The 56416-nt window shown below is 58.9% G+C and carries 57 protein-coding genes; 24 read left to right on the top strand and 33 right to left on the bottom strand.

The genetic code is table 11. The features are described from left to right. Positions 1-219: 219 nt before the first annotated feature. From PJU76_RS00285 to PJU76_RS00255, 7 genes are all read left to right on the top strand, one after another. Positions 220-498, top strand: coding sequence for a BrnT family toxin (locus tag PJU76_RS00285; RefSeq protein WP_064217698.1), 279 nt, complete (start codon positions 220-222; stop codon positions 496-498). A gap of 1 nt (position 499) precedes the next feature. After that, entirely contained in the window at positions 500-823 is a 324-nt protein-coding gene (locus tag PJU76_RS00280) for a hypothetical protein (protein ID WP_226844102.1), read from the top strand. A gap of 264 nt (positions 824-1087) precedes the next feature. Next, entirely contained in the window at positions 1088-1309 is a 222-nt protein-coding gene (locus PJU76_RS00275) for a hypothetical protein (RefSeq protein ID WP_064217696.1), read from the top strand. Between the two features lie 98 nt (positions 1310-1407). Next, a complete protein-coding gene (locus PJU76_RS00270; protein WP_271779982.1) occupies positions 1408-1920 on the top strand; it encodes a hypothetical protein in 513 nt (170 codons plus the stop codon). A 99-nt stretch (positions 1921-2019) separates the two neighbouring features. Then, positions 2020-2664, top strand: a complete 645-nt coding sequence (locus tag PJU76_RS00265; RefSeq protein ID WP_271779981.1) for a LysE family translocator — start codon at positions 2020-2022, stop codon at positions 2662-2664. Between the two features lie 88 nt (positions 2665-2752). Then, positions 2753-3655 (top strand): hypothetical protein, encoded by a 903-nt coding sequence (locus tag PJU76_RS00260; RefSeq protein ID WP_271779980.1) that lies wholly within the window; start codon positions 2753-2755, stop codon positions 3653-3655. A gap of 123 nt (positions 3656-3778) precedes the next feature. Beyond that, a complete protein-coding gene (locus PJU76_RS00255) occupies positions 3779-4654 on the top strand; it encodes a restriction endonuclease (RefSeq protein ID WP_271779979.1) in 876 nt (291 codons plus the stop codon). Between the two features lie 214 nt (positions 4655-4868). Here the strand turns inward: PJU76_RS00255 and PJU76_RS00250 are convergent, their stop codons facing one another. From PJU76_RS00250 to PJU76_RS00235, 4 genes are all read right to left on the bottom strand, one after another. Beyond that, positions 4869-5264 carry a type II toxin-antitoxin system VapC family toxin gene (locus PJU76_RS00250; RefSeq protein ID WP_271779978.1) on the bottom strand — a complete coding sequence of 132 codons (396 nt, stop codon included), beginning with the start codon at positions 5262-5264 and terminating at the stop codon, positions 4869-4871. Beyond that, positions 5261-5506, bottom strand: coding sequence for a FitA-like ribbon-helix-helix domain-containing protein (locus tag PJU76_RS00245; protein ID WP_271779977.1), 246 nt, complete (start codon positions 5504-5506; stop codon positions 5261-5263). Before PJU76_RS00245 ends, PJU76_RS00250 begins: the two co-directional genes overlap by 4 nt. A 187-nt stretch (positions 5507-5693) precedes the next feature. Further along, on the bottom strand, positions 5694-5948 hold the full coding sequence (locus PJU76_RS00240) for a Txe/YoeB family addiction module toxin (protein WP_065413237.1): 255 nt from the start codon (positions 5946-5948) through the stop codon (positions 5694-5696). Continuing rightward, entirely contained in the window at positions 5945-6196 is a 252-nt protein-coding gene (locus PJU76_RS00235; RefSeq protein ID WP_035191769.1) for a type II toxin-antitoxin system Phd/YefM family antitoxin, read from the bottom strand. The genes PJU76_RS00240 and PJU76_RS00235 overlap by 4 nt, the downstream gene beginning before the upstream one ends. A gap of 513 nt (positions 6197-6709) precedes the next feature. On the opposite strand from PJU76_RS00235, the gene PJU76_RS00230 reads away from it, so the two are divergent. From PJU76_RS00230 to tsaD, 3 genes are all read left to right on the top strand, one after another. Next, entirely contained in the window at positions 6710-8221 is a 1512-nt protein-coding gene (locus PJU76_RS00230; protein WP_271779976.1) for an outer membrane protein assembly factor BamB family protein, read from the top strand. Positions 8222-8346: 125 nt separating this feature from the next. After that, a complete protein-coding gene (locus PJU76_RS00225) occupies positions 8347-9180 on the top strand; it encodes a ferritin-like domain-containing protein (protein WP_271779975.1) in 834 nt (277 codons plus the stop codon). Then, positions 9177-10190: a tRNA (adenosine(37)-N6)-threonylcarbamoyltransferase complex transferase subunit TsaD gene (gene tsaD, locus PJU76_RS00220; protein WP_271779974.1), complete on the top strand. Its 1014-nt coding sequence runs from the start codon at positions 9177-9179 to the stop codon at positions 10188-10190. Before PJU76_RS00225 ends, tsaD begins: the two co-directional genes overlap by 4 nt. 28 nt (positions 10191-10218) lie before the next feature. Here the strand turns inward: tsaD and plsY are convergent, their stop codons facing one another. Further along, on the bottom strand, positions 10219-10815 hold the full coding sequence (gene plsY / locus PJU76_RS00215) for a glycerol-3-phosphate 1-O-acyltransferase PlsY (RefSeq protein WP_215860337.1): 597 nt from the start codon (positions 10813-10815) through the stop codon (positions 10219-10221). A gap of 72 nt (positions 10816-10887) precedes the next feature. Between plsY and folB the strand changes: the two genes are divergently transcribed. Beyond that, complete coding sequence (gene folB, locus PJU76_RS00210; RefSeq protein WP_215849498.1) at positions 10888-11247, top strand: dihydroneopterin aldolase; 360 nt, start codon at positions 10888-10890, stop codon at positions 11245-11247. Positions 11248-11263: 16 nt separating this feature from the next. Here folB and rimO read toward each other — a convergent pair whose 3' ends face one another. The 3 genes from rimO to PJU76_RS00195 are packed head-to-tail and all read right to left on the bottom strand — an operon-like array spanning position 11264 to position 13730. After that, positions 11264-12604 carry a 30S ribosomal protein S12 methylthiotransferase RimO gene (gene rimO, locus PJU76_RS00205; RefSeq protein WP_271779973.1) on the bottom strand — a complete coding sequence of 447 codons (1341 nt, stop codon included), beginning with the start codon at positions 12602-12604 and terminating at the stop codon, positions 11264-11266. Continuing rightward, a complete protein-coding gene (locus tag PJU76_RS00200; RefSeq protein ID WP_271779972.1) occupies positions 12601-12984 on the bottom strand; it encodes a NifU family protein in 384 nt (127 codons plus the stop codon). Before PJU76_RS00200 ends, rimO begins: the two co-directional genes overlap by 4 nt. A gap of 5 nt (positions 12985-12989) precedes the next feature. Then, positions 12990-13730 carry a pteridine reductase gene (locus PJU76_RS00195; RefSeq protein ID WP_271779971.1) on the bottom strand — a complete coding sequence of 247 codons (741 nt, stop codon included), beginning with the start codon at positions 13728-13730 and terminating at the stop codon, positions 12990-12992. Between the two features lie 9 nt (positions 13731-13739). Between PJU76_RS00195 and PJU76_RS00190 the strand changes: the two genes are divergently transcribed. The 3 genes from PJU76_RS00190 to PJU76_RS00180 all read left to right on the top strand — a co-directional run bounded on the left by PJU76_RS00190 (position 13740) and on the right by PJU76_RS00180 (position 19235). Next, positions 13740-14867 carry a class I SAM-dependent methyltransferase gene (locus tag PJU76_RS00190; protein ID WP_271779970.1) on the top strand — a complete coding sequence of 376 codons (1128 nt, stop codon included), beginning with the start codon at positions 13740-13742 and terminating at the stop codon, positions 14865-14867. Continuing rightward, positions 14864-15292, top strand: a complete 429-nt coding sequence (locus PJU76_RS00185; RefSeq protein WP_271779969.1) for a Spx/MgsR family RNA polymerase-binding regulatory protein — start codon at positions 14864-14866, stop codon at positions 15290-15292. Before PJU76_RS00190 ends, PJU76_RS00185 begins: the two co-directional genes overlap by 4 nt. 106 nt (positions 15293-15398) lie before the next feature. Further along, complete coding sequence (locus PJU76_RS00180) at positions 15399-19235, top strand: GH36-type glycosyl hydrolase domain-containing protein (protein WP_271779968.1); 3837 nt, start codon at positions 15399-15401, stop codon at positions 19233-19235. Positions 19236-19457: 222 nt separating this feature from the next. On the opposite strand, the gene PJU76_RS00175 is transcribed toward PJU76_RS00180, so the two are convergent. The 7 genes from PJU76_RS00175 to def are packed head-to-tail and all read right to left on the bottom strand — an operon-like array spanning position 19458 to position 26297. Further along, the gene (locus PJU76_RS00175; RefSeq protein WP_271779967.1) at positions 19458-19661 is read right to left on the bottom strand and encodes a hypothetical protein; all 204 of its coding nucleotides are present in this window, start codon (positions 19659-19661) and stop codon (positions 19458-19460) included. Further along, a complete protein-coding gene (locus tag PJU76_RS00170; protein ID WP_215850621.1) occupies positions 19658-21064 on the bottom strand; it encodes a sigma-54-dependent transcriptional regulator in 1407 nt (468 codons plus the stop codon). The genes PJU76_RS00175 and PJU76_RS00170 overlap by 4 nt, the downstream gene beginning before the upstream one ends. Positions 21065-21085: 21 nt before the next feature. Then, on the bottom strand, positions 21086-23299 hold the full coding sequence (locus PJU76_RS00165) for a sensor histidine kinase (RefSeq protein WP_271779966.1): 2214 nt from the start codon (positions 23297-23299) through the stop codon (positions 21086-21088). After that, positions 23269-23568: a hypothetical protein gene (locus PJU76_RS00160; RefSeq protein WP_271779965.1), complete on the bottom strand. Its 300-nt coding sequence runs from the start codon at positions 23566-23568 to the stop codon at positions 23269-23271. The genes PJU76_RS00165 and PJU76_RS00160 overlap by 31 nt, the downstream gene beginning before the upstream one ends. Next, the gene (rsmB, locus tag PJU76_RS00155) at positions 23565-24815 is read right to left on the bottom strand and encodes a 16S rRNA (cytosine(967)-C(5))-methyltransferase RsmB (RefSeq protein ID WP_271779964.1); all 1251 of its coding nucleotides are present in this window, start codon (positions 24813-24815) and stop codon (positions 23565-23567) included. Before rsmB ends, PJU76_RS00160 begins: the two co-directional genes overlap by 4 nt. A gap of 44 nt (positions 24816-24859) precedes the next feature. After that, a complete protein-coding gene (fmt, locus tag PJU76_RS00150) occupies positions 24860-25801 on the bottom strand; it encodes a methionyl-tRNA formyltransferase (protein WP_271779963.1) in 942 nt (313 codons plus the stop codon). Further along, positions 25794-26297, bottom strand: a complete 504-nt coding sequence (gene def, locus PJU76_RS00145; RefSeq protein WP_271779962.1) for a peptide deformylase — start codon at positions 26295-26297, stop codon at positions 25794-25796. The genes fmt and def overlap by 8 nt, the downstream gene beginning before the upstream one ends. 82 nt (positions 26298-26379) lie before the next feature. Between def and PJU76_RS00140 the strand changes: the two genes are divergently transcribed. The 8 genes from PJU76_RS00140 to minE are packed head-to-tail and all read left to right on the top strand — an operon-like array spanning position 26380 to position 33757. Further along, positions 26380-27471 (top strand): LysM peptidoglycan-binding domain-containing protein, encoded by a 1092-nt coding sequence (locus tag PJU76_RS00140; protein ID WP_271779961.1) that lies wholly within the window; start codon positions 26380-26382, stop codon positions 27469-27471. After that, entirely contained in the window at positions 27468-28556 is a 1089-nt protein-coding gene (dprA, locus tag PJU76_RS00135) for a DNA-processing protein DprA (protein ID WP_271779960.1), read from the top strand. Before PJU76_RS00140 ends, dprA begins: the two co-directional genes overlap by 4 nt. Before the next feature lie 9 nt (positions 28557-28565). Then, positions 28566-29003: a DUF494 domain-containing protein gene (locus PJU76_RS00130; protein ID WP_064219982.1), complete on the top strand. Its 438-nt coding sequence runs from the start codon at positions 28566-28568 to the stop codon at positions 29001-29003. A 3-nt stretch (positions 29004-29006) separates the two neighbouring features. Then, positions 29007-31592 carry a type I DNA topoisomerase gene (topA, locus tag PJU76_RS00125; RefSeq protein ID WP_271779959.1) on the top strand — a complete coding sequence of 862 codons (2586 nt, stop codon included), beginning with the start codon at positions 29007-29009 and terminating at the stop codon, positions 31590-31592. Continuing rightward, positions 31589-31915 carry a ferredoxin FdxA gene (gene fdxA, locus PJU76_RS00120; protein ID WP_064219980.1) on the top strand — a complete coding sequence of 109 codons (327 nt, stop codon included), beginning with the start codon at positions 31589-31591 and terminating at the stop codon, positions 31913-31915. The genes topA and fdxA overlap by 4 nt, the downstream gene beginning before the upstream one ends. 29 nt (positions 31916-31944) lie before the next feature. After that, positions 31945-32676 carry a septum site-determining protein MinC gene (gene minC / locus PJU76_RS00115; protein ID WP_271779958.1) on the top strand — a complete coding sequence of 244 codons (732 nt, stop codon included), beginning with the start codon at positions 31945-31947 and terminating at the stop codon, positions 32674-32676. A gap of 18 nt (positions 32677-32694) precedes the next feature. After that, positions 32695-33504, top strand: a complete 810-nt coding sequence (minD, locus tag PJU76_RS00110; RefSeq protein WP_215861763.1) for a septum site-determining protein MinD — start codon at positions 32695-32697, stop codon at positions 33502-33504. A 1-nt stretch (position 33505) separates the two neighbouring features. Then, positions 33506-33757 carry a cell division topological specificity factor MinE gene (minE, locus tag PJU76_RS00105; protein WP_014027523.1) on the top strand — a complete coding sequence of 84 codons (252 nt, stop codon included), beginning with the start codon at positions 33506-33508 and terminating at the stop codon, positions 33755-33757. A 69-nt stretch (positions 33758-33826) separates the two neighbouring features. On the opposite strand, the gene PJU76_RS00100 is transcribed toward minE, so the two are convergent. Genes PJU76_RS00100 through PJU76_RS00070 form a run of 7 tightly spaced genes read right to left on the bottom strand, consistent with a single transcriptional unit; the run spans position 33827 to position 39931 of the window. Further along, positions 33827-34813 (bottom strand): tetratricopeptide repeat protein, encoded by a 987-nt coding sequence (locus tag PJU76_RS00100; RefSeq protein ID WP_271779957.1) that lies wholly within the window; start codon positions 34811-34813, stop codon positions 33827-33829. Further along, the gene (locus PJU76_RS00095; RefSeq protein ID WP_271779956.1) at positions 34810-35634 is read right to left on the bottom strand and encodes an ExeA family protein; all 825 of its coding nucleotides are present in this window, start codon (positions 35632-35634) and stop codon (positions 34810-34812) included. The genes PJU76_RS00100 and PJU76_RS00095 overlap by 4 nt, the downstream gene beginning before the upstream one ends. Next, on the bottom strand, positions 35634-37343 hold the full coding sequence (locus PJU76_RS00090; protein WP_271779955.1) for a secretin N-terminal domain-containing protein: 1710 nt from the start codon (positions 37341-37343) through the stop codon (positions 35634-35636). The genes PJU76_RS00095 and PJU76_RS00090 overlap by 1 nt, the downstream gene beginning before the upstream one ends. A 2-nt stretch (positions 37344-37345) precedes the next feature. Further along, positions 37346-37648: a hypothetical protein gene (locus PJU76_RS00085; protein ID WP_271779954.1), complete on the bottom strand. Its 303-nt coding sequence runs from the start codon at positions 37646-37648 to the stop codon at positions 37346-37348. Continuing rightward, positions 37645-38382: a hypothetical protein gene (locus tag PJU76_RS00080; RefSeq protein WP_271779953.1), complete on the bottom strand. Its 738-nt coding sequence runs from the start codon at positions 38380-38382 to the stop codon at positions 37645-37647. The genes PJU76_RS00085 and PJU76_RS00080 overlap by 4 nt, the downstream gene beginning before the upstream one ends. Then, entirely contained in the window at positions 38379-39023 is a 645-nt protein-coding gene (locus tag PJU76_RS00075; RefSeq protein ID WP_271779952.1) for a PilN domain-containing protein, read from the bottom strand. The genes PJU76_RS00080 and PJU76_RS00075 overlap by 4 nt, the downstream gene beginning before the upstream one ends. Next, positions 39020-39931 (bottom strand): type IV pilus biogenesis protein PilM, encoded by a 912-nt coding sequence (locus tag PJU76_RS00070; protein WP_271779951.1) that lies wholly within the window; start codon positions 39929-39931, stop codon positions 39020-39022. Before PJU76_RS00070 ends, PJU76_RS00075 begins: the two co-directional genes overlap by 4 nt. A 395-nt stretch (positions 39932-40326) precedes the next feature. Between PJU76_RS00070 and PJU76_RS00065 the strand changes: the two genes are divergently transcribed. After that, the gene (locus tag PJU76_RS00065; RefSeq protein ID WP_271779950.1) at positions 40327-40497 is read left to right on the top strand and encodes a hypothetical protein; all 171 of its coding nucleotides are present in this window, start codon (positions 40327-40329) and stop codon (positions 40495-40497) included. A 166-nt stretch (positions 40498-40663) separates the two neighbouring features. Here PJU76_RS00065 and PJU76_RS00060 read toward each other — a convergent pair whose 3' ends face one another. From PJU76_RS00060 to PJU76_RS00030, 7 genes are all read right to left on the bottom strand, one after another. Beyond that, a complete protein-coding gene (locus tag PJU76_RS00060; protein ID WP_271779949.1) occupies positions 40664-41221 on the bottom strand; it encodes a PilW family protein in 558 nt (185 codons plus the stop codon). Then, positions 41218-41619, bottom strand: coding sequence for a type II secretion system protein (locus PJU76_RS00055; protein WP_271779948.1), 402 nt, complete (start codon positions 41617-41619; stop codon positions 41218-41220). The genes PJU76_RS00060 and PJU76_RS00055 overlap by 4 nt, the downstream gene beginning before the upstream one ends. Before the next feature lie 5 nt (positions 41620-41624). Next, positions 41625-42068, bottom strand: a complete 444-nt coding sequence (locus tag PJU76_RS00050) for a type II secretion system protein (RefSeq protein WP_271779947.1) — start codon at positions 42066-42068, stop codon at positions 41625-41627. An 81-nt stretch (positions 42069-42149) separates the two neighbouring features. Continuing rightward, complete coding sequence (locus PJU76_RS00045; RefSeq protein WP_271779946.1) at positions 42150-42629, bottom strand: prepilin-type N-terminal cleavage/methylation domain-containing protein; 480 nt, start codon at positions 42627-42629, stop codon at positions 42150-42152. A 131-nt stretch (positions 42630-42760) separates the two neighbouring features. Next, positions 42761-43984 (bottom strand): type II secretion system F family protein, encoded by a 1224-nt coding sequence (locus PJU76_RS00040; RefSeq protein ID WP_271779945.1) that lies wholly within the window; start codon positions 43982-43984, stop codon positions 42761-42763. Next, positions 43984-45687, bottom strand: coding sequence for a GspE/PulE family protein (locus PJU76_RS00035; protein ID WP_271779944.1), 1704 nt, complete (start codon positions 45685-45687; stop codon positions 43984-43986). Before PJU76_RS00035 ends, PJU76_RS00040 begins: the two co-directional genes overlap by 1 nt. A 94-nt stretch (positions 45688-45781) precedes the next feature. Beyond that, complete coding sequence (locus tag PJU76_RS00030; RefSeq protein WP_334212488.1) at positions 45782-49291, bottom strand: FAD-dependent oxidoreductase; 3510 nt, start codon at positions 49289-49291, stop codon at positions 45782-45784. A gap of 87 nt (positions 49292-49378) precedes the next feature. On the opposite strand from PJU76_RS00030, the gene PJU76_RS00025 reads away from it, so the two are divergent. Continuing rightward, positions 49379-50170, top strand: coding sequence for a UDP-2,3-diacylglucosamine diphosphatase (locus PJU76_RS00025; protein WP_226817455.1), 792 nt, complete (start codon positions 49379-49381; stop codon positions 50168-50170). On the opposite strand, the gene gyrB is transcribed toward PJU76_RS00025, so the two are convergent. The 4 genes from gyrB to dnaA form a co-directional block, all read right to left on the bottom strand. After that, a complete protein-coding gene (gene gyrB, locus PJU76_RS00020) occupies positions 50171-52573 on the bottom strand; it encodes a DNA topoisomerase (ATP-hydrolyzing) subunit B (protein WP_271779942.1) in 2403 nt (800 codons plus the stop codon). It abuts the gene before it with no gap. Next, complete coding sequence (recF, locus tag PJU76_RS00015) at positions 52570-53628, bottom strand: DNA replication/repair protein RecF (protein WP_271779941.1); 1059 nt, start codon at positions 53626-53628, stop codon at positions 52570-52572. The genes gyrB and recF overlap by 4 nt, the downstream gene beginning before the upstream one ends. Before the next feature lies 1 nt (position 53629). Beyond that, positions 53630-54727 (bottom strand): DNA polymerase III subunit beta, encoded by a 1098-nt coding sequence (gene dnaN / locus PJU76_RS00010; protein WP_271779940.1) that lies wholly within the window; start codon positions 54725-54727, stop codon positions 53630-53632. Positions 54728-55010: 283 nt separating this feature from the next. Next, positions 55011-56366, bottom strand: coding sequence for a chromosomal replication initiator protein DnaA (gene dnaA / locus PJU76_RS00005; RefSeq protein ID WP_271779939.1), 1356 nt, complete (start codon positions 56364-56366; stop codon positions 55011-55013). Positions 56367-56416: the final 50 nt, after the last annotated feature.

Genomic DNA, 56416 nt, shown 5'->3' with positions numbered 1-56416 from the left:
CGTTGGGCGTCAGACAACCGGGGCCACTGGAATACCAAGGACCTGAAACGTTTTTCAAGGAGCATCAAGGTGGCTAACCTTGCGTTCCACCAGACGGGCAAAAAACCGCCCGCTGGTGAACTTAAACGTCCGAGCGGACACCGCTACGCGGGTGCCGCACAACTCACGCCCCGTTAGGCATCTTGATGCCATAAGGCACACAGGTGTAATATCCGCATTATGAAACCTGTGAACTGGAGCACCGAGAAAAATATCCGCCTCAAGGCTGAGCGAGGCGTATCTTTTGAGGAGGTGTTATCGGCCATGTCGAATGGGAACCTCCTTGTCGTGCTAGACCATCCAAACACAGATCAATATCCGAACCAACGCATGTTTGTGGTTCGTATTCGTGGCTACGCCTATCTGGTGCCGTTTGTGGAGACGAAACAAGAGGTCTTCCTGAAAACGATTATCCCGAGCAGGAAAGCCACTCGTATCTATCTTAATGAGGAGCGTTGAAATGGACAAAGAAAGAAAACTGGAGGAAGAAATTCTGGCCTCCTTTGAAAGAGATGAATGGCAGCCTTCTCCAAAAGATAAAAGTGAAATTGCACGTTTTGCAGCAATGGCCTCGACTTCTCTGGCTAAAGACAAGAGGGTCAATATTCGCATCTCATCCCGTGATCTTGACGATATTCAAGCCAAGGCCGCAGAAGAAGCAATTCCTTATCAAACGTTAATGGCCAGTGTCCTTCACAAATACGTTACCGGGCGTCTTGTAGAGCCATCGCCAAGCCTAACCCGACATTCAACCCGGACTCCGCAAAAGCGCGGAGCCGGTTAATTCAACGTTCGAGCGGACACCGCTACGCGGGTGCCGCACAACTCGCGCCCCGTTATGCCGCTAAAAAATAGCAAGGGGAAATGTATGACATGGAGAACAACTGAGTCGTGCAAGAGATGTGGAGCACATTATGAGATAGAGATATGGGATTTAGGACATAAGGAATCGGACTCGATCAGTTGTCTATGCTGTGGCAACATATTGCGAGAGTGGAAAAATGAAGCGAAGTCTTTCTCTATATCAGGGGTGCTTAGTCGAGGCAATATGCAGCTAAAATATGATGATATAGAAAAATACATTGGAAAAAGGTTCAGATTCCAAAAAGACAGCATTCAGTTTGAAGGCGAAATTGTGGGGCTAGGAGATTCTGTGATGGCGATTTCTCCAACATTAGTCATTAAGCCATGGGTAGTGAGAACTGCCGAAAAAGACATTCACCTTCACCCAGAGAATGATTGGCAAATTTGTGGCGGCGAGAAGGCATAACAAGCGCGGTCAAGGTAGATTAACCTCCGCGGCGCCAACTTTGTGCTTGAATAACACAAATTTGTCACCACTCCATTTTGCCACTTACCGCGAACGTTATGCCGCTTGATCTGGACATCAAGGTCTCCGACGTCATTGCAGCCATTGCATTGCTGATCTCCGTTCTCTCGGCGATCTATGCACGCGGGCAAAGGATAGCTGCAGAGCGGGCCAATCTCATTGCGGTTCGCGAAAGCCGCCGCCCGTTGCGGCTGCAGGTGTTCCAGTCAATGCACCACTTCTCGAAGTACTGCTCGACGTACTGGACGCTTTATCACATGGGCGAAGTAAACCGAAGCCGAGAGCTCACGGAGCGCATTGATACTTTCAAGTGGGAAATCGAGCAGCACGGACATCTGGACATGCCGGATGTTGAGGAGAAAGCAAAGGCCTTCGTTAATGGCGCGTGGAAGCTCCAGAGGCTGGTCGACCGCATTGCGGGCGGGCAGAACAACCCACATGATAGTGAGTACGCCACCGCCGAGGAGAATGTAGAGGGGCTCGTAGACTGGTTCGCTAAGGAAAACCGTGAACTCAAGGCTCTCTTCCAGCCATACTTGGGTGCGGCATAACATGGCGCTCAACCTCGCTCCCTTTGGTCGCTGGACGCTGCGCGATAAAGCCGCGCAGCGCCGGTTAGCTCTACGTTGGGCCTATTCAAGGTTGCCGCAATGACTGATCTCTTTCCGCCTTGGCCGCTGTGCTCGGCATTCCTTCTTGCGAGCTTTGTCCTTGCCGTCATCCCCGGGCCTGGCGTGCTCTACATCGTTACACGCAGCCTTGTTCAAGGGCGCCAGTCCGGGTTGGTGTCGGTGGCCGGTGTCGCGCTCGGCAACCTCGGCAACGCGCTTGCTGCTTCGGTTGGACTTGCCGCTTTGTTCGCGGTTTCGTCACTTGCTTTCTCCGTAGTCAAGTATGCCGGCGCACTCTACCTTGTGTACCTCGGTGCGCAAATGCTCCGTTCCTCCCCTGTCGAGATTTCAGCCGGCGTTCCCGTCGCTACGCCACTTAAGCGCGTCTTCCGTGACGGTTTCGTCGTTGCTCTGCTCAACCCCAAGACTACGGTTTTCTTTGCTGCTTTTCTGCCGCAGTTCCTGAGTCCCAATGCGCCGCCCATGTTTCAGAGCATGGCGCTTGGTTTTCTTTTCGTGGCAATAGCCGCAGTAACCGACAGCACCTACGCTTTGGCCGCGGGTGTCGAAGCACCCGCATTACGCCGTGCTGCTGCTCGTCGTATCGGGCGGCGGCTCGGTGGGGGTGTGTTTATCGGTCTCGGGGTTTTCACTGCGCTCGCTGGGTCGCGCGGTGCCAAATAGACCCAACCCATCATTCCACCGGACCTTGCGCATAAAGCCGCGCAAGGCCGGTGAATTCAGACGTTATATTTTTCGGAGTGCTGCCTAAGTGACCGACGCTGTTGCATTATTTAGCCTTATAGTTGCATTCGCGGCATATCGCCATGCCGTAGTATCCTCGCGGGATAACACCAAACAAATTCAAGAAATATCGAATACGCATCTTCGACTTTATTCAAATATTGCGATAAGCAAGGCAAGTCAGAAATATGTCTCCCTGCTGTCAAATATCAATAAAGAATTTGAAGAAATCGTTGGCAAGCTCGCATATACAGCACTTGATGCAAGCACAAAAATTGGCAGTGTTTTCGATGAGTTCGACACAAAAAGTCAGGCTCACCCATATCTCAGACATGCTTTCCATACAGGCATTACTGTCGTTAGGGAAGCTTACGACAAAGAGCTTACCTACCAAACAGGACTTAATCTGGTTTCTCGATTACGAACCCTGAAGTTCATCAAGGGGAATGTAGCGTCTTATGAGCCAGAAAAACCTGACCGATCCATTTTTTCCTTCCTCAAAAAACAAAACAAACCTAATGGTCCAGAGGACGCCATTAATGCATCATCAGTTTTTTGGGATTCACTTAAAACAATCTATGACAGAATTCCAGAAGAAAAAGAGCCTGAGTTATTTCGCCTCACTCTCCCCTACATAGAAGAATACTCACGCTTACATAGCGAGTTCAGGCAGCGCTTAGAAGAGCTTGAAAAACAACTAGAGGATGCAATCAAAGAAAATGCATTGGAAATGTTTGATATCCGTGATATCCCGGGTCTTGGCGCCAAATTCTATAGAGTTAAAGGCGACATAGGGCGAGTTAGAGGGCTGTACTTTCCTGATTTACATGGCCTATGTGAAATGCCCGTGCATGATGGAATCTCATATTCCTTATACGCAGCCAGTGTTCTATTCATAATCTCGCAGCATTTCATGTGGGGAAAAATATAACATGGTGCTCAACCTCGCTCCTTTCAGTCGCTGGACGCTGCGCGATAAAGCCGCGCAGCGCCGGTTAGCTTTACGTTGGGCAGCACGTAAGCGTCCGTTACCTCGATTTTCTCTTGAACTGACATGAAACGTCCGAAGAAGCCGTCTATAGCCGCTGTAATCGAAGCTCTTAAAGCGCAGAGGGATACAGTGCAACCTCGTGATTGGCGGGAGTTCGAGGATCACGTTCGACAGGTCTATCAGACGTTGTTGGACTTGAAGAGCGAGAAGGTGCTCGTTGCACGTGACGTTACGATCCGGGGCAAAACTGGTCTCGACCATCAAATAGATGTCTATTACGAGTTCGAGTTGACTGGGCTTCGGCATCAAGTAGCCATCGAATGCAAAAACATACAACGTCCTTTGGATAAGGATCGCGTTATGGCTTTTTGTGCGAAGGTCAGCGATTGCCCTGGTGTGCGAGGGTGCATTGTTTCGGCACATGGATACCAGAGTGGCGCAAAGAAATTCGCCGAAGACAACGGAATCACCGCGCTAGTGCTTGCTGACCTACCGTCTATTGGCAAACTTTTGGGTATGCGCTTGGAGATGGTCGCTATTCCGACGGAAGCAACTATCGGCCAGCCGTTCTGGACATTATTTGAGTTGGACACCGGAGCACCTGCGGGCCATAAGCAAGATGGGGAGATGTATGGAGTTCTCTTCTTTTCGAAGAAACAGGCACAAACTTATTTTGAGACTAGGTCGTATGGTGCTGGCTGGGCAGTACGCGGACTGTCCCAAGAGAATTTGCGAACCTATATTCTTACAGTCGATGCGATGGCAGGGCGTTTTCTATTAGCCCAAATGGTCGGTCATCCTGACGAGACGTCCTCCTTCGTCGCCCAAGAGATCGCGCGCCAGACTCTAATTTCCGAGTTCTATGTTGGCTCGAATCCCATTCCGGACGAACCAATGGTCATGCCTTCCATCGCCAAGCATCGATCAACTCGGGGTTAACCTCCACTCACAAATGGACCAACATATGAACGCGCTGCCCAACCCTGCAATCCACCGGACATGCGCGAAGAGCTGCGCAGGCCGGTGATTTTGAACGTGTGTGCCGGGCATGGCACGTAACTACCCAGGTGCGAGTCCTGGGGCCAGGTTTACGCAGAGCCGAAGGCTAGGAGAACGGCAAGGGCGTTGTCGCGAGGCACCCTCACCTAAAACGTTAGTCTGCAGAAAGCGCGACCGCGATGCCTGGAAACGCTCGTAACAACTTACCGTCCATCGTTACAAGCTTCGTGCCCAGTTTCATCGCTAGTGCGACAAACTCGCAGTCATATGCTGAACATTCGCTATCCCGCACCAGTTCCAAGACACTGAGCGAGTCCACTTCGTATTCGGCTCCAGCGAGCCAATCTTCTGCCTCACCCTGGAGGCTTTGCACTTGCTGGAACGTCAGGCTTCCGCGTCTAAGGTACCCAGCCAGGATGTTTCGAAATTCACTTCGCCAAAGAACCGGCGCAGCCCAATTTGGATCGTGTTCGAACAGGGCTTCTGCGACCGAGGTGTACTCGCCAGGCAGATACAAATACGCCAGCACATTCGAGTCCACGACAATCATGGACGTCCCTGCCTCTTCAGGGTGTCAATGTCGCGCGCTCGAAACTTCGTTGTGCTCAACCCCGCCCTTAGCTGGCGCGCACGCGCAAGCCGTTCGCTGGGAGTTATCTTGGTCGGCGTAAGCACGGTCTCAAGGCACACAATCGCCTCACTGTTGAGGCTGCGACGGTGCGCTTCCGCTGCAGCCTTCAGGCGTTCATACACTTCGTCCGGAATGTTCTTCAACGTCAGCGTTGTAGGCATGGCTTTCTCCAACCATAATGGCACCATAACGGTTCCAATATACAGTCTGCCGTGCAGCTTGCCAATCTGCGGACTAACCCGGCTTGCAGGGGATACTGCGCGATAAGGCCGCGCCCCTGAACTTGAACGTGTGCGCCGGGCATCCGCGCCCAACTCACGCGCGGTGGACCTATCCCGATTGGGCGTCTCAGTAGTGGAAACGCAACTGAGCAATCATCAATGCATCACCTTCTATTCGATACACCATGCGATGCTCATCTGTAATACGGCGTGACCAAAATCCTGAAAGAGCATGCTTCAGTGCTTCGGGTTTGCCAACTCCAGCGAAGGGTTCACGCTGTGTCTCACGTATCAGCTTATTGATTCGCTCGACCATGCGCTTGTCTTGCTTCTGCCAATATAGGTAGTCTTCCCATGCATCGTCAGAGAAGATCAGCCTCACTTCGCCAGCTTCCGCTCAACACCTTTACCGGCGTTCAGTTGTGCGACGGCAGCGAGAAGGCGCTTGGCGTTGGCGGGGGTACGCAAGAGGTAGGCGGTTTCCTCCAGCGCCTTGTAGTCTTCGAGCGAGAGCATCACGACGGACTGTTCGCCATTGCGGGTAATGATCAAGGGTTCGTGGTCGTCGCAAACGCGGTCCATGGCGCTGGCGAGGTTTGCACGAACGGTGGTATAGGTAATCGCATCCATAACAAGCCTCCAAATATGTACGCGTTACTGTACATCTTTTGCGGCAGCCTGTCTAGCGCGACGGTGCAGACGCCCGCAACCGCCTGGTGTGCCCAACTCAACGTTCTAAATTCGGTGGGCGTTGGCTTTGGTTCATGCCCACATTCCAAGCAGGAAAGCCACTCGCAATTAAAAGAAAATAAACCTGAAGAGGAAATTCTGGCTTCTTGTTGAGTCGCTACCCAGTCCAACCTCTCGTTCAAGCGGGACGCGCCAAAAATAATGCGCCCTACGAATCCGTATAACGCGGAATCACCATATAATGCATTATATGGTGATTTTTTATAATTCTATGTAACTAATTGTAACGCGGTTTCATCATGTTACAATTTTTAGCATTGACGGGATCAATTGATCTGCCTAATGTGCGATTACTGCATGATTAATAACCATTTATTAATTGGTTATATGATTCATTTCTGATCGATGAATTTTTAACTGTACGCAGGTGCTTCCCATTCTTGAGGAGATAAAATGAAAATCCGCAAAGCTGTCGTTTTATCCGCAATATGTATTTTAATATCCGGCACGGCCTGGGCGCAGACCGCTACGGTCCCGCTGGACCCGGTCAACAGCGCGTTAGATCCGCAGAGCCCCTTTGCTGTCCTGTACCTGCCGCAAAATGCCCCCGCACCCGTCGATCAGGTCGGTCCCACGGCGTGGACCCATGCCTATGGCAACCCGCAACATAATGCCGCCTTTCCGGTTGCCGCCAGCGCACCGGCCTGGATTCGTGAGGGTGTACGCTGGAATTTCCCGGAGGCCCGGGCCTGGCCGTTGGGCGACCCGCATCCTTATGGGGAAAAGGTCTATGGCATCAAAGAGGCCCTGCCGGTGCAGACCCAGTTTTACGGTAATGCGCTCGGGGTCTCTGTCGTCAAGGGCGTGGTGTACGCCGAGAGCGATGACATGTTCGCCTATGCCGTCAATGCGCGGACGGGCAAACTGATCTGGAGAACCAGCCCGGTCGCCAATACGCTGATGGGCAATCCGCTGGTGGTCGGCACGCATGTGTACCTGTCTGCCGGAAGCGTATCCTTTAACTTCGCCAACGTGATGGAATACGCCAAGCACCCGGCCAAAGCGGGGCGCGGCAAGGACATCAGCTACAACGGGATATTCTGTCTGGACCGGACCAACGGTAAACTGCTCTGGAGTTTCAAAACCGCTGGTGACGCCATGCCGACCCCAGCCTACGCCGATCATTCCCTCTTCATCAGCACCGGAGATGGCAACATTTATCGCATCCGTTCAGCGGATGGCCGGAAAATGTGGCGTACCCATGTCGGCGGTATCGCCAACATGTCCAGCCCCATCGTGTGGGATGGAAAAGTCTACGTCTCCATGTCCGTCATTCCTGGTCTGTATGCCCTGAATGTGCAGACGGGCAAGGTATTATGGAAAGGTGAAATTCCCGGTGCCGTGAATACGGGCATGGGGGATGTGCCGCCCGCTGTGGCGGATGGCATCGTGGTGATGGATTCGGTGGCAAATCCGCAGATGATCCAGGGTAAACCCACCATGACCACCCTGGTGCGAGCCTTCGATGCGCGTAATGGCAAGGTTCTGTGGACCGATGACATGGGACGCGGACCAAGAGTTCCGGCATTCAAGGGGGGCGTGCCTATGATTCATGATCATATGGTCTATGTGGGTTCACCGGTCACGTCCGCTTATGAAGCCATTGACTTGCATACCGGTAAAGTGGCGTGGACCTGGCATGTGCCCAACCCCGGCCCGGCGGGCGCCGGCCGCGGCGCGCCGACCTACTATGACCATACCCTGTATATTTCCACGGGACCGGATATTTATGCCATCGATCCGAAGAACGGGAAGATGATCCATCAATACAAGGTCGGTGGGCGTTTTGGCATCGTCAACCCGACCATAGTCGGTGGCACCATATATCTGGGCAACTCTTGGGACTGGATCAACGCCGTCCCCGTTCATGACGTGAATCCGCAATTCAACGCCCATCCGTCGTAGCTCGGGGAGTATTGCGCAGGAAAGCAGGAAATCACCCATACCCTGCTATACTTCTTCCTCTTTCGTGGTTGTGGACTGGCTCAGCCGGGCTGGCGAAGGTCGTGACGGAGCGATGAGGGACTGATATGCAGTCAGATACACAGGCTTGGGCCGCTGTGGGAGCGGCCCTTTATGCTGCTGATCCACAACAAAAAGTAGAGCAAGTGCGGGCTTTGCGCTGGCCGCTGGCGCCCATGCCGGAAGTCTCGGCCCCACCGCTTTCCGCCATACCGGGGCGACCAACCTATCCCCTGCTGGTGGGTCCCAAAGACTTGCCCAAACGCCGCGCCCTGCATACGCAGGCAGGCCGCTTCGCCTTGCTGCACGCCCTGGCGCACATCGAATTCAATGCCATCAACCTGGCTCTGGATGCCCTCTATCGCTTCCCCGGTCTTCCTGAGGATTTTTACCGCGACTGGTTGCGGGTGGCGCAGGAAGAGGCGGAGCATTTCGTCCTCCTGCGTCAACAGTTGCAGCGCCTCGGCGGTGACTATGGCGATCTGCCCGCCCACGATGGTCTCTGGGAAATGGCTCTAGACACGGCGGCGGACCCGCTGGAGCGCATGGCGCTGGTGCCACGGGTGCTGGAGGCGCGGGGACTGGATGTCACCCCGGCCATGCGCGAGCGGCTGCTGGCCGCAGGGGATGCGGAAGCGGCCGCCGTGCTGGCGCGTATTGAAAGCGATGAGTGCGGACATGTGGCGGTGGGCAGCCGCTGGTTTCGCTACCTCTGTGCACAACGCGGGCTGGAGCCGGACAGTACCTTCATGACACTCCTGCAGCAGCGTTACCGGGGACGGATTCAGGGGCCGCTGGCGTTGACGGCGCGGCGGACGGCGGGCTTTTCGGAGCCGGAGCTGGACTGGCTGCAGCGCCGCATCGGACAACCCGCCGCCACAAAGCCGGGGGGTGCGCCATGATTGAGCGGATACTGGGTATTGAAAGCTCCTGCGATGAAACGGGGCTCGCCCTCTATGACCGCCAGCGTGGCCTGCTCGGCGAAGTGCTGTTCAGCCAGATTGCCCTGCATGCGCCCTATGGCGGCGTCGTACCGGAACTGGCGTCACGCGATCATGTGCGCCGCCTGCCCCTGCTGCTCGACGAACTGCTGGCGCAGACCGGCGGGCAGCGTCCTGACGCCATCGCGGTCACCGCCGGACCGGGACTCATCGGCGCCCTGCTGGTGGGGGTGAGTTTTGCCCGGGGTCTCGCCATGGGCTGGGATATTCCGGTGATTCCCGTGCATCATCTGGAAGGCCATCTGCTGGCTCCGCTACTGAATGGTGTGGACCCCTTCCCGGCGGTGGCTCTGCTGGTTTCCGGTGGGCATACGATGCTGGTGGAAGTCCGGGGCATCGGCGACTATGTTTTGTTAGGGGAAACGCTGGACGATGCGGCCGGTGAAGCCTTCGACAAGACAGCCAAGATGTTGGGTCTCGGCTATCCCGGTGGGCCGGCGCTGGCGGCACTGGCGGAGGGCGGAGATGCCCAGGCCTTTCGCCTGCCCCGGCCACTGCTGGACCGGCCGGGACTGGATTTCAGCTTCAGCGGTCTGAAAACGGCCTTCCGCCTGGCCGCCATGCCCATCGCGCCCGACGATGAGCAAAAGCGGGCTGACCTGGCCGCCAGTTTTCAGTCGGCGGTGGTGGAAACGCTGTTCAGGAAATGCCAGCGCGCCCTGCAGCGGACCGGGTTGAGGCGTCTGATCGTGGCGGGGGGGGTCGGCGCCAACCGGGCGTTGCGGGCTGCGCTGAACGGGCTGGAGTCGGACGGGATCGAAGTCTTTATCGCCGACCTTGCTCATTGCACCGATAACGCGGCGATGATCGCCCTGACCGGCGCATTGCACACGGAGCGGGTCCAGCCGGCCACCGCGGATTTCCCGGTGCGGGCGCGCTGGTCCCTGGCGGAGGAGGCGGAGCAGCCTTGATGAACCAGTCATTAAGGACTGAAAGGCGTTAACGCTTTTTGAAGGGGCTTTCGCTGCCGTCCAGCAGACGACGGATATTGCTGCGGTGCCGCCAGAGGATCAGCGGTACCAGCACCATGATGAGCACCCGCATACTCGTCTCAGAAGATACCGCAAAGACGATGGGCACCGCGCCGATCGCCGCCAGCAGCGCCGCCATGGACGAAACGCGCGTCACCGCGAACACCAGTATCCACAGGCCCAATACCGACAAGCCCAGCACCGGTAGGAGCGCCAGCAGAATACCCAGCGCCGTGGCGACCCCTTTGCCGCCGCGAAAACCAAAAAACACCGGATAGAGATGGCCGAGAAAGGTGGCGAGGGCCACGGCGGCCAGCGCCCAGTCCTCCAGCCCGAGCAGGCGGGCGATGACGATGGGGACGACGCCCTTGATCAAGTCTCCGAGCAAAGTCAGCAAAGCGGCCTTTCTGCCACCGATGCGCAGGATGTTGGTGGCGCCCGGATTGCCCGATCCGGACAGGCGCGGGTCGCCGAGACCCAAGGCACGCGCCACCAGAATGGCGGTGGCGATGGAACCGACGAGATATCCGCCGCCGGTGAGGACAACATCCAGAAGAAGTGACATGCGGTGCTTTAGTCGGAAAATTGTTTATTATAAGCTGAGCCGCGGCGGATTGTCGCTTTTTTCGGGATAACCATGGATATTCTTTTTGTACGTGAACTGAAGGTAGATACCCGTATCGGCATCTACGACTGGGAACGCGAGGTCAACCAGACGGTACTCGTCGATCTGGACATTGCCGCCGATGTGCGGGCTGCGGCCCAGACGGACAAGGTGGAAAGCACCATCAACTACCAGACCATCTGCCAGCGTCTGGTCGCCCATATTTCAGCATCGGAAGTGGAACTGGTGGAAACCCTGGCCGAGCAGATCGCGGACATCATTCGCAGTGAATTCGGCGCGGCCTGGGTGCAGGTGACGGTGCACAAACCCGCCGCCGTGCGCGGCACACGGGATGTGGGGGTGCGGATCGAGCGGGGCGATCGTCTGCCCTGAGCGACCAAAGGCCCGATCAGGCCGACACCAACACCCCATACAGATCATGGGCATCCGCCCGGGTGATCTCCACCTCCACCCAGTCCCCGACCTGCAATCCCGCCGCTCTGCCCAGATGGACCACGCCGTCGATCTCCGGGGCATCGCTGGCGGAGCGGGCGATCACCTTGCCGCCCCGGCCCACTGCATCCACCAACACCCGCTGACGCCGACCCACCCGGCGTTGTAGCCGCCCACGGCTGATGGCTTCCTGCACGGCCATGAATTCGGCGCGGCGCTCTTCTTTGAGCGACTCCGGCACCGCTCCGGCGAGCGCGTTGGCGGGCGCACCTTCTACTGGCGAATAGGCGAAGCAGCCCACCCGGTCCAGTTCCGCCGCCCGCAGAAAATCCAGCAGCTCCGCAAAGTCCGCATCGGTTTCGCCTGGGAAGCCGACGATGAAGGTGCTGCGGATGGTCAGATCAGGCACGATCCGGCGCCAGCCGAGAATCCGGTCGATGGTTTTTTCGGCGGCGGCGGGACGGCGCATGGCCTTGAGGATGCGCGGACTACCGTGCTGCAGGGGCACATCCAGGTAGGGCAGAATTTTGCCCACCGCCATCAGAGGCAGGAGTTCGTCAATGTGCGGGTAGGGGTAGACGTAGTGCAGACGCACCCAGGCGCCGAGGTCGCCCAGGGCCGCGCAGAGATCGGTGATGCGGGTTTTGAGCGGGCGACCGTCGTGAAAAGCGGTGCGGTATTTGCGGTCCACCCCGTAAGCGCCGGTGTCCTGGGAAATCACCAGCAATTCTTTGACACCACCGGCCACCAGCGCCTCGGCCTCGCGCAGAATATCGTCCGGCTCGCGGCTGACCAGCTTGCCGCGCATGCTGGGAATGATGCAAAAGCTGCACGACTGATTGCAGCCCTCGGAGATTTTGAGGTAGGCGTAGTGGGGCGGCGTCAGGCGCAGGCCCTGGGGCGGGACCAGATCGGTGAAGGGATCGTGGGCCGGAGGGAGCGCCGCATGGATCGCGTCGAGCACCGCACTGGCCTGGTTGGGGCCGGTGACGGCAAGCACCTTGGGATGGGCGCCGCGCACAAAGTCGCCGCCCTCGCGGGCACCCAGGCAACCGGTGACCACTACTTTGCCGTTCTCCTCCAGCGCCTCGCCGATGGCCTCCAGCGATTCCGCCACCGCCGCGTCGATAAAGCCGCAGGTATTGACGACCACCACGTCGGCACTGGCGTAATCCCCCACCAGCAGGTAACCCTCGGCCCGCAACTGGGTGAGGATGCGCTCGCTGTCCACCGTGGCCTTGGGGCAACCGAGGCTGACGAAGCCGACTTTAGACGGCGTATTCGCGTCCGCCTTCAAAAGGTGTTGCTCACGCTGACCACTCCCGGCACCGCGCCGACGATACGCTCGACCACCTGTTTGAGATCGATGACGGCGTTGGGGCAGCCCGCGCAGGCGCCTTTCATGCGGACCCGCACATCGCGTTCGATGATTTCCACCAGTTCGATATCGCCGCCATCGCGGTTGAGAATGTGGCGCACGGCCTGCACCGCTTCCGCCACGGCCGCGGGTTCGGGCATGGGGTCGTCGGACCCGTAGCGCCGACGGCGATCAAGGCCGCGCTCGGCCATTGCCTGGGCGTGGGCGATTTTGGCCGCGGCGAGGGGGTCTTCCGCCTCCAGGGCGTCCAGTTCGTCTTCGCTGTAAAAGCGGATGGGGGATTTTGCGGTTGCGCTCATGGCCGTCAATATAACATGCGGCCGCCATCGACGACGAGATTGTGGCCGGTGACATAAGGAGCATCGAAGAGCAGATAACGGACAGCGCCGGCAATATCCTGGGGATTGCCGACACGCTTCAGGGCGTTGCGCTCGATGAGTCCCTGCTGGTCGCCATCGGGCGGGTCTTTATCCTCGGCCCAGAGCACCACGCCGGGCGAGACGCTGTTGACGCGGATCTCCGGCCCCAGTTCTTTGGCGAGGGCGCGGGTGAGGGCCAGCAGACCCGCCTTCGTGACACTGTAGGGCAGGTAGCCGCGCAGGGGAATTTCGGCGTGGATATCGCCGATGTTGACGACGGCACCGCCGCTTTTCCGCAAATGAGGCGCGGCCGCCTGCGTCAGGAAAAGGGGCGCGCGCAGATGCACGGCCTCCATCGCCGCCCAGTCGTCAGACGTGATTTCGCCAAAAAGGGCAGGGGAGTACAACGAAGCGTTGTTGACGAGGCCATCGAGATGGCCAAAATATTCAATAGTCGCATCTATCAAGCGAGCGGGGGTTTCCGTCTCGCTGAGATCGCCGGCGATCAGGAAGGCTTCGGTGCCATACTGCATGCGCAGATCCTGCACCAGAGCTTCGGCCTCTGCTGCGGATCGCTTATAATGCAGGGCGAGCTGGCAGCCCTCCGCCGCGAGCTGGCGGGCAATGGCGGCGCCCACCCTGCGGGCGGCGCCAGTGATGAGAACGACTTTTCCGGTAGCTTTCAAGAGGTGTCCATGCGCGTAGAGCGTCCCGATTTTTTAACCCATTCTCACGGGGGGCGCAAGACACGTCTGCCCGTCCCGGACGCCGATGCGCTGGTCCACTCGGCGGCCTTGCTGACCCATATCCGGCAGGAAATCGATGCCGCCGGTGGGATGATCTCCTTCCGTCGTTATATGGAGCTCGCTCTCTACACGCCGGGGCTGGGCTACTACATGGCGGGGCAGACCCGCTTCGGTGCGGCGGGCGACTTCGTCACGGCACCGGAAATGGGACGGGTGCTGGCCGCCGTGCTGGCCCGGACCCTGCAACCCGATCTGGGGCCGGACGGCATTCTGGAATTTGGCGGCGGGAGCGGCGCACTGGCTGGCCAGATCCGGGAAATTTTGCCGGACACACCCTATACCCTGCTCGAACCCAGCCCCGATTTGCAGGCGCGGCAACACGCGGCCGTGCCCGGCATTCAGCATCGGCAAACGCTGCCGGAACATTGGCGCGGCGTGCTGCTCGCCCACGAAGTGCTGGACGCCATGCCGGTGCAGGTGCTGGAGTTGGACGCCTTCGGACAGTTGCACGAATGCGGTGTGCGCTGGAATGGCGAGGCACTGGAGTGGGCGCTGTTGCCACCGCCAGTCCCTGCGCCGCTGGCGGCGCGCCTGGCGCCTTATGTAACGCATTGGCCCCGGCCCTATCGGACGGAGATCAATCTCACCGCCGAATCCTGGCTGCGCGAGGTCGCCGCCCGTCTGGACTCCGGTGCCATCCTTCTGATTGATTACGGGCACGAGGCCGCAGAGTTTTATCACCCGCAGCGGCAGATGGGCAGCCTGCGCGCCTACTATCGCCACCACTGGCTGGACGATCCCTTTTATCTGCCAGGCCTCTGCGACCTCACCGCCCACGTGGATTTTACCGCGCTGATGACCGCTGCGGTGGAGACAGGGCTGGAAGTGGCCTTTTACGGTAATCTCGCCCGCTTTCTGATAGAGCATGGTCTGACCGAGGTGTATGGCGCCCTTTGCGCGCAGGTGGGTGACGACGGCATATTCGCCCTGAATAATGAGATCAAACGGCTCACCCTGCCGCAGGAAATGGGCGAGAGCTTCAAGGTGTTGATTCTGAAAAAGCGGGAGAACGTATGACCATTCAGATTTACGGCATTCGCCACTGCGATACCATGAAAAAAGCCTTCGCCTGGCTGGACAGCCATGGGCTGGAGTACAGCTTTCACGATTACAAAAAGGCCGGGGTGCCAATGGCGGAACTCCGCCATTGGCTGGAGCACTGGGACTGGGAAGTCCTCATCAATCGCAAGGGGACTACCTGGCGACGCTTACCAGAGCATGAACGGGAGATCGTCGTGGATGCCGAATCCGCACTTAAACTGATGGAAACACACCCCAGCCTGATCCGTCGACCCATATTGACCAACGGTGATCAGGGCCTGCTGGGTTTTGATGTGGAGGCGTGGGCGCAGGCATTAGGCGATGCATATCGAAGCCGTCATCATCAAAGAAACCAAGAAGCGGCCGGCGATGTCGCCCAAAGAGAAGAAACAGGCCAATGAAGAATTCCAGCGGTAGGGGAATACGAGCTCTGATGTGTCGTCAAGTTATTCCGAGGAGGGCGTCATAGCCGCGATTATGCGCGCATACACCAATCCGGATACGTCCATGCCAGAAGTCCACCTTCTGTCTAATGGCCGCTACCACGTCATGATCAACCACGCCGGCAGCGGCTACAGCCATCGTGGCGGTCTCGCCGTGAATCGCTGGCGCGAGGATACCGCCGTAGATAACTGGGGAACCTTCATTTATCTGCGTGATCATCATTCCGGACACTTCTGGTCGACAAGCTATCAACCCACCCGAAGCAAAGCCGATCACTATGAGGCGATTTTCGTCCAGGCGCGAGCGGAATACCGTCGCCGCGATCAGATGATAGAGAGCTATATGGAAGTCGCCGTTGCGCCAGAAGACGATGTGGAGATCCGCCGCGTGACGCTTACCAATATCTCCCCGCGCATTCGTCAGATAGAGTTAACGAGTTATACCGAGCTTGTCCTCGCGCCGCCGAATGCCGACCTTGCTCACCGCGCATTTAGCAACCTGTTCGTTCAGACCGAAATTCTGGCAGAGCACAATGCGATTCTCTGTACCCGACGTCGCCGCTCACCGGACGAACAAACACCTTGGATGTTCCATCTGTTTGCGGCTCCCGGGGTTGCCGCCGGTGCAGCATCTTATGAAACCGATCGCGCACAGTTCATCGGCCGTGGTCGTACCGTCGAGCATCCGCGCGTCTTCGATAGACTACAACAGACTACCTTATCGAATAGCGAGGGTTCCGTATTAGACCCCATTGTGGCCATCCGGCGTATGCTAACGCTTGGCGTAGACGAGTCCGCGACGGTGCAGATCATTTCCGGACTTGCCGATACCCGGGCGGCGGCCATCGCCCTGCTGGAGAAGTATAGCGATCGTCATCCGGTGGAACGCGCTTTTGAAATGGCCTGGTTCCAGAGCCAGGAAGTGCTCCGTCATCTGCGCGCCAGTGAAGCCGATGCCCAGGTGTACGGCCGCCTCGCCAATTCCGTGGTCTACGCCAGCGCCCTGCGCCGGGCCACGCCCAGCGTGATTGCCCGTAATCAGTTAGGGCAGTCCGGCCTGTGGCGCTTCGGGATATCGGGTGATTTGCCGATTGTGCTGCTGCGCGTCAGTCAATTAAATCGCCTTAATCTGGTAAAGCAAATACTGCAGGCCCATGCCTATTGGCGACTGCAAGGACTGGCGGCCGATCTGGTGATCGTCAACGAAGATTTCACCAGTTACCGGGCCACGCTACAAGACCAGATTATGGGCTTGATTCACACAGGTCCGGAAGGGCAAGTCATCGACAAACCCGGTGGCGTCTTTGTACGCCGCGCCGAAGAACTTTCCGAAGAGGATCGCGTGCTGTTCCAGACCGTCGCGCGCATTATCCTCACCGACAGCACCGACTCCCTGTTGGAGCAGGTGGAACGGCGGGTATCCGGGGATCGCTTCCCTGCCCCGCTGAACCCGCGGCCACCCCCCGCCACCGAGATCATACAGCCGCTGCTTCCGCGTGAACGTATTTTTTTCAACGGATTGGGTGGATTCACGACCGATGGACGTGAATACGTCATCAGTCTGGAGCCGGGCCAAAGTACGCCCGCCCCTTGGGTCAATGTGATTGCCAGTCCGCATATCGGCACCGTCATCAGCGAGAGCGGCGGCGCCTATACCTGGGTCGAAAACGCCCATGAATTCCGTCTGACCACATGGCACAACGATCCCCTGAGTGATAGTAGCGGCGAGGCCCTGTATATCCGCGACGAAGACACGGGGGCGTTTTGGTCCCCCTCTCCACTACCCGCCTGCGGTCAGTCCGGATATGTATGCCGCCACGGATTTGGATACACCGTTTTTGAACATTACGAGTCGGGGATTTCTTCAGAAATGACCACCTACGTCGCGATGGACGCGCCGGTGAAATTCGTGGTGGTCAAACTGCGCAACCATTCCAAGCGCCCGCGGCGGCTTTCGCTGACGGCATACTGGGAACTGGTGCTCGGCGAGTGGCGCCATGCCAATATGATGCATATCGTCACCGAAAGCGATCTGCGCAACGGTGCGCTGTATGCCCACAATGACTATGGCCGCGAATGCGGGCATCGGGTCGTTTTCGTTCAGACCAGTGAACAGGAGCGTACAATCACCGGCAACCGCAGCGAGTTTATCGGCCGTAATGGTACGCTTGCCAAGCCTGCGGCACTGTATCGCAACCGATTATCAGGTAAAACAGGGGCGGGCCTTGATCCCTGCGCCGCCATACAAACGCCGACTCATCTGGCTGAAGGCACGGAGTGCGAGATCGTGTTTGTTTTTGGTACGGCAGCCAGTACCGACGAAGCGCGGCAATATACAGACCGCTTCGCCGGTAGGGAGCGTGCGCGGCAAGCTTTGGCAGGGGTACGGGAATACTGGAACCGGACCTTAGGTACGATATATGTGGAAACTCCGGATCCCGCACTGAACGTATTAGCGAACGGCTGGCTGATCTACCAGACCATCTCCAGCAGACTCTGGGGCCGCAGCGGCTATTACCAGTCGGGCGGGGCTTATGGTTTCCGCGATCAATTACAAGACAGCATGGCGCTGATTCACACCACACCATGGCTGGCCCGGGAGCAACTAATTCGTTGTGCAGAGCGCCAATTCCATCAGGGGGATGTCCAGCACTGGTGGCATCCGCCCCACGGCCAAGGGGTGCGCACCCATATTTCGGATGGCTATCTCTGGTTACCCTATGCCACCTGTCGTTTTGTGACGGCCACCGGCGATAGTGGCGTGCTCGACGAAACCATTCATTTTCTCGAAGGCCGCGAGCTGAATCCCGAGGAAGAGTCTTACTACGATCAGCCCCAGCAATCTGCCGAATCCGCCAGCCTCTATGATCATTGCGTGCGGGCGCTCAAAAACGGCTTGCGATTTGGTGCCCATGGCTTACCGCTGATGGGCTGTGGCGACTGGAATGACGGGATGAATCTGGTCGGTCACGAGGGTCGGGGTGAGAGTGTCTGGCTGGCCTGGTTCCTGATTCAGAATCTGCGGCAGTTTGCCGGGCTCGCGCGCAGCCGGGGGGACAGCGCTATCGTTGATCTTTGTCTGCAACAGGCCGCCGTATTACAGGAGAACGTAGAAAAAAATGCCTGGGACGGTGCCTGGTATCGGCGGGCTTATTTTGATGACGGTACGCCCCTTGGTTCTGCTGCGAATGACGAATGCCAAATAGATTCCATCAGCCAGAGTTGGGCCGTCCTTTCCGGTGCGGGTGATCCCTTGCGGGCCCAACAGGCCATGGCGGCGGTGGACAAACATCTGGTGAGTCGCGATGCACAGCTTATCCGGCTGCTTAACCCACCCTTCGACCGGTCAGCACTCGAACCCGGCTATATCAAAGGCTATGTGCCCGGTGTGCGCGAAAACGGCGGACAATATACCCATGCCGCGGTCTGGACCACCATAGCTTTTGCCCAGATGGGTGACAAAGTGCGGGCCTGGGAATTATTCAACATGCTCATCCCGGTCCATCACGGAAGTAGCGCAGAGTCTATCGCCCGCTATAAGGTAGAACCCTACGTTATCTGCGCCGATATTTATGGCGCCGCACCACACGTCGGGCGTGGTGGCTGGACCTGGTACACCGGCGCAGCGGGCTGGATGTATCGATTAACGATCGAAACCTTGCTGGGCCTGTCGCTTGAAGTTGATCACCTGCGCATCACGCCCTGCGTCCCGGCGGACTGGAAATTCTACAAGGTCCACTACCGCTACCGCGACACGCTGTATCATATCACCGTCCATGCTGATAGCACCGCATCAGCGCGGGTAGTGCGTATTACCCTGGATGACACTGAATTGCCGCAAGACAGGATTCCGCTCATGGATGACCGCCGCGAGCACAATGTCAACGTCTACCTCGACTAAATAAATGTTTGGGAAACTTATCGTCATCAGCTTTAGGAGGAACGGTGTACCATGATTGCATTTCTCTGGACTTGCTGTTCGTAATCTAATAAGTTGGATGATACTATCCAATTCGCGTATTGCCGATCCGCGTTCAGTGTTTCAATCCACGCCCGGTTTATAAGCCGGGCGATACCCGACCCATATTGGTTCATGCTCCACTTTGGATAATAGAAAACAGCGTTAGTGACTTTTGTTCTCGCGGGGTCGCAAGCCTGCATAGAAATGGTCTTCATCACCACTTTCCGCAGACCAGACTTCGCCCGACGGGGCTACGATATCTCCGTGAATGGTGACGGTACCTTTCATATATCCAAACATACTATTCAGCGCTTCATCGGTGATAGGCACCATTTTGACAGGCGGTTTACCGCGCTTACTGATCACCCCTCCCCCTCATCCCCATCCTCGCCCGCATGCCGTTCGCCCTTCAGGGCAATACTCAGATTCTTCAGCTTGCGATACAGGTGCGTGCGCTCCAGCCCCACCACTTCTGCCGTCCGCGCGATATTCCAGTCATTACGGGCCAAATGATATTCGAGGAAGGCACGCTCAAAACGTTCCCGAGCGCGCTTCAGGGTACCGCCAAAATCTTCCCCGTCGAAATTACTGTTGACGAGGACGAGGCGATTATCCAGTCCCAACGCGCCCTCCACCTCTTCCGCACTGACCTCCGGCCCTTCCGCCAGAATCAGTAAGCGCTCCACCAGATTCTGCAATTCGCGGACGTTGCCCGGCCAGGGATAATGGTGCAGCACATCCAGGGTTTCCGGAGCAAAGTGGCGCGCCGCCAAGCCATCGCGGGCGCCATAAAAGCGTACAAACTCTTCTATCAGCGCCGGGATATCCGCACTCCGCGCGGACAGCGGCGGCACCTTCAGGGGCAGGGCACTGAGCCGGTAGTAGAGATCGCTGCGAAACTGCCCGCTCTGCACTGCCAGTGCCAAATCCTGTGCGCTTCCGGCGATCACCCGTACATCCACGGGCACGGGCGTCGTCCCACCCACCCGGATGATGCGCCGCTCCTGCAAGGCCGAGAACAACCGCGCCTGGGTTTCCAGGTCCATATCGGCAATTTCGTCGATGAAGAGCGTACCGCCATGGGCCACTTCCAGACGCCCGCGGGTCAGTTTGCCATGATCTTCATTGCCGAAGAGCTCAATGGCGACATTGGGGCGAGCGATGGCGGCGGCCCGCAGATCCACGAAAGGCCCCTGTGCCCGTCGGCTTTGCCGGTGCAGATAACGCGCGGCCACTTCCTTACCGCTACCCGGCTCGCCCAGCAGCAGCGCCCAGGAATCCACCGCTGCCACCCGCTGCAACTGCTCGCGAAACTGGCGGATCGCCGGACTCTCGCCGCTCGGCCGCTCTACCCAGCCGGCCTGCGCGCGCAAGTCGCGGTTCTCGCGCTGCAAGCGACTGGATTCCAGGGCATGGGTGACGGTAAGCAGGGTCTTGTCCAGGGACAGTGGCTTTTCGATGAAATCATAGGCGCCCAGCTTGGTCGCCTGCACCGCCGTTTCGATGGTGGCGTGCCCGGACATCATCACCACCGGCTGCTCCAGACCCGCTTCGGCCCAGCGCCGCAAGAGGCTGACGCCGTCCTCACCCGGCATCCAGATATCGAGAAGGACGAGGTCCACCATCTGATCGCGCAGCAGCACTTCGGCGGCTTCCGCACTCCCCGCGGTTTGCACGTTGTAGCCTTCATCCTCCAGAATTTCTGCCAGTGTCGCGCAGATATCGGGTTCGTCATCCACCACCAGAATATTCAATCGTGCCTCTTCCATGTCACCTCCTGAATACTTGTTTCAACCCAACGGAAAATCGATAACGATACGTGCCCCGCCCTGCAACCCCTGATTATCCGCGATGATCTGTCCGCCATGCTCCTCAACGATACGCCGGACGATGGCGAGACCCAGCCCCGAACCCTTCACCTTGCTGGTGACATAGGGCTCAAAAACCCGCGCCAGCAACTGGGCCGGGAAACCTGGTCCGTCGTCCAATACACTCAACTCTAGCATCTTTGCCGGGTCGGAGTCGGTCAGGCGGGTGCGAATCAGGATATGTTTACCTTCCGGAGTTTCTGAGTCCCCCTGCAGGGCATCCATGGCGTTGCGCAGGAGATTATTGAGAATCTGGCGCAGCCGATGCACATCCGCCCGCAGGAGGGGCAGGCCCGCACCCAACTCGGCCCGAATCTCCACGCCATTTTCTTGCCCGCGATACAGATCGAGCACATCCAGAATCAGCGTGTTCAGGTCGAGAAGGCGCAACTCCAGTTGCGGCTGCCGGGCGTACTCCGAGAAGGCGTCCACCATCACCTTGAGGGCATCCACCTGATGGATAATAGTGCGGGTGGCACGATCCAGGGTCTCGCCTTCATCGCCAAGACGTTCCAGATATTTGCGCCGCAACCGCTCGGCGGAGAGTTGAATGGGGGTGAGCGGGTTTTTGATCTCGTGGGCCAGGCGCCGCGCCACCTCGCTCCAGGCGGCGCTACGCTGGGCGGCGACCAGCGTACTGATATCATCAAAAACCAGTACGAAACCCCGACTACCGGCATCATCCGCAAAGTGTGCGCCATGCACGATAATGGTCTGTGGCCCGTCGGAGCGCTCAATCTGCAACTCTTTTTGCATCCCGTTACGAGGGTGTTCCACCCAGTCCGCCACCAGCGTCCACAGGGGCTCCAGCGCGGTGCCATCATGCAATATATCCAGGGCGCTGCCCCTGGGCAAATCTTCCTGGAGAATATGGGTCGCCGCGGCGTTGACCTCAGCCAAATGGTTTTCGCCATCAAAGGTCAGGATGCCGCTGGAAATCTGTCCGAGCACGGTCTCCAGATACAGCCGCCGCTGCTCCGCCTGCTCCTGCGCCGCCGCCGCCTGCTGCTTGGCCCGCGCCAGTTGTCGGGTCATATTGTTGAACGAATGTATCAGAACACCCAACTCGTCGTGACTCGCCACCGTCTGCAAGGGAATAAACTCACCGCGCGCCACCGCCTGGGTACCCGCCGCCAGTCGTGCGATAGGTGCCGTCAGTCGACGCGCCAGGTGCAAGCCTATCCATACCGCCGACAACACGGCCAGCAGCAAGGCCACCGCCAGGCTGAGCTGAAAGGCCGTCTTCATCGGTTCGCGCATCAGCATCAACTGGTGGTAGCGGGTATAAGCCACCTGCACCGCACCTGCCGCCTGCGTCAACTGCTCGGGGATAGGCTGCTCCACATAAAGGATATGACTGCCCTGTCCCAGATGCGGACTCAGTACCGGGATCAGCACCTTCACCAGCAAAGCGCCGTTGGGCTCCGTTTCAATAGAGGCGGTCGGGTGGTTCTCTTCCATAGCGAGGATTTCCCGACGCGGCAGGCGCGGTGCCAGACTCAGGTTATCGCTGCTGGTGGCGATAATCCGGTTATCGCCGGAAAAAAGCGTGACACTGCCCAGATGATACTGATCGCGTAAGGCGATCACGGTGATTACGGCGTTGCTGTCAGACTCCCCCACCAGGGCCTGAGCGATGCTCTCCGCCGCCAGCAGGGTGGAATTGCGGTAACGGTCCACACCTGCCTTCGCCACGTTCAGGGCCTGATCCAAGGCATTCTGCACCGCGCTGCTGAACCACGAGTCCACGCCCCGATTCAGATATTGCCAGGAAAAACCGAAGACGATGGCCGCCGGCAGAAAACTGAGCAGGGTAATAATCACCACCAGGCGGGTGGCCAACTGACTGCCCACTTCGCCGCGCCGTAGACGCAAAAGCAGCGCCACCACCGAAACCAGCACCAGAATGACCAGAAAGAGGACGATTCCTGCGGAAATCACCAGCATCGGCACAAAATAGTGGCTCAGCGGCCCTCCGGCACTGGTGAAAAAGTTGACTCCCAGAAAGGCGACGATGGCCAGCAGGAGCAGGGCAGCGCCCCAGCGCGGTCCCACCCGCTGCCGCTCCGGGGTGGCGCCGGCGCTCAAGGCGCGCAGCCAGCTTCTTAGTGCGAAAGGGGCGCGCTGACGATCCATGGGGACTCCAGTTTCCAGTGACCCGGCAGAGCACGCAAACGCAACGGCAGGGGTAAGGCCCGAACGTCAATATATACCCGCACCACCACCTGGGCTAGTGCCGCGGCGACCTCACCCCACTGCGCGCATAAAGCGGGCATCCCGTGCTGTTTTTCGACATCGCCCTGCGGGGTCACCTGAAAATGTTCCACGTGAAACGTCGAACCCGTCATCGCTTTTCCATGCATGCCTCTGCGGGCGAGCACCGGCAACGCGTCGTCCTGGCTCATGCGGCCTTCTCCAGCAAGGCATAGTAAAAACCATCCATTGCGTCCTGACCGGGCAGACGTTGCCCAGTCAGCGGGTGCGCGGAACGGTGCGCATCAGAATGACGCTGGAGAAAGGCGATGATCTGTTCCTCGTTCTCCTCAGGCAGCACCGAGCAGGTGGCATAGAGCAGCCGACCGCCGGGGCGCAGACAAGGCCACAGACCTTCCAGCAAGCGCGTCTGCTGTGCTACAGCCGCAGTCACATCATCCATTTGGCGGCGCAGACGGATATCAGGGTGGCGACGGATTACCCCGGTGCCGGTACAGGGCGCATCCAGGAGGATGGCGTCATAGAACTCGCCATTCCACCATGTGGCGCTTTCTGCGGCATCGGCCGCCTGCAAATGCACTGTACCGCCTTGTCTTTCCAGTGCCTCGCGCACCCGTTTCAGGCGTTCTGCGGAGCGGTCCAGGGCATCCAGACGCGTCGCCCCCAGTGCCCACAGGTGGGCCGTTTTGCCGCCAGGGGCCGCACAGGCGTCGAGAATGCGTTCCCCCTCCCGGGGCGCGAGAATGTGGGCGGCCAATTGTGCCGCTCCGTCCTGCACCGCCACCCAGCCAGCATCCCAGCCCGGCAGGATCGTTACCGGCACGCTGGCGGGCAAACACAATGCCGCCTCACTCCACGCCACGCCTTTCGCTTCAAGACCTTGTTCTGCCAGCAATTGCCGATACTCGCCGGGATCCACCCGTTGCGTATTCACGCGCAGCCAGAGGGGCGGCGCAGCGTTATTGGCCGCGGCAATGGCGGGCCAGTCTTGGGGATAGGCAGCGCGTAAACGCGCCGCCAGCCAAGCCGGATGCCCGAGATCGCGATCAACCAGCGCCATATCCAAAACCCCCCGCTCACGCAGATAACGACGCAGAACGGCGTTTATCAGGCCGCGCGCCCAAGGCTTTTTCAGTGCCTCCGTCATCGCAACCCAATCATTGACTACGGCGAAGGCGGGCCGTTGCCCATGGCGCAACTCAAACAGAGCCAAACTGAGCAGGAAGCGTAAGTCGCTATCTTCCTCGCGCCAGTCTTTGCGCAACAGTTTTGCGGCCAGAGCCTGCACGGGCAGGTACTCGCGCAGCGTGCCCAGAACCAGCCATTGCACGGTCGCGCGATCGGCGCCTGTCAACGGTACCGGCAGCAGGGCGGCATCCACCGTCTGCCCACTATCCACGCCCTGCAACACGCCGATGGCCGCCTTGCGCACCGCCACACCCGATGTGCCTCTCCCCCGTTCAGTTTCTGGCCGCGTTTCCTTCATCCCAGTACTTCACCGGTTTGCGGACGATAACCACGGACGAAATCACTGCCACTGAGGACACCCTTGCCTGCGGGTTGCACCGCCAGCAACAGCAATTGATCCTCGCCACAGGCCACCGCTATCCCGTCTTTTTCCACGGCGCTGATGGTGCCGGGCGCCTGATCACCCCGGACAGCCAGTACCTGCGTCTGCCAGACCCGCAAGCCTTTGTCGCGAAAAAGGGTATGGGCGACCGGGCTGGGGTTGAAAGCCCGCACCAGACGCTCCAGCGTCGCCGCGGGGAGTCGCCAGTCGATGCGTGCCTCTTCTTTCTTCAGCTTGCGGGCATAGGTTGCGAGCGTGGGGTCTTGGGGCACGGGTTTGAGCCGATTCGCCCAGAGCCCATCCAGAGCCCGGCGCAAGGCGACGCTGCCCAACCGCGCCAAACGGTCATGGAGGCTCGTCGCCGTGTCATCGGGTGCAATGGGCGCGCGCTCCGCCCACAGCACCGGGCCGGAGTCGAGTCCGGCTTCCATCTGCATGATGGCGACACCGCTTTCTTTGTCACCCGCCGCAATGGCCCGGGCAATGGGCGCCGCGCCACGCCAGGCAGGCAGAAGACTGGCATGGACATTGATGGCGCCGCGCGTCGGCAGGTCAAGAACCACCTGCGGCAAAATCTGTCCATAGGCCACGACGATCAGCAAATCCGGCGCCAGGCTCCGGAGCAGATCCAGAGCCTCGCTCGTCTTGCACGATTCCGGCTGAAAAACGGGAATGCCTGCGGCCACAGCCTCCTGCTTCACCGGGCTGGCCTGCAACGCCCGCCCCCGGCCTGCCGGACGATCCGGCTGGGTAAATACGCCGACGACTTCTTCCGGCCCTTGCAACAATTCGGCCAGAATGAGGCGCGCGAACTCCGGTGTCCCGGCAAAAACAATGCGCTGTTTTCTAGTCACCGAGCCGCACCCTTTTGTTCGCCTTACGGCGAATCAGGTTTTGCTTGAGGCGGGACAGATGATCGACAAAAAGGGTACCGTTGAGATGGTCAATCTCATGCTGCAGGCAAACCGCCAACAACCCATCGGCCTCCAATTCAATGGTCCGGCCCTGCACCGTGGTCGCGCGCACCGTCACTTTTTCGGCGCGCCGCACCGTCTCCACCACACCGGGTACCGACAGACAGCCTTCCTTCATCTCTTCTTCACCAATGCTCGCAATAATTTCCGGATTCACCAAGGTCAGCAGATCATTGCGATTTTCTGAAACATCCACGACAATCAGCCGATGTCCGGCGGCCACCTGCGGCGCGGCCAGACCGATACCGGGTGCATCGTACATGGTTTCCGCCATATCGTCGGCCAGTTGCTGAATTTGTTTGTCCACCCGGGCTATGGGCGCGGCCATGCTCTTGAGGCGGGCATCGGGAAACTCCAGTATTTTCAAGAGGGGCATTTCGTCACCAATTATTACCATCCGGCAAAAATCGTATCTTGAACTAATACTATTCCTTGCGGAAGTCCGGAGGAGATCATTCATGCGGAAGTACATCTGGCGCAACACCCTATTTTGTCTTGGCCTCAGCGCCATGGCCCCGGTGATGGGGCAAACTGCGCCGTCTGGCATACAACTACGTAGCGAACAAAGTTACACCGTCAAATCCGGAGATACCCTCTGGGGAATCGCCGCACATTTCTTGCGGCATCCCTGGCAATGGCCGCAGATCTGGCATAAGAATCCCTACATCCATAATCCCAATCTCATTTATCCCGGTGATCGCATCGTGCTCACCCATGGGGCCAACGGCCAGCCCGAACTTCGTGTAGAAAGATCTTATGGTTCTCATGCAGCAGGTTCTTCGGTCGTCGAACTTCATCCACAAATGACGGTAGAACCCTTGTCCACCGTGGCTACCGGCGAAGTGATGCCCTTCCTCGGCACGCCGGGGTTTATCGCCAGCAAAAAAGCTTACGATGCATTACCTTATCTGGCGGCCAGTGCCAACAGCGGCCAGCTCGCCTACACCGTGGGCGACAAGCTGTATGCCTCCGGTCTGAAACGGGTCCCGGTGGGCACCCGCTATGGTATCGTCGCTCTTGGGCCGGAACTGCGCCGTCCCGGCGTCGAGAAGCCGCTCGGTTATGCGCTCTACGACCTGGGCAACGCCATCGTACGCAGTGACGGTTCCCATGCCGCCGTCGAGATCGCCGATGCCCGCAGGGAAATCTCGCTGGGCGATCGCCTGATCCCCGAGGCGAGCGCCAAAGTACCGCGTTATTTCCCCAGCGCCCCCGCCCACCCGGTAAGCGCTCGGATCATCGCCAAAATGAGTGACTACCCCGAACTCCTGGTGGGTCAGGCCGTTATCGTGGATCAAGGCCGGGAAGCCGGATTGAGCGATGGTAATCTGCTGCGAATTGAAAGGACCAGGGGAGATACGAAAAATGCCGTGACTGGCAAATCCTTCGCTCTGCCACCTCAGAAAGTGGGCGAAGTGATGGTGTTTCGGGTATTCCCCACGGTCTCCTACGCCGTGATTACCACGGCAACGCATGGCATCTTGGTGGGTGACAAGCTGGTTAGCCCGCGCCCGGTAACCGCCAGCGACAGCTCCGCAGGAAACAGGTGACAGATCGGGCCTGGCTCGCCCTCAGTCGTATCCCCGGCCTCGGCCCGCTTCGCCAGCGTGCCCTGCTCGAACGTTTTGGTGCGGTGGAGCGCTGCTTTCAAACCGGGGCTGGGGCCTTGCAGGACCTCGGCCTGCAAACGGGACAAATCGCCGCCTTGCAGAAGGCGCCCGAGGACATTCTCACGCCTGCAGACCAACGCTGGCTGGAAAGTCCCGACACCGACCTCTGCCGCTGGGCCGACGCCGATTACCCGCCCTTGTTGCGCCATATCCCTGATCCGCCCCTGCTGCTCTATTTACGCGGACAGCGCGCCCGTCTGAACCAAGCCATGCTGGCTATCGTCGGCAGTCGCAGTGCCACGGCCACCGGTATCGCCACCGCCGAAGCTTTTGCCAAGAACCTGGGTGAAGCGGGACTCATCATCTGTAGCGGCCTGGCCCTCGGCATTGATGCCGCCGCCCATCGTGGCGCCCTTCATAGCGGCACCGTCGCCGTACTTGGTACCGGTGCCGACCTTATCTACCCGCGTAGTCATCTGCAACTCGCCCGTCAGATTACCGAACAGGGCCTCATCATCAGCGAACAGCCGCCCGATACCGGTCCGCGCAGTGGTCTATTCCCCCGCCGCAACCGCATCATCAGCGGCCTCAGTCTTGGCATATTGGTGGTCGAAGCGGCTGACGGCAGCGGTTCACTGATTACCGCACGACTGGCACTGGAGCAGGGTCGTGAAGTCTTTGCCATCCCCGGCTCCATCCATTCGCCGTTGTCGCGCGGCCCGCACCGCCTCATCCGCGACGGCGCCAAACTGGTCGAAAGCGCCGAAGACGTTCTCAGCGAACTCGGCCCGCTGTACGCCGTGCTGCGCGGCAGTCAGGCCGCAGCAGACTGGCGGCCGGAAGATTCGACACAAGCTAAAGTTTGGGCCGCCATGGATTTCGACCCTCTCGCCCCGGAACAGATCGCCAGCCGCTGCGGATTGACGCTGACCGAGCTTTCGGCCATCCTCTTGGACATGGAATTACAAGGTTACCTCGCGGCCTGTCCCGGCGGTCGTTTCTGTCGCCTCCCACCGGTTTCCTAAGGCCACGGTATGGAAGACGTCATAGACATCATTAGTTATTTGCTCGACCATCTCGATGACGAAGACGACGAGATGGTCGAAGAGCGTTTGCGCGCCGTCGGTTTTCCGGACGACGATATTCAGCGCGCCCTCGACTGGATGGAAGGTTTCGCGGTAGAAGCGCAAGAGGACACCAGCCCCCGTTCACTGCGCGCCTACCATCCCTACGAACAGCAAAATCTTTCTGTGGCTGCCCGCGGGCAACTCCATGACTGGGAGCGGCTTGGTGTCATCAACGGCGCCATGCGTGAGCGCATTATCGATCGCCTGCTCGCCCTTGGTCTGGACGATACCGATCTGGAAACACTCGACTGGGTGACCTTTATGGTGATGGCCAATGATCCCGGTCCGGAGGCCTTTTGGGTCGATGCCTTACTGGGCGCCGACGGCGCACGGATTCTTCACTGACCCATGGCATATCAGCTCGTTATCGTTGAATCACCGGCTAAAGCCAAAACCATCCAGAAGTATTTGGGGGATGACTTTCAAGTGCTCGCTTCCTACGGCCATGTGCGCGATTTGCAGCCCAAAGAAGGTGCTGTAGATACCGAACATGATTTCGCCATGCGCTACGCTGCCATCGAGCGCAACGAGCGACATGTGGACGCCATCGCCAAGGCCCTGCGTGGCGCCAACAAGCTCTGGCTCGCCACCGATCCGGATCGCGAAGGCGAGGCCATCTCCTGGCATCTGGTGGAGCTGCTGCGCGAGCGTCACCTGCTCGGCAACAAGCCCGCGCAACGTGTCGTCTTCCACGAAATCACCAAAAAAGCCGTGCAGGAAGCCATCGCCACCCCTCGCGAAATCGCCATGGATCTGGTCAACGCCCAGCAAGCGCGCCGCGCCCTCGATTATCTGGTGGGCTTCAATCTGTCGCCGCTGCTCTGGCGCAAGGTGCGTCCGGGCCTCTCGGCGGGCCGGGTACAAAGTGCTGCGTTGCGCCTGATCTGTGAGCGCGAAAATGAAATAGAAGCCTTTGTCAGCCGCGAATACTGGACCATCGCCAGTCGCCTGCAGCAGGCTGGCAGCGAATTCACCGGCCGCCTGACCCACTGGCAGACGAAAAAGCTCGAACAGTTCGACGTCACCAATAGTGATCAGGCCGAAGCCATCCGTAGCGGCATGGAAGATGATCTCAGCCGCCAGGCGCTACGGGTCCGGGAAGTGGAGCGCAAGAGCCGGCAACGCCAGCCTGCCGCGCCCTTCACCACGTCCACCTTGCAGCAGGAAGCCTCGCGCAAGCTCGGCTTCAACGCCAGCCGGACCATGCGCGTCGCCCAGCAACTCTACGAAGGGATCAATATCGGCAACGAGACTGTGGGCCTCATCAGCTACATGCGTACCGACGCCGTCAACCTCGCCGAAGAGGCCATCGCTTCCATCCGTGATTTTATCGGCAGCCACTACGGCAGCGAATTTGTCCCCGAGACCCCGCGCCGCTACAAGACCAAGACCAAAAACGCCCAGGAAGCGCACGAAGCCATCCGCCCCACGGACATCGCCCGCAGCCCGGAGGCCTTGCAGGGCGTGCTCGAACGCGATCTTTGGCGCCTTTATGATCTTATCTGGAAGCGCAGCGTCGCCTGCCAAATGGCGCCGGCGCGTATGGACCTGGTCGCCGTCGATATGGACGCCGGCACCCATTGGACCCTGCGTGCCAACGGCTCCACCGTCACCTTTCCCGGCTTCATGGCCGTCTATCAGGAAGGCAAAGATGACGGTGACGAGGACGAAGGCAACCGTATTCTGCCGCCCCTTGATACCGGCGATGAACCGCAGGTGCTTGGCATTGATTCCGAGCAGCACTTTACCGACCCCCCCCCCCGTTATAGCGATGCCACCCTGGTTAAAACCCTGGAAGCCTACGGCATCGGCCGTCCATCCACCTATGCCAGCATTATTCAGACCCTGCAGAACCGCGAATATGTCGCCGTCGAGCAGCGCCGCTTCCGCCCCACCGATCTCGGACGGGTGGTCGGTCGTTTTCTGACCAATCATTTCGAGCGCTATGTGGATTACGGCTTCACCGCCAGCATGGAAGACGAACTGGACGCCATTTCCCGGGGTGAGAAGCAGTGGCAGCCGGTGCTCAGCGCGTTCTGGGGACCCTTTCGCACGCTCCTTGACGAAAAAGCCAACGTCAGCCGCACCGAAGCCACCAGTGAAGCACTGGATGAGGCCTGTCCACAATGTGGCAAACCCCTATTCCTGCGCCTCGGTCGTCATGGCCGTTTTGTGGCCTGTTCGGGGTACCCCGAATGTAATTATACCCGCCCGGTGGACGGTCCTCGCGAACCCGCCGAACCCGTAGGTCGCGACTGCCCGGACTGCGGTAAGCCGCTGGTCTATAAAACCGGGCGTTATGGCCGGTTTATCTCGTGCAGTGGCTATCCCGAATGTAAGCACATTGAGCCGCTAACCCAGCCTAAATCCTCAGGAGTCATTTGCCCCCAGTGCGGTGAAGGCGAACTGGTGGAAAAACGCAGCCGTTACGGCAAAATCTTCTACTCCTGCAACACTTACCCCAAATGCAGCTATGCGGTCTGGGGACCCCCGATAGCACGCGCCTGTCCCCGCTGCGCCTGGCCGATAATGATCGAAAAAAGCGGCAAGCGCCTTGGTGAACAACTCGCCTGTCCCCAGAGCGAATGCGCTTTTCACTTCCCGGTGAACGCCAGCGACGCGGAAATCGCCGCCATGCTGCCCGACTACACTCCGCCGCCGCCCCGCGAAAAGCGCGCACCGCTGGCCAAGAAGGCGGCTCCTGCCCGTAAAGCGACGGCGAAAAGCACCAGGAAAACGGCCGTGAAAACGGCGGCTGCTGCCAACAAGCCGGCAAAGGCGGAAACAACGGCCGCGGTAGTAAAAAAACCAGGCAAAGCCAAGACCCCGGCGGCAAAGAAAACCACGTCGTCCAAAAGTACGGCCTCATCAACCAGCGAATCGGCCACGCCCGCGCCACGGAAGCGCGCTGTCAAGAACGTCGCCAACTCATGACCTACGTTGTTACCGAAAATTGCATCCAGTGTAAATATACCGACTGTGCCGAAGTCTGTCCGGTCGAGTGCTTTCATGAAGGACCGAATTTTCTCGTCATTGATCCTGACGAGTGTATCGACTGCGCCGCCTGCGTACCCGAGTGTCCTGCCGACGCCATTTTCGCCGACGATGAACTCCCTGCTGATCAACGCGACTTCACTGCCATTAATGCGGAACTCAGCATAGACTGGCCGGTCATCCTCCGCAAAAAGGCAGCATTACCCGATGCCGAAACCTGGAATGGTAAGGGCGACAAGCGCCCTTTGCTGCGACGCTCATGACGCGCGCACTTCGATGTTTCACGTGAAACATGGCTAATCCCCGTTCCCCCGGCACGGAAACCAGCGCGCCTTTACGCGTGTCCGGAGGCGTTTTCACCCTCTCCATCCTCCATCTGGAAAGCAATAACCCACAACAACTGGCGCAACGTATCGCCGAAGAGCATCAACGCCACCCCGCCGCTGCCGATTTCCATCGCCATGCGCCGGTGATCCTGGATCTGAGCGCCATACCCGAAGAAGCGCCTTTGGCTCTCAACGAAATCTTGAATGTATTGCGCGCCGCCGACTGGTTCCCTGTCGGTTTACGCAATGCCGCTCCCCGTCATCAGACATTGGCGCAGGATCTGAACCTGCCTGTTTTGCGGGGCCAGGATCGTAATGCCACCCCGCAGCCAGAAACACCCGCGCCCGCACAATCCGTCTCAACAAGTCCGGGTGGCCTGACCATAGATCACCCGATCCGCGGCGGCCAACGCAGCTATGCCCGTGGCGGCGACCTCGTCTGTTTGGCCGCCGTCAACGCCGGCGCCGAAGTCATCGCCGACGGCAACATCCACGTGTACGGCCCCTTACGTGGCCGCGCTCTGGCCGGCGTCAACGGCCAAGACAGTGCGCGGATTTTTTGCATGAGCCTGGAAGCAGAGTTGATCTCTGTTGCAGGTCTATATCGCATCCTCGAATCGGATCACCCCCTCTGGGGCAAGGCGGCGCAGATTTACAGCCGCGACGAGCAATTGCATATTACTGCTTTAACCTTATAAATCTTGGAGAAAAGAACCGTGGCCAAAATCATTGTCATCACTTCAGGAAAGGGTGGGGTCGGCAAAACCACCACCAGTGCCGCCTTTGCCAGCGGCCTCGCTCTGCGCGGCTATCGCACCGTCGTTATCGACTTCGACGTGGGGCTGCGCAACCTCGACCTGATCATGGGCTGTGAGCGACGGGTTGTGTACGATCTCATCAATGTCATCCAGGGCGAGGCTAAATTGCAGCAGGCGCTCATCAAGGATAAGCGCTGTGAGAATCTTTACGTGCTACCCACCTCCCAAACCCGAGACAAAGATGCCCTGACTAGCGAAGGGGTAACGGCGGTTATGGATGAACTGCGCACGGAATTCGATTACATCGTCTGCGATTCACCGGCAGGGATCGAGTCGGGGGCACTCATGGCGCTCTACCATGCCGACGAAGCCATTGTCGTCACCAATCCAGAGGTCTCCTCCGTGCGGGATTCCGACCGCATTCTCGGCATTCTCGCAGCCCGCTCACGGCGCGCGGAGCAGGGCGAAGAACCGGTGAAGGAACATCTATTGCTGACCCGTTACTCCCCAAAACGGGTGGAAGGTGGGGAAATGCTTTCTCTGCAAGACGTGAAGGAGCTGCTACGTACCCCCCTGCTGGGCGTGATCCCCGAATCCGAGGTCATCCTCCAGGCCTCCAATCAGGGCATACCCGCCATTCACATGGAAAACAGCGATGTGGCCGAGGCCTATAAGGATGTCGTCGCCCGCTTCCTCGGCGAAGAGCGTCCCTTGCGCTTTATTCATCCGGTCAAGGTGGGGTTCTTCAAACGACTCTTTGGAGGCTGACATGTCCTTTCTCGATTACTTCCTCGGCTCCCGCAAGAAAACTGCCCATGTAGCAAAGGATCGTCTGAAGCTGATTCTCGCCCACGAGCGCGATGCCGACGGCCCCGACTTCCTGCCCGCGTTGCAGGAGGAACTCCTGGCGGTGATCGCCAAATATATTCCCGTAGACAAGGAAAATATCAAGGTGAGCATGGAGCGACGCGGAGATTATGAGGTGCTGGAATTGAACATCCTGTTCCCCGATCAGCACTGAGCACCGGAGAAGATCGACAACACCATCACCGCCAAAGGCCCCCGCAAGATCAGGAAGAAGCCTGGTGCTTTAATGCAATGCGGCTAATAATGCGCGCAGATAGTCAGCCAAGGGACTGGCGGGTTGAACGCTTGCCAGCGCTTCTTTCAGGTAAGGGCGTGCGGCGTCGTTGCCTGCTAATGCCAGAGTGATGCCCATCCCGGTCTTCCAGCGCAGGCTATCAGGAGCGAGGGTCAGCGCATGGGCATACGCGTCCTCGGCCAGGTGCAAATCGCCCTGTTGCTGGGCCAGCGTGCCCAGCATACCGAAATAATCAGGGCTATCGGCGGGTGCAGGCCGCAGATTGCGCAATAAGGACAGGGCTTGTCCCGGTTGTTGTTGGGCCGCCAGCAACCGGGCTTCAAGTAATGTTAACGGTATATCACGGGGCGCGCTGCGGAGGCTTTCGCGCAGCAATTCCAGGGCTTTTGTCGTCTCTCCGCGCTGCCACAGACTTTCTGCCAATCGCAATTTCTCGTCTTCCCAGGCACGGCCGCCGGGAATGGAGGCAGACTGGACGGCTTGATGCCGGGGGTGGGTAAACGGGATCATCCCCGCACCGGAAAATGTCTTGGCAGGATGGGCATGTCGCTGCGGAGCGGATCGTTCCAGACCCCCCTGTGCAGAGCGGTTCTGGTCCGTGCGGGAAGGGGCGTGCAACAAGGTGCTTGGGGGCATATTGACGGAGCTTGTTGCCATGCCCTGTGGGGATGGCGGAGAACGGCTCAAGACCGGAGCAGTCGCCTGATTGTCAGGTACGGCGGGGGTCGGTTCCGCCGCCACAGGCGCAGCCTTGACCGGAAGCTTCCGCGCGGTGGTTTCATAGGAAGTGGGTAAATAAAACCACCAGAAAACCGCGCTGACCACCAGAAAACCACCCCCCAACAGGATAAGCGCTCCCCAGCGGGGTAAGGATCTGGGGCGAGGCGCCTGCAATGCCGCCGGGATCTCAGGCCCGGCGCTTTTGCGCGCCTGTCGGCGATCCAGATCGTTCAGCACATCGTGAATCAAGCTCATAGGCTCCACCATAATCGTCGCGCCTGAGGCGTATCTGCAAGCGCTCTCAGCACCGCACGGCGCCCCACCCGACGGCGGCCAGACCCGTAAGTCGCCAATAACGCCTTGTGGGCGAGCAGATTGAGCAGCCGCGGCGTGCCCCCACTGCCACGCTGGAGCAGGCGCAAGGCGTTGGGCTGGAACAGCGGGCCGCCAGTATAGCCGGCATGGCGCAGTCGATGCTCCAGATAGGCGCCACTTTCGTCGCGGTTAAGGGGAAGAAGCTGATGATGGAAGCCGATCCGCTGACGCAACTGCCGCATTTGTGGCTGTTGCAGACGAACATCCAGTTCTGGCTGGCCAAATAAAATGATTTGTATCAATTTGCATTTTTCGGTTTCGAGGTTGGAGAGTAGGCGAATGCTTTCCAGTGCGGTATCCGATAGGGTCTGAGCCTCATCCACCAACAGCACCACGCGATGTCCATCGCTTGCCGCCTGCAACAGGCTGCGGTGAATGGCTTCCAGCGGCTCCTGGGTGGCCTCTAATTCCAGTCCGCTCAGATCAGCGGCGATGGCGCGAAGCAGGCTCGCCGGTGACTGTTGGGGGTTGAGTACGTAGGCGGTGCGAAAGCGCGCATCCATGCGGTTGAGCAGGGTGCGGCACAAGGTGGTTTTGCCGGTCCCGACCTCGCCCGTGATCTTGACGAAACCTTCGCCATTATCCAGGGCGAAGTGCAGCAAAGAGAGGGCGGCGCGGCGATTCTCATCGGCGAAAAAGAACCCCGTGTCCGGGGTGAGGCCGAACGGATATTCGCGCAGACCGAAGAACTCGAGGTACATCAGTGGGCTGCTTCCATCTGTCGCGCCGGGAGCACAGCGGTGTTGAAATCCAGATCGTGCTCCGACAGTTCTTTGCGGGCTTGGTGAATTTGCTGCTGCCAAACGCCACGCTTATCCACCACAATGGGCTTGATGAGCACCACCAGTTCACTTTTGATGGCTGTTTGTTGCGTACTCTTGAAGAGATAGCCCAAGTAAGGAATGTCCTGCAGCAGCGGAATACCTGAATGGCTACTGTGTTCGTCGGTTTTCATCAGACCGCCGATGACGATGACCTGCCCACTTGCGGCGCGTACTACCGTATCGACTTCGCGCACGGAAGAACTGGCCAGAGGCAGAACGTAACTTTGATTGCCAACCGTAAACGCCTGGGCCTGGGTGGTGACACTGGTAACCGATGGATGTACGTAAAGGGTTACCATACCGTCCCCGCTGATGGCTGGTGTGACATCCAGGGCGACCCCGGAAAACAGCGGGGAAAGCACGGGTGTTGCCTGATTGATGACGGTACTGCCAATGACGCCGGAACTGGTTCCGGCATTGGTTTGCACATTGGTCACATAAATGTTGTCCGTGCCAACCTTGATGACGGCCGTCTGGTTGTTCAGCGTGGCCACCCGTGGGCTGGAGAGCACCTTGACCTTGCCCTGGGTACCGAGAGCCTCCAAGATGGCGTTGAAGCCCTTGCCGCCGCTGATCACCGCGTTGAAAACGCCGCCAAAGGGTTGCACCGCATTCATGGCGGGCAACAGACCCGGCGCCAATTGGCCCAGATTTGGGGTGGTCCCACCACTGGTGATGGTGCCCTGGGTGGGAGCATAACCATTGGTATTGAAGCTGCCATTGGAATTGATGGGCGCGAGTTGATTGATCTGGGCATTACCCATCACGGTGCTCCAGTTGATTCCCGCCTGAAAGCCGCTGGAGAGCTGGACCTCCAGAATCACCTGCCGTTCCAGGCCATTGGTGAGATGGTGCAAAAACGCCTGTATCTCACGCTGGCGGTCCGGCATGGCACGTACCACTATCACCCCGGACAGGGGACTGATGATGACCTTGCCTTCTTTACCGGCAACCATCCCCAGCAGGGGTTTCAGAGTTTTCCAGAAGTCGGAACTGCTATCGGTTTTTACTTCCGCCGAGGGCTTGCTCTGACCAAAGGCCTGGCCTTGTCCAAGCATGCCACCGCTGCCATTATTTCCGGAGTTGCCGTTTAGTTCGGTACCGGCGACCGTCAGTTGCGATTTGGCGCTGCGGGCGATGTCCAGATAATTCACCCGATAGATGCGGGTTTCCGGTGCGGGGGGGTAAATCACGATCTGTCGGCCCTGAACCTCGTACTGATAGCCGTAAGCCGCGCGAATCGCCCGCAGGGCATCTTCCAGGGTGACATGATGCAGATTGAGGGTAAGGCTGCCGCCGACTTTCGGAGAAAGGATGACATTCTGACCTGAGCTCATCCCCAACCCCATGAACACCTCGCGGGCAGGCGCATTCTGAACCACCAGATCAAAGCGTTTCTGCAATGGCGACGGGCGACGCGGAATCAGGCTGTCCACGGGCGGCAAGAGCGCCTGTTGCACGGCCGGCGGGGGTGGCTTTATCGCCGGTTTTGCCGCCGGCAGCATGGCGCTTGCGGGATTATCAGGCACCGTTTGGCAACCCGCCAGCCAGATACAACTCATCAATATTGCCAACTGTTTGCGCATGATTATTTCTCTTCACTCGGATTGCTAGAACCGCCAATGACCAGACGCAGCCTTTTGGATCCCGCTCCCAGTATCACCCAACCGGCACCCACGGCGATCAGGCGATAGGGTCCGATCTGGCTTCCCAAGGGATACAGGCGGCCGTTGAGAATGGCCACGGGCACCTGCCCGCCGGTCAGGGTGCTGTCCAGGACCAGGGACGCGAGGGGCGCGCCCGCGGCCCCGGTGCGGTAATCGTCCGGACGGGTCGGATTGGGGGTTGTCTGCATTTGGGCGGCCAGCAACAGTCCGAAGAGCGCACTCATGAACCACCCCCCGCGGCCTTGGGCAGACCACGCAGCGTCCCAAGGGCGCTCCGGATTTGACCGGTGGTCAACCCGGCCCCTGGTCCGGGAGCGTCCCGCCGGCCGCTCCAGGCGATGGCGTAGGTACGTACATCAATCCGTAACTCGGCCTTTGGGTACTGTATCACGGTGTAAGTCCACTGGCCCCATTGTAAACGCCAGGGCCCTCGCCGCACACTTTGCAGGTAGGCAAGCAGGCTGTGGAAATCACCCTGCAGGGTAAGGGAAACCCCGCTTTGATACAGACGCGGGCCGACTTTGTCACCTTTATCCGCCGGTAAAGGATATACCTGGGAGGGCGCAAGGGTGTGGAAGCGTACACACTGTACCCCAGGACGCTCCGTTAACAACGTGCGCAGCCAACCAGCCAGTTCATCCTGCCGGGGGTAGCGCTGACCGGCTTGGTGCAACTGCTCATCCAGGGTAGCGATGATCCGCTGCTGGGCAGCCAGGCGCGACCGCGCCTGCAGGGGTGCGTCACGCAATAATGCCTGAATTTCGCTTTCCATAGCGGTCGCGTGGATTTGCCCGCTCTGCCATTGTTGTTTTTTGTCTTGCAGACCACTTTGCAGGGGCGCGAGCAGCAACTGATAAAAACCCATGAACAGCACCGTAAGGGCGGCTGACAACACCAACACGCGTTCGCGCAGGCTGAGCGCGTCGAAACGGGTGAACCAGTGCCGGAGGGCGTTCATGGCCGCTCCGGCGAACGGGCGGCGGCGCTAATGCGGAAATCCAGCAGCGCAGTGGATGGAATGCTGCTGTCGGGGGCCGTGATGCCACTGCTGGCGGTGATCCCGGCCAATGTCAGACCGGCCAGTACCGGCTGGGCATGGAGCCGTTCCACGTAGAGCGGTATAGTCGCCGCCCGCAGGGTGCGTCCTTCCAAAACCAATCCGCCGGCGTCGCCGCTCATGCGCGTCAGCCAGATACCGGGAACGATGCCACGACCAAGGGCATTGAGTACCTCCGATGGATTCTGGCTGGCCACATGCAGAGAAAGCAGTTGCAAGAGAAAGCGCCGCTCGTCGATTTCCGTCTGCAGCGCCTGTTGCCGGGTTTCCCACGCAGACTGGGCGCCCGGACCATAGCGCGCGATGAGCTGGTCCCGCTGGCTTTGCAGCGCGCTCAGTCGTTGCTCCTGAGTCGCCAACAGTTGTGCCTGCTCCTGATTGGCCTGCTGCCAGTACAGGGCCAGCCCGCTGAGGGCAAGAAGCAGGACGCCGAGGAAAATCAGGCTGAAGCGCGCCGAGAAGGGTACTTGCCGCGATATGAAGCGATCACTGTAAAAATTAACGCGGGCCGGATCGGCCGCTGGCGGCAGTCGCAGGCTCATGGGGCAGGCAGTTCCGCAGCAAAGGCCTGGGCCAGAAGACAGCGACTGTCCGCCGGGGAAAGTGATTCCTCGACATGCGCGCAGCGCCGCCCGAGCAGCTCGCCCAGTATCTCCGGCAACGATTTCGGCGCGCCGCAGAGATAGAGAACGGCGGGCGGCGGGCGGCGGAAACGATTTTCGTAAAAATCCATGGTGCGCTGTATCTCTAGAGCCAGGCCTTCGCTGGCGGAGCGGAAACCCACCGGATCATCATCGCCGGGAAAATGCGCAAAGCCCAGCGGCAGTGGTCGGCCAAACCGGTAGCTGCCGCCCTGCACCAGGGTCAGATGACAACTGCGGATTTCCATCAGCAATAGTCCGACGCCGCCCGCCTCTTCGGGCAGGAGCCAGCACAAATCGCGCAGGGCGAGGTCGATGATGCCGACATAAAAAGGTTGCAGACCAACACCGCGCAACAGGTCTATCCGTTCCTGAACCACGCTCGCGCGCACCGCAACGGCGAAAATCTGGCGCCCTTCAGTGTCCGGCACGGGAATGGCGTCCAGCACCGCCTCCTGCACCGGAAAATCCAGCAAATCCGCGAGCTGCCAGCGCAGGGCGGCGAGCATCTCCGCCGCGGGCACCTTGGGCGCATCCACGACTTGCAAGTTATAGTCCTCCCGGAACAAATACGTAGCCGCCAGACTGCCAGCCAGCCCATGGCTCTGCACGCTGTGGCGTAAGGACTCCAGCAGCAGTTCCCGGTAGCGGCTCGATAACGGGTCGATGTCCTCGGCCAGGATCAGTTCGGCTTCGCCATGATGCACTCGCACGAGGCAATAGCCGTCCCGGCGCAACTCCAGCACCACCGGAGGGCGTTTCCGCCAGCGCCGCACAATGTCCCGCAGGTCGGCATCCCAGAGTTTCATGATGTTACTACACCCATGGCGGGAGTATTAGCCGAAAACGGCAAAAATTGCCAGGTGGTCATGGGTTTTCGAGCCAATAGGAGAGAGAGGCCGACTGAGTGCTGGATGTTTTCCCGCATTGCTTATATAAACACTGTACTGAGGTGCACCTGTCCAGACTTACACCACAATGGTGTAAACATCCATTCAAACCGCCGAAACAAAAGTATGTATTATTAAGTAAAAAGCAATGGTTTATTAAGCAATTGTCAATACAATTAACACATTGTCCACCGGACGCGTTACTTATCGTTACGATGACACTCCTTATGGCAGCTACCGGTGAATGGCCAGCGCCAAGATTGCCCGCCGGGCAGCTTCCCTGACTGGTGATCTGGTAGGAGGTGGTGGAGGCCGTGGTAGGAGGAGAAGGTGAACAAGCCACCGTTGCCGTACAGCCTTTCAACCCAGGAATGCTGCCAATGCCCGGATGTGCCGTAGGGCTGAAACACTGGCTGGCGGCGCTGCTGGTGGCGGGCGCGATCTGGTATGTCCCCCACTCCGCCCCGCTCTGGGCCGCCCAGTAGGCACGGGTGGAGGCGACCTGGTAGGCCGTGTTCTGATTGCTCTGCGCGGTAATATAGGCCAGGGCCGCCAGCAGCAGGGCGAGCACCACCATGATGAATATCATCATCACCAGGGCCGCGCCCTTTTCCGCAGATATCGTGGCAGGGCGATTATCCCGTTTGGCCATCATTGGTTATTGACCACGGAATAGGCGGAACTGAGGACGGCGATGGTCCGGCTCAGACTGAGGCGGATAGCGGCTGCGGGGTCGCTGAGGGTCAGTATCACCGACACGCCGCTGGCCGTGCTCGCGCTCGGTCCTACGGGAAGTGCGCTGAAAGCGCCACTGGCATTGACCGCGAGAACCTGCGCCGACGGCCAGTTGGGCATGCTCTGGGTCAGTTGCCCGTTGCTAAAGGCAAAGCCATAGCCACCGGAACAGACGCTGGCAGCAGCGGCGCTGGGCGGCGCAGCACAACGTTTAAAGGAGAGGCTTGCCCCACCATTAGGAATGTTTAACGTCCCCGGCTGGGCATTATGCAGTTCCCGCGCCATCACCGTCAGTGCCATCTCGCCCTGACTGGCCAGCTCACCAGCGGCGCGGTTGGTCTGATAGATTTGCACCGAACGCACGATGAGCGCCGTCGCTCCCACGGACAGGATGCCGAGGATGACGATGGCCACAATCAGTTCAATGAGGGTGAGGCCGCCCTGGGCGTTGAGGCGGATTTGCGGGAATATCATGGGCAATTGCTGCCGAAGCAATATTTCGTGCGCCACGCCCCCAGGGTGATGTCCGCCCCGCTGGGGCCGGTCACCCGAACGGTCAGGTATTCTGCCGTGGCTCCGCTTAATGCAGAGGCAGTGCAGTCGACAGCGACACCATAATCCTTTTGGCTATATGCTGTATTGCACCGGTTAGTGCAATTACAGTTAGGGAAAGGCTGTGCGTATGAGGCCGTCATGGCAGTCTCCAACGTACTTTGAGCAATAGCCGTGGCCTGTGCCGTCGGCACGGGATTGGCACCGAAGCGGCCATACCAGACCACGGGGATGATGAGTGCAGCCAGAAAGCCCATCAAGGCCATGCCTATCACCAGCTCGATGAGGGTGACACCGTGCTCCTTTCCCCTCAATGCCACCCTACTCATGCGCACGGCCCGGCGTAAGCCAACCCGGTGGGGGAGATGCACACCACGCGGTTTTCGCCGCCACCGTCGACGAGGGTGATGCTGCTGGTTTGAGTGGCATTGGCCACGCTGCCGGTGGCACTGGTGAAGGTGAAGGTGGCGCCGACCTGGGCGCTGGCCGGGATGGTGATGGGGTAACCCTTGCCGCCAGGGACCGGCAGGTTTTGCCCGGCGCTGTTTTGCACCGCAACAGTACTCCCCTGAAGGCTGAGGATGATGTCGCCGTTGCCCAGCAAGGCCGATTGCCGGGCGTATTGGGCTGCGGCAATCACATCACCCTGCGCGGCATTGGCGCTGTAGCCCCCTATCCCCATGAAGCGCGGCAAAATCAGCGCCGCCAGGATACCGGCTATGATCAGGACGGCTATGACTTCAATGAGAGTAAAGCCGCGCTCAGCCATTTGCCCGTCCATGTCCTTACAACGGACAAGCCAGGGAACGGAAGGTTCCCTGGCTTGCTACACCCTTCTGCCGATGAACAATCAGGAGCAGTCGGTTGAGGTGGTAACCACCGTGGGCGTTGCCCCAGCACCAACGGAACTGGTGGCCGCCGTATACACCACGTTGCATTGAGCAGAGTTGCCGGCCGAGGTAGGCCAGAACGTCGCTGTGGTCCCGGCGGCACTCACACCAAAATTGGTGGTGTCCTGGAGCATGGTGGAGATGCTGCCCGCCGTGGGATAGCCATAAGCCAGAGCCACCGTGCCGTTGGTGCCGGCTCCGGGGACGGAAATGGTGCCGCTGGTCCCCGTCTGGACAGGCGTGCTTACCAGCGCCTTGCTGTAGGCCAGCGCCGATGCGGCTTGCAGAGAACCGGAAATACCCTGCAACACGCTGCGCCGCGCGTCGTTCTGCAGATTTACAAAACGCGGAATGGCAAAAGCGGCGAGAATGCCGAGAATGACGATAACCACGATAAGCTCGATCAGGGTGAAGCCCTGTTCACTGGAATCTTTTTGCATGACATCTCCTATGGAGTCTGCTCTGTAACTTCTTTGGTGACAAAGCATAACAGGAATCCATGGTACTAAATTTCCGGAACGGGAGTCAATATACAGCAACCATTTTTAATGGATGATTGTTAACGATCCGGCTATTGTTTGACCATCCTCACCATATCCCACATGGGCAGGTAGATGCCGGCAGCGAGGATGAAAACCAGACCACCCATGATCACCACCATGATCGGTTCGATGCGCGCAGCAAGGCTGTCCACCTTTTTTTCCACCTCGCGCTCATAATAATCCGCCACCTCGCCCATCATGCTATCCAGCGCGCCCGTTTCCTCGCCGACGCGCAGCATTTGCAGAACCAAAGGCGGAAAGAGTCCGGTGGCGGTGGCGCTCATGTGCAGACCTTCACCGCGGAGAAGAGCCTTGGGGAGCGCGGCCAGGCGATCCTCTATGAAACGATTGTGTACCGCGCCAATGACCAGTTCCATACCCTTGAGAATAGGGACACCGGCGATGGCGACCAATTGCAAGGTTCTGCCGAAGCGCGCCATGGCGTCTTCCAGGATCAGCGCGCCGAAAATAGGGGTACGCAACAAGAAACGGTCCCAGAGCCAACGTCCGTGCGGTTGGCGAAGAAAGAGGCGAAAACCGTAAATGGCGGTAAAGGCGATAATGAGGATCAGCCACCACCAGGCCACCGTAAAATTGCTGAAGGCGATGAGCATACGGGTAAAAATAGGCAGGGTGATATGGGCGCTGGCGAAGAGTTTGGCGAAGGCCGGGATGACCATGATGTTGAGAATAACCATGGCGACAGCCAAAGCGATGGCCACAAAAAACGGATAACGAAAAGCCTGGCGAATGCGGGCGAGGGTGATGTCCTCGCGTTCGAGATAGCCGGACAACTGCAGCAGCACCGTATCGAGATTGCCCGTCGTCTCACCGACTTCCACCAGACGGAGATACAGAGGCTGAAAGACTTTAGGGTAAGCCGCCAGTGCGACGGAGAGCGGCTGACCATCGCCTAGCGTATGCTGCACCTGTATGAGTATTTCGCCGAGGCGAGTCTGCGGGCCATAAGTGCTGATCAGTCCTTCTATGGCATTGAGCACCGGGATGCCGGCGTGCAGCAGGGCATAAAGCTGGCGGGTAAAGAGGACGATATCGGCGCGGCTGATGGGGCGTCGGTTGAGCCGGGTCCACAACTGTTCGATACGAACGCCCTCGCGGAGCTCTTCCACACTGACGGGGATAAGCTGGTTATTGCGCAGGGCCTGCGCGACCATCGTACCTTCTCCGGCATCCATGATGCCCTCGCGGAGCTGTCCGTGATCATCGCGGGCACGATAGCGGAAACGCGCCATCAGTCCTCCGCCGCGTCGCTGGTCACCCGCGCCATTTCTGCCAGGGTGGTAATCCCCTCCCAAACCAGGCGCATGGCCTCTTCGCGTAATAAAGTGAACTGTTGTTGCCGGTTCGCGGCCTCAAGAAGTGCTGCGCGGCTATTGCCGAGAATGGCCGCGCGGAGTAATGGATCCATGCGAATCAGTTCGAAAACCGGTTGACGACCGCGATACCCGGTGAAATTGCAGGTGTTGCACCCTTTCCCGCAGAAAAAGGTGACGAAATCGGGAGGCACGCCGAGACGGTCGGCAAAAGCCGCGCGCTCTGCGGGGCTGACCTCCTTGTCCTCGGTCTTGCAGGACGGGCAGATACGACGCACCAGGCGTTGCGCCATCACCCCGAGCACCGCCGACCCGATCAGAAAAGATTCCACCTCGAGTTCCTGCAGCCGCGGAAAGGCGCCCACCGCGTCGTTGGTGTGGAGCGTGGCCAGCACTAGGTGACCGGTCAGAGCGGCGCGCGCGGCGATTTCCGCCGTTTCATGGTCGCGGATCTCGCCCACCATGATGACATCCGGATCCTGGCGCAGGATGGTGCGGAGCACCCGCGCAAAATCGAGCCCGATACGGGGATGCACCTGCACTTGGCTGATGCCCTGGAGATGGTATTCCACGGGGTCTTCCACGGTGAAAATTTTGCGTTCGATCGTGTTGATTTCATTCAGTGCCGCATACAGCGTCGTCGATTTGCCTGACCCGGTAGGGCCGGTTACCAGGAACAATCCGTGCGGACGGTGCATGATGTTTTGCAGGCTGATCTCAATGTTGCGGGGCATCCCGAGCTCATTAAAATGCAGTAATGCGGTTTGCTGGTCCAGCAGGCGCAGGACCACGCTTTCCCCGTCCTGGACGGGCATGGTGGCCATGCGCACATCATAGGCTTTGCCCTCCAGTTCGAGATGCATTCGCCCATCCTGAGGGAGGCGACGTTCGGCGATATCGAGATTAGCCATCACTTTGAGTTTGGACGCGATCAGCGGCATTAAACGGCCGTCCACGCGCAGATGCTCACGCAGGACGCCGTCCACGCGCAGCCGCACCCGCAGACCCGATTCTTCCGGTTCAAAATGGATGTCAGAGGCCCGCAGACGCGCGGCATCCGTAAAAACGGCGTTGAGCAGGCGCACGATGGGCGCATCTTCAGCGCTGCTCTCCAGGATCGGGGGCGGAGCCGAAGTGGTCACGGTATCGCCCAGCGCCTCGCGCAATTCGGCACTTTTGCTGACCGCGCCATAAAGCTGAGGGAGAATATGCAGCAACTGGGACTCGGAGATGAGGGCCATTTCCACAGGTTTGCCCATGGCCCGGGAAATGGCATCCAGAGCCGGCAAATCGGTGGGGTCGGCCATGCCTACCACGTAGTGGTTGCCCCGGTCCTGTACGGGTATGGCACGGTAGCGTCGCGCCAGCGATTCAGGAAGCCGCAACACCAACTGCGGATCTAACGCCTGCTGCGATAAATCGATGCGTTCCAGATGGAGTTGACTAGCCAGAAAAGTCAGTAGACTTTCTTCGGTCACCAAGTGTTGGGCAATCAGTTCTTGCCCGAGCTTGCGCCCGCTTCTCCGCTGCTGGATGAGGGTCATATCCAACTGCTCGGCAGTAATGATGCCGTTCTGGATCAGCAGATCACCCAGACGGATTTTTTGTAAACGAGAAGCCATAGCCTGATTGCCCTCCAAAGACTTCCAGCCAACATAAGAAACATGCCGCCCATACACCCCACTGGGTGATTCGCCGTATTCTATGGCCCTTTTACTATGTTTCTCCGCTCACGACATGATCCAGCCACTGGCTCGAGACTCTTTCCAGCAGGCGATTTTGACCTTGTCGTGCGGTGAGGTTATCGAGGTCCACCCAGGCCAGGGGCTGATCCTGCTGCGCGCAGGAGAACACCGCCTTGGTGCGCTGCCCCGTCTCCGGGTCGATCTGCCATTGCAAACACTGGGCGCATACCCCTTTGAGCATGCACTGCATGGGGCTGCCCACCGTCGCGGTAGCCTCCAGATCCGCCCGGAAATAGGGCTGTAACTCCGCCTTCAGCGCCTTTTGAAAACCCTTGAGCAGGCCGGTGGAACCCATGACCATCAGACGATCCACGCTGTTCAGCGCTATCCCCGCATCGCCCTGCGTGGATTGTCCGGGCAATGCCCCGGCCCCATAGGCGCACAGCAGAGCCACCATGTCGCTGGCTTCCACACTGAGATCCTGCGGCCGATGGGGAGCGATCAAGGGGCCGCTGCCCGTACACCAGATGATCTGATCCGCCGCCGCTTCCAGTTCCGCCTGGTTATCCAGTTCACTGGCTTTCGCCAGGGCCGCCACATAGAGCACGCGGTTGCCCGCCGCCCGCAAGGCCGGGCCGATATCCAGCATCACCGCCGCACCCCAGCGTCCGGCGACCACCAGAATCGTCTTACCCGTGGGGATGTCCGTGGGGGCCCCGGTCGGCCCCATGAGAATAAGGGAATCGCCCGGCTGCAAGCGGCCCACCAGGCGCGGCCCGGTGCCCCACTGCAGAATCAAAAGACGCACCGCGTCCCCTTCCACCCCCGCACCACTGACGGTCAGCACCGGAATCTGCAAACGGGTGCCCTCTTCGATCCCGCTATGGGACTCATACGTCTGCAAGCGGAAAAACTGCCCTGGCCGGAAATTGCGGGCCGCCAGCGGGGCCTCCACCCACAGCTCGGTAACGGCGGGATTGCTGCGATCGATACGCAATACCCGCATGCTCAGCACCTGCTGCAGGCGTTGCTGAAAACGCCGCAGGTCAAAATCGCCGGCCGCCGCCAAGGTCCCCAAACCGTGCATGACCTGCGGATACGTCGCCTTGGCCGAAGCAATGGCCTTGACCACGCTGCCATGAAACACCGGATGCGTATCCCCAATAAAACTGATCCGATGCCCGCTGCCGTCGCCATAGGACGTAAAGGGACCGGCCTCCGGTGCCTTGCAATGTTCAGCCACCTGCACCGCCTGCAACGGCCCGTTATCGTGGGCCACATGGGTCTGGAAATGGTCCCCATCCAATTGGAAAGTCCCCGGATATTCCCGTTCGTAGATGGTATTGGGGACGGTGCCGGCGGCGATAAAGACGGCACGGGCGGGCAGCCGCAGATCCTGATCACTGGCCAGCCAGCGCCCTTCCACTTCGCGCATCCGGCGGAAGACCATGTGCGCGATATGCCCATGGCTGTCCAGTTCGGCCCGCAGTGGATCGAGACCCTCGCCATAGTACAGGCCTTCTTCCATGGCCTTGATGAGTTCCTCATGGTTGCGCGTATAGGCGGGCGACTGCCGCATGCCTTTGCGATACGCCAGGGTCACGCCGCCCCAGGACTGGATCAGCGGCACGAAATTGGGTGCCTCACCCGCGCAGGCAGCCCGCTCCCGCTCCGCCCGCACCGCCCGGCCATGGGTCAGGAACTCTTCCAGAATCTCCGCATCCTCGGCAGCCAGCCCGGCACGGAGCTTTTCTTCCCCGGAGCGCGCCGCCATCGCTTCGTAGCGCGCCAAGACCTTCTCCACCTGCCGCACATAGTAGGCCTGCACCTCGGTCGCCGTATCCACCGCCGTCAGACCACCGCCAATCACCACCGCCGGCAGACGCACCTGCAGATTGGCGAGACTGGATTGCTTGCCCGCCCCGGTCAGCTGCAAGGCCATCAGGAAATCACTGGCCTGGCGCATCCCGCGCGCCAGGCTCTCGCCCATGGGCACCACCCGCGGCAAGCCCGCGCCCGTGGCAATACAGACATGATCGAAACCCAACTCCCAGGCATTCTCCAGGGTGATGGTGCCGCCCAGCCGCACACCACCGAAAATCTGAAAATTCGGGCGCCGCGCCAGGGTCAGATAAATCAGTTTGAGGAAATTCTTGTCCCAACGGACGGTAATGCCATATTCGGCCACCCCGCCGAATCCCAGCAGGATCCGCTCATCGAGGTCCTCCTGGAGACTGCTCCAGTCGCGAATGGGCTGCTCCAGCCATGGCTGGGGCAGCGGTTCGATTTTCAGGCCGTCTATCCCCACGACCGCACAGCCCTCCTGTAACAGATGATGGGCCATGGTGAAACCCGCCGGCCCCATACCCGCCACCAGCACCTTCCGCCCGTTGTAGGGCTGCGCCAGATATTGCGTGTGCCGCAACGGATTCCAGCGGGTGAGCAGATCGTAAATCTCGACCCCCCAGGGCAGATTCAGCACGTCCGTGAGGATCCGGGTCTCCACCTGCGGGATATTCACCGGGTCCTGCTTCTGGTAGACACAGGCCTTCATACAGTCGTTGCAGATGCGGTGTCCGGTGGCGGGGACCATGGGGTTGTCCACCATCGCCATGGCGAGCGCGGCAATGTTGAGACCATCGCGCTTGAGGAGCTGCATTTCCGAGATCTTTTCTTCCAGGGGGCAGCCGGTCAGGGTCACACCCAGCGGGTCCACCTTGAGACCCAGTTCCGGCACCCCTTTCTTCTCCGGAAACCCTTTGGAGCAGAAATCCCCCTCATGATCATGGCAATACAGACAATAATGCACTTCGTTCTGGACCCCGCGCGGGTCCATCCGCTGATCCGTGAGATGAAAACTGTCACGGCGCCGCAAGGTGCCTTGCGGCGCGACAAAGGGCGCGCCCTGGAGATCATCGCGCCGCTGCAGCGGCACCAGGGCTTCGTGATCCACGCGCTGCGGCAGACGGAAACTCGACCAACCCGGCACCGCCAGAGCGGCCTGTGGGTCGCTGAGGATAAGGGCACACCACTGCGTCAAACGGTGAATGGCCGCGGCATGCGCCACTTCATCCTTGAGCCATTCTTCGCCCAGCCGGGCAATCGCCCATTCGCGATCCTCCCGCGGCCAGCATCGCTGCTGGATTTGTGCATCCAGCCAGTGATCGAGATCAGCAAAGGATTCGGAAAACTCGCCCCGGTAACGGCGCGCGCGGCGCAGCACGAAATGCTTCTTGAAATCCATGACGACATCATGGCTGCGGGTCCGGGCCTGCAACTCCGCCACCTCCGACTCCACACAAAAAAGCCGGGCGATAAACCGCTCAAGATGCGGCGCAAGACATAACAAAAACTCACTCTGGGCCTTATCGGCAGGCTGAGCGCCTGCCGCACGGTAGATCCGCAAATTTTCCGCCAGGGTTTTGTCCTTTTCCGCCAGGGATCGAAGAAATTCTCCATCCAGACGCACAAGACCTTCAGCAGTAAAAAGTTCTTTATATTCAAAATTAAATTGGTTAAGCACCATGATCTCCAGAGGCATACCGGCAACTACACTGCGGCCAGCTTTCATCAAACTGTCATATTTTGCTGGCAATATAGGGTTATGTCACCTTTTCAGGATGGCCCTATGGCCCATTACCGCAGCATATTTTTATCGGACGTCCATCTCGGCACCCGCGGCTGTCAGGCGGAGAGCCTTTTGGACTTTCTTCGCCACAACTCCTGCCAGCAGCTCTATCTGGTCGGCGACATCATCGATCTGTGGCGCCTCAAAGTGCGCTGGTACTGGCCTCGCAACCATAATACGGTGGTCCAGAAGGTGCTCCGTCTGGCCCGCTCCGGGGTAATAGTACGTTATGTCTGCGGCAATCACGATCCCGTCTACGAGTTACTCTCCGACTACGTGCAAAACCAGGGCAACGCCCTTGCCCTTGGCGACATTGCCATCCTCCGGGAAGCAGTGCATGAGACCGCCGATGGCAAAAAGCTCTGGGTCATCCATGGTGATCAGTTCGATGCCGCCATGCGTTACGCCACCTGGCTCATTCGTCTGGGCGATCATGGCTATACCCTGTTGCTCTGGAGCAACCGGCTGCTGCAAAGTGCGTTCCGGCGCCTGGGCCTGCGCCGTCACTGGTCCCTGAGCGCTTACATCAAATACCGAGTAAAAAAAGCGGTGCAGTTTATCAACGACTACGAACACCTGCTGGCCGAAGAAACCTCACGCCGCGGTTACGCCGGCGTGATCTGCGGCCATATCCACCATGCCGAGCAAAAAACTATTGACGGCGTCCTCTATTACAACGACGGCGACTGGGTCGAGAGCTGTACCGCGCTGGTCGAACATACCGACGGGCGCATGGAAATCATCCATTGGCCCATACCCCCCCTGCGTTTTGATCAGCATATTGCCGCGTAATCAGATATCGAGTCGCGATACGAAACGTGCATTATCCTCAATAAAGCGGCGACGCGGTTCCACGGCATCGCCCATGAGCATGGAAAAGACCTCGTCGGCAGCGATGGAGTCTTCCACATCCACCCGCACCAGACGCCGGTTTTCGGCGTTCATGGTGGTCTCCCAAAGCTGTTCCGGATTCATTTCACCCAGACCTTTGTAACGCTGAATCTCGATACCCCGACGGGCGTCAGCCATAAGCCAGTCCATAGCCGCACGGAAACGGCTGACGGTAATCCCTCGCTCGCCGCGTTCCATCCGCGCGCCGGCACGGATATTACCTTCAATCACCCGCGCATAGTCCGCCAGATGCCGATATTCACCACCGGCAAAGAAATCCTGATCAAAGAAACGTAGTTCCTGACTGCCGTGATGTTCGCGGCGAACCACCAGGCGCAAGGCTTCTGCTTCGCCCACCCGCTCCACCGTATAATGTTCGGCGGGCAGAGCGTTGAGCTCCAATGCCGCGCGGAGCCGTCGCGCGAAATCGTCCCAGGCGGCGCTATCCGCCGACTCCGTAACAACAGGCGGCAACGTGGCCAGCGCCCAAAGCAGGGTACCGGGATAGCGCCGCTCCAAGCGCTGCACCAAAGCCTCGATATTCTGGTATTGACGCATCATGCCGGCCAGTTGCTCCTCAGTTACCGGCTCAGCATCCGCCGCAGGACGGAACTGGGCGCTCTGCATAGCAATTTCGCGCAGGTAGGCGGCCAATTCGATGTCGTCCTTGATATAGCGCTCATCCTTGCCTTTCTTGACCTTGTAGAGAGGTGGCTGGGCGATATAAATATGGCCGCGCGCCACCAGTTCGGGCATCTGCCGGTAGAAGAAGGTCAGCAGCAAGGTACGGATATGGCTGCCGTCGACATCCGCATCGGTCATGATGATGACGCGGTGATAACGCAACTTGGCCACATCAAAATCCCCAGCGCCAATACCGGTGCCCAAGGCCGTAATGAGGGTACCGATCTCATCCGACGAAAGCATTTTATCAAAACGCGCCCGTTCCACATTGAGGATTTTACCCTTCAAGGGCAGGATAGCCTGATGCCGACGATCACGGCCCTGTTTGGCGGAGCCGCCGGCGGAATCGCCCTCCACCAGATAAATTTCGCACTTGGCTGGATCTTTCTCCTGGCAGTCGGCCAGTTTGCCGGGGAGGTTGGCGATATCCAGCGCACCCTTGCGGCGAGTCAGTTCCCGTGCCCGGCGAGCGGCTTCCCGCGCCCGTGCCGCTTCGACAATTTTGGCGGCAATCGCCTGCGCCTCTTTGGGGTGCTCATCCAAAAATATCGTCAGCGCCTCGGACATGGAAGACTCCACGATCGGCTTGACCTCGCTGGAAACCAGCTTTTCCTTGGTCTGCGAAGAAAATTTGGGATCTGGTACCTTAACGGAAAGCACCGCTGTCAGGCCTTCACGCGTATCTTCGCCGCTCACCACCACCTTAGCCTTGGCGATGATGCCCTCCCGTTCCATATATTGATTCAGAGTACGGGTCAGCGCGCCGCGAAAGCCCGCCAGATGTGTGCCCCCATCGGTTTGGGGAATATTGTTGGTGAAGCAGAGCACCGCCTCGCTATAGCCTTCATTCCATTGCAGGGCGGCTTCAACGACAATGCCGTCGCGCTCGCCGCTAAGGGTGATCACCGTGGGATGAATGGCGGTTTTGCTGCGGTTGAGATGCTCCACAAAGGCGCGGATACCACCTTCGTAATGGAAAATTTCTTCCCGTCCGCCCCGTTCATCCAGCAGGGTGATGTGCACGCCGGAATTGAGAAAAGCCAGTTCTCGCAATCGCTTAGCGATGATTTCGAAGTGGAAATGCGTATCGGCAAAAACCTGAGGCGAGGGTTTGAAGCGGATGGTACTGCCATGCTTGCGTGACGCCTCACCGCGGGCAACGGGTGCCTGGGGTTCGCCATCATGATATTCCTGGGTCCAGACATAGCCATCGCGGAATATGCGCAACTGGAGCGTTTCTGAAAGGGCGTTCACTACCGAGACGCCGACTCCGTGCAGACCGCCGGAAACCTTGTAGGCATTGTCATTAAATTTACCACCGGCATGCAGTACGGTCATGATGACTTCGACAGCAGACCGCCCCTCTTCGGCGTGAATGTCGACAGGAATGCCGCGACCGTTATCGCTGACGCTGACCGATTCATCATCATGGATGGTAACAACGATGGCGTCGCAATAACCGCCGAGCGCCTCGTCGATGGCGTTGTCCACCACCTCAAAAACCATGTGGTGCAGACCGCTGCCATCATCGGTATCACCGATATACATGCCAGGGCGTTTGCGTACTGCTTCCAGCCCTTTCAATACCTGGATACTGGTAGAATCGTATATTCCCGTCATGATGCTGTTTCCTTCTCAAGCTGGCCTGCCGCCAGACAAAAATGACCACCACGACTCACCGCCGCCGGAATCTGCCCGGCCGCGGTGACAGCGGCAAAGACCTGCACACCCAGCAGATCAAGTTCTTTCACCCACCAATCTCGCGCCGAAGCATCGAGCTCCGCCGCAAAATCGTCAATCAGTATGGTCGGCAGGGGTAAGCCTGCCTGCTTCAGGATTTTCACCTGCGCCAGGCGATAGGCCAGACCCAGTACCCGCAACTGGCCGCGCGAAAGAATATCCAGTGCCACTTTGCCGCGCACCCGAAACACCAGATTGGCACGGTGCGGGCCGCTGTGGGTGTAACCCATTTCACGATCCTGTTCCTGATCCCGCAGCAGGCAATCACCCAGCGCCAAGCCCTCTTTCCAGCCACTGTGCAGATGCAGGCTAAGTCCGGAAAGTGATCCGGACCAGCGTTCCCAGAGGGTGGCAACTTCGGGCTGCACCGTGGCCAGATGCGCTTGCCGACGCTGCTGGATTTCTTCACCGGCGGCAATGACGCCGTCATCCCAGGGTTGCTGACCATAACCGCTTTTCAGCCAGGCGTTACGCTGTTGCAAAGCCCGCCGGTACTGGCGAAACACCGTGCCATAGTAGTGATCCGCGTAATAAATGCCCCAATCCAGTACACGTCGGCGGTCTTCCGCCGTTCCCGCAACAAAATGGCTATTGTCATCGTGCAGACTTTGCAGTGGCAGAATGTCGAGCAGCATCCAGGCTGAAGTGAGCGATTCGCCATCATAGCGTATTTCCCGCGTCTCGCCACGTCGACGCAGGGCGAGAAAATGATCGGGCAGGTGGGCGCTGACCAAATATTCGTTGTCATCCTCCCGCTGCACATGGCGGTGATTGCGTCGCCAGCTTTGCCCCGTGCCGAGGATATGGATAGCCTCCAGCACGGAGCTTTTTCCCGCACCATTGGCGCCGATCAACCAGTTCCACTGCTGATCCGCTTTCAGATCCAGGGTTTTTATGCAACGCACCGATTGGATGTGCAGAGCCTCCAGGGGCATCTCAGAGGCGGACAGGCATAATGATATACAGGGGGTTATCTCCATCTACCGGAGTAAAAACAGCGCTGCTGTCGCTATCCTTGACGCGCATCCGCAAATTTTCCTGGGCGAATATCTGGGTGGTATCCGTGAGATAACGACTGTTGAAAGCGATATCTAGAGTATCATTCTGGTACTCAACAGGGATTTGGATCTCGCCTTCCTCCTGTTCCTCATTGCAACTGCGCAGGGTCATCTGGTTGTTGCTGAGGTGTAGATGGGTGGTCGGATTACGGTCGCTCACCAGGACATCGCTTTGTTGCAGGGCGCTTTTGAAGGTCTGGCGGTCGAGTATGGCGAAACGAGGATGTCCTTGAGGAATCACTCGCCGGTAATCGGGATATTTGGCGTCGATGAGTTTGCAGGCGAATTGTTGCATGCCATCGTTGAGTAGGAAACTGGTGTCCGATATTTCCAATGCGATATCGCCATCATCGAGAATCCGCAGTAGTTCGAGAACGGCTTTGCGCGGCAGAATGGCCTGGTAGCTTCCGCTTTCCAGATTGTTGGCAAAAGGCAGGGTCATCATGGCCAGGCGATGACCGTCTGTGGCTACGAGACGCAGTTCCTGGCCTTCGACCTCGATGAGGACACCGTTCAGAAAGAGCCGCGCATCATTCTGTGCCATGGTGTTGGCGGTGACGGCAAGCGCTTCGCGAAAGGCTTTGGCATTGCAGTTACCCTGACAACGACTGCTGTGAGTACTGAGATACGGGAATTGATCGGCGGGCAACACATGCAGGGTGAAGCGACTTTTAGCGGCTTTCAGGAGTAGCTTTTCCCCGTCCTTGTGAAATTCTATGGGTGTGTGTTCGGGTAAAGCGCGGCAAATGTCATAGAGCTTGCGGGCCGGCACAGCACAGGTGCCAGGAGCGTTTACTGGATGGTCCAAGTCGGCGGAAAGCTGTACTTCCAGGTCCGTGGCGACGAATCGGCAATGTTGCCCTGCGGCTTCGATGAGGACATGGGCGAGAATGGGTTGCACCGGTCGCCGGTCGGCAACATTTGCCATATTCGCCAGAATAGGCAGGAGATCTTCGCGATCTATGGTGATTTTCATCAGGGTTTGCTCCTTGAGTGCCAGGTCTGAAAGGGAATTGATCGGGCCGCTTTATATATATAATTTATATTTTTCCTTTTAATTATTTTTATTATTAATGGCCAGGTAGCTTGTGGAAAGGTGTTATAACTCATTACTCTTGATAGACTAATGGACTTTGACAAGTTGTCGGAAAGTTGTGGATAAGCCGGTATGCTTGGGGATAGAAAAGAGCCCTCTTTTTTATACAGAGTTGGCACATGGGTTATACAGGGCCTTATCCACAGCTTGTGCGCGTGCTGGATCATGCGCCAAGAATCCGTAGCAGATTGCGGTAATCTTCATCCATCTGGGTGTCTTCCTGACGTAATTTGTCGATCTGGCGGCAAGCGTGGAGGACGGTGGTGTGATCGCGGCCGCCGAAGGCCTCGCCGATTTCCGGCAGGCTATGGTTGGTAAGCTCCTTGGTCAGGCACATGGCTATCTGGCGCGGCCGGGCGATGTTGCGACTGCGCCGTTTGGACTGCATGTCGGAGCCGCGAATATGAAAATACTCGGCCACGACTTTCTGGATGTTGTCGAGGCTGACCATGCGCTTCTGCACGTCGATCAGGTCACGCAGGGCCTCCCGGGCGGTATCCAGGTTATAAGGCTTGTGGGTGAAGTTGACATGGGCGATGATCCGGCGCAGCGCCCCTTCCAGTTCGCGGACATGGGAGCGGATTTTCTCGGCGATGAAAAAAGCCACTTCTTCAGGCAGATCAATGCCGCTTTCTTCCGCTTTGCAGAGGACAATGGCCATGCGGGTTTCGAGATCATGGGGCTGGATGGCGACCGTCAGCCCCCAGCCGAAGCGCGATTGCAAGCGCTCTTCCAGGCGGTCCACCTCTTTGGGGTAGCGGTCGCAGGTGATAATAATCTGCCGACCGCCGTCAAAGAGGGCGTTGAAGGTGTGGAAAAACTCTTCCTGGGTACGATCCTTGCCCGCAAAAAACTGGATGTCGTCGATGAGCAGGGCATCCAGCTTGCGGTAGCGCTGCTTGAAGTCATTGATGGTGTTGTGTTGCAGAGAGCGCACCATGTCCATGATGAAGCCTTCGGAGGTAACGTAGAGCACCTTGGCATCGGCATCACGTTGGAGAATGGCATTTCCTACCGCTTGCATGAGATGCGTTTTGCCCAGCCCAACACCGCCATAGATATACAGAGGGTTGTAGGATTTTCCCGGATTTTTGGCGACCTGTAGGGCCGCCGCCACGGCCAACTGATTGGATTTGCCTGCGACGTAGGACTTGAAGGAAAAGCCCGGATTGAGCCGGTTGCCATTGCGAGGGTCGGTGATCGCAGTAGTGACTGGAGTAGCCGCCGCCGGGGCTAGGGCCGCCGTACCCTCGGTGCTGAGTTCCAGGCGAAGCATCATTCCGGGTGCAAGCTCGCCGAGTACCGTTTCCAGTAGGTCTATCAGCCTTTCCCGCACCCATTCCATGACGAAGGTATTGGGTGCGAAAAGGTGCAGCTCGTTACCATGCAACTCGCCACGAAGGGGGCGCAGCCAGGTATTGAACTGCTGGGCGGTGGTTTGTTCTTGCAACTGCACACACAGCGCCGCCCATAAGGCATCGCCGTTGCGCAGCGCGGATGGCGCTGGATGACTACTCATGCGTAACCTGGTCAGAGGGTCTAAAGGTGAACAGTGCCGTGCCCTCCGTC

It is taken from the genome of Acidithiobacillus ferriphilus (genome assembly GCF_028215975.1).
Lineage (GTDB): Bacteria > Pseudomonadota > Gammaproteobacteria > Acidithiobacillales > Acidithiobacillaceae > Acidithiobacillus > Acidithiobacillus ferriphilus.
This window is presented reverse-complemented; position numbering and strand designations above follow the sequence as displayed.

What these genes read in the sequence shown, in the direction of transcription:
- PJU76_RS00140 (WP_271779961.1), top strand. Translation starts at nt 26,380, where the DNA reads ATGCGGAAGTACATCTGGCGCAACACCCTATTTTGTCTTGGCCTCAGC.
- PJU76_RS00225 (WP_271779975.1), top strand. Translation starts at nt 8,347, where the DNA reads ATGCAGTCAGATACACAGGCTTGGGCCGCTGTGGGAGCGGCCCTTTAT.
- PJU76_RS00265 (WP_271779981.1), top strand. Translation starts at nt 2,020, where the DNA reads ATGACTGATCTCTTTCCGCCTTGGCCGCTGTGCTCGGCATTCCTTCTT.
- PJU76_RS00045 (WP_271779946.1), bottom strand. Translation starts at nt 42,629, where the DNA reads ATGCAAAAAGATTCCAGTGAACAGGGCTTCACCCTGATCGAGCTTATC.
- PJU76_RS00275 (WP_064217696.1), top strand. Translation starts at nt 1,088, where the DNA reads ATGCAGCTAAAATATGATGATATAGAAAAATACATTGGAAAAAGGTTC.
- PJU76_RS00070 (WP_271779951.1), bottom strand. Translation starts at nt 39,931, where the DNA reads ATGAAACTCTGGGATGCCGACCTGCGGGACATTGTGCGGCGCTGGCGG.
- PJU76_RS00040 (WP_271779945.1), bottom strand. Translation starts at nt 43,984, where the DNA reads ATGGCGCGTTTCCGCTATCGTGCCCGCGATGATCACGGACAGCTCCGC.
- PJU76_RS00285 (WP_064217698.1), top strand. Translation starts at nt 220, where the DNA reads ATGAAACCTGTGAACTGGAGCACCGAGAAAAATATCCGCCTCAAGGCT.
- def (WP_271779962.1), bottom strand. Translation starts at nt 26,297, where the DNA reads ATGCCCCTCTTGAAAATACTGGAGTTTCCCGATGCCCGCCTCAAGAGC.
- PJU76_RS00050 (WP_271779947.1), bottom strand. Translation starts at nt 42,068, where the DNA reads ATGGCTGAGCGCGGCTTTACTCTCATTGAAGTCATAGCCGTCCTGATC.
- recF (WP_271779941.1), bottom strand. Translation starts at nt 53,628, where the DNA reads ATGCCCCTGGAGGCTCTGCACATCCAATCGGTGCGTTGCATAAAAACC.
- PJU76_RS00025 (WP_226817455.1), top strand. Translation starts at nt 49,379, where the DNA reads ATGGCCCATTACCGCAGCATATTTTTATCGGACGTCCATCTCGGCACC.
- topA (WP_271779959.1), top strand. Translation starts at nt 29,007, where the DNA reads ATGGCATATCAGCTCGTTATCGTTGAATCACCGGCTAAAGCCAAAACC.
- PJU76_RS00245 (WP_271779977.1), bottom strand. Translation starts at nt 5,506, where the DNA reads ATGCCTACAACGCTGACGTTGAAGAACATTCCGGACGAAGTGTATGAA.
- minC (WP_271779958.1), top strand. Translation starts at nt 31,945, where the DNA reads ATGGCTAATCCCCGTTCCCCCGGCACGGAAACCAGCGCGCCTTTACGC.
- PJU76_RS00235 (WP_035191769.1), bottom strand. Translation starts at nt 6,196, where the DNA reads ATGGATGCGATTACCTATACCACCGTTCGTGCAAACCTCGCCAGCGCC.
- PJU76_RS00190 (WP_271779970.1), top strand. Translation starts at nt 13,740, where the DNA reads ATGCGCGTAGAGCGTCCCGATTTTTTAACCCATTCTCACGGGGGGCGC.
- folB (WP_215849498.1), top strand. Translation starts at nt 10,888, where the DNA reads ATGGATATTCTTTTTGTACGTGAACTGAAGGTAGATACCCGTATCGGC.
- PJU76_RS00090 (WP_271779955.1), bottom strand. Translation starts at nt 37,343, where the DNA reads ATGCGCAAACAGTTGGCAATATTGATGAGTTGTATCTGGCTGGCGGGT.
- PJU76_RS00075 (WP_271779952.1), bottom strand. Translation starts at nt 39,023, where the DNA reads ATGAGCCTGCGACTGCCGCCAGCGGCCGATCCGGCCCGCGTTAATTTT.
- PJU76_RS00200 (WP_271779972.1), bottom strand. Translation starts at nt 12,984, where the DNA reads ATGAGCGCAACCGCAAAATCCCCCATCCGCTTTTACAGCGAAGACGAA.
- PJU76_RS00085 (WP_271779954.1), bottom strand. Translation starts at nt 37,648, where the DNA reads ATGAGTGCGCTCTTCGGACTGTTGCTGGCCGCCCAAATGCAGACAACC.
- plsY (WP_215860337.1), bottom strand. Translation starts at nt 10,815, where the DNA reads ATGTCACTTCTTCTGGATGTTGTCCTCACCGGCGGCGGATATCTCGTC.
- minE (WP_014027523.1), top strand. Translation starts at nt 33,506, where the DNA reads ATGTCCTTTCTCGATTACTTCCTCGGCTCCCGCAAGAAAACTGCCCAT.
- PJU76_RS00130 (WP_064219982.1), top strand. Translation starts at nt 28,566, where the DNA reads ATGGAAGACGTCATAGACATCATTAGTTATTTGCTCGACCATCTCGAT.
- PJU76_RS00100 (WP_271779957.1), bottom strand. Translation starts at nt 34,813, where the DNA reads ATGAGCTTGATTCACGATGTGCTGAACGATCTGGATCGCCGACAGGCG.
- PJU76_RS00035 (WP_271779944.1), bottom strand. Translation starts at nt 45,687, where the DNA reads ATGGCTTCTCGTTTACAAAAAATCCGTCTGGGTGATCTGCTGATCCAG.
- gyrB (WP_271779942.1), bottom strand. Translation starts at nt 52,573, where the DNA reads ATGACGGGAATATACGATTCTACCAGTATCCAGGTATTGAAAGGGCTG.
- PJU76_RS00095 (WP_271779956.1), bottom strand. Translation starts at nt 35,634, where the DNA reads ATGTACCTCGAGTTCTTCGGTCTGCGCGAATATCCGTTCGGCCTCACC.
- PJU76_RS00230 (WP_271779976.1), top strand. Translation starts at nt 6,710, where the DNA reads ATGAAAATCCGCAAAGCTGTCGTTTTATCCGCAATATGTATTTTAATA.
- PJU76_RS00250 (WP_271779978.1), bottom strand. Translation starts at nt 5,264, where the DNA reads ATGATTGTCGTGGACTCGAATGTGCTGGCGTATTTGTATCTGCCTGGC.
- dnaN (WP_271779940.1), bottom strand. Translation starts at nt 54,727, where the DNA reads ATGAAAATCACCATAGATCGCGAAGATCTCCTGCCTATTCTGGCGAAT.
- PJU76_RS00170 (WP_215850621.1), bottom strand. Translation starts at nt 21,064, where the DNA reads ATGGAAGAGGCACGATTGAATATTCTGGTGGTGGATGACGAACCCGAT.
- PJU76_RS00180 (WP_271779968.1), top strand. Translation starts at nt 15,399, where the DNA reads ATGCCAGAAGTCCACCTTCTGTCTAATGGCCGCTACCACGTCATGATC.
- PJU76_RS00185 (WP_271779969.1), top strand. Translation starts at nt 14,864, where the DNA reads ATGACCATTCAGATTTACGGCATTCGCCACTGCGATACCATGAAAAAA.
- PJU76_RS00030 (WP_334212488.1), bottom strand. Translation starts at nt 49,291, where the DNA reads ATGCCTCTGGAGATCATGGTGCTTAACCAATTTAATTTTGAATATAAA.
- PJU76_RS00060 (WP_271779949.1), bottom strand. Translation starts at nt 41,221, where the DNA reads ATGATATTCCCGCAAATCCGCCTCAACGCCCAGGGCGGCCTCACCCTC.
- PJU76_RS00280 (WP_226844102.1), top strand. Translation starts at nt 500, where the DNA reads ATGGACAAAGAAAGAAAACTGGAGGAAGAAATTCTGGCCTCCTTTGAA.
- tsaD (WP_271779974.1), top strand. Translation starts at nt 9,177, where the DNA reads ATGATTGAGCGGATACTGGGTATTGAAAGCTCCTGCGATGAAACGGGG.
- PJU76_RS00270 (WP_271779982.1), top strand. Translation starts at nt 1,408, where the DNA reads ATGCCGCTTGATCTGGACATCAAGGTCTCCGACGTCATTGCAGCCATT.
- PJU76_RS00165 (WP_271779966.1), bottom strand. Translation starts at nt 23,299, where the DNA reads ATGGATCGTCAGCGCGCCCCTTTCGCACTAAGAAGCTGGCTGCGCGCC.
- dnaA (WP_271779939.1), bottom strand. Translation starts at nt 56,366, where the DNA reads ATGAGTAGTCATCCAGCGCCATCCGCGCTGCGCAACGGCGATGCCTTA.
- PJU76_RS00160 (WP_271779965.1), bottom strand. Translation starts at nt 23,568, where the DNA reads ATGAGCCAGGACGACGCGTTGCCGGTGCTCGCCCGCAGAGGCATGCAT.
- fdxA (WP_064219980.1), top strand. Translation starts at nt 31,589, where the DNA reads ATGACCTACGTTGTTACCGAAAATTGCATCCAGTGTAAATATACCGAC.
- PJU76_RS00080 (WP_271779953.1), bottom strand. Translation starts at nt 38,382, where the DNA reads ATGAACGCCCTCCGGCACTGGTTCACCCGTTTCGACGCGCTCAGCCTG.
- PJU76_RS00255 (WP_271779979.1), top strand. Translation starts at nt 3,779, where the DNA reads ATGAAACGTCCGAAGAAGCCGTCTATAGCCGCTGTAATCGAAGCTCTT.